Source organism: Arenimonas terrae, assembly GCF_006265115.1.
Lineage (GTDB): Bacteria > Pseudomonadota > Gammaproteobacteria > Xanthomonadales > Xanthomonadaceae > Arenimonas > Arenimonas terrae.
In genome coordinates this window covers 108698-166368 of the sequence record NZ_SMDR01000004.1, presented here as the reverse complement: position 1 = coordinate 166368, position 57671 = coordinate 108698, and the positions used below count along the sequence as shown (strand labels likewise).

General features: G+C 70.2%; 42 protein-coding genes, 1 tRNA gene and 1 pseudogene (1 of these 44 cut by a window edge). 26 read left to right on the top strand and 18 right to left on the bottom strand.

The window, feature by feature from the left end:
• The 3 genes from queD to E1B00_RS14510 all read right to left on the bottom strand — a co-directional run.
• On the bottom strand, positions 1-199 hold the 5' portion of the coding sequence (gene queD, locus E1B00_RS14520; RefSeq protein WP_139450065.1) for a 6-carboxytetrahydropterin synthase QueD. Its footprint begins 158 nt before the window's first position; the window shows 199 of its 357 coding nt (coding positions 1-199); the start codon lies at positions 197-199; its stop codon lies off the left edge, out of view.
• Between the two features lie 104 nt (positions 200-303).
• A complete protein-coding gene (locus tag E1B00_RS14515) occupies positions 304-1005 on the bottom strand; it encodes a hypothetical protein (RefSeq protein WP_139450063.1) in 702 nt (233 codons plus the stop codon).
• On the bottom strand, positions 1002-1202 hold the full coding sequence (locus tag E1B00_RS14510; RefSeq protein ID WP_139450060.1) for an acyl-CoA carboxylase subunit epsilon: 201 nt from the start codon (positions 1200-1202) through the stop codon (positions 1002-1004). Before E1B00_RS14510 ends, E1B00_RS14515 begins: the two co-directional genes overlap by 4 nt.
• Positions 1203-1723: 521 nt before the next feature.
• Between E1B00_RS14510 and E1B00_RS14505 the strand changes: the two genes are divergently transcribed.
• From E1B00_RS14505 to E1B00_RS14460, 10 genes are all read left to right on the top strand, one after another.
• Positions 1724-3823: a type I secretion system permease/ATPase gene (locus E1B00_RS14505; RefSeq protein ID WP_246048746.1), complete on the top strand. Its 2100-nt coding sequence runs from the start codon at positions 1724-1726 to the stop codon at positions 3821-3823.
• Between the two features lies 1 nt (position 3824).
• Positions 3825-5246 carry an HlyD family type I secretion periplasmic adaptor subunit gene (locus E1B00_RS14500; protein ID WP_139450056.1) on the top strand — a complete coding sequence of 474 codons (1422 nt, stop codon included), beginning with the start codon at positions 3825-3827 and terminating at the stop codon, positions 5244-5246.
• A complete protein-coding gene (locus E1B00_RS14495) occupies positions 5243-5776 on the top strand; it encodes a hypothetical protein (protein ID WP_139450054.1) in 534 nt (177 codons plus the stop codon). Before E1B00_RS14500 ends, E1B00_RS14495 begins: the two co-directional genes overlap by 4 nt.
• Positions 5777-6649: 873 nt before the next feature.
• Positions 6650-11335: a calcium-binding protein gene (locus E1B00_RS14490; RefSeq protein WP_220396303.1), complete on the top strand. Its 4686-nt coding sequence runs from the start codon at positions 6650-6652 to the stop codon at positions 11333-11335.
• 162 nt (positions 11336-11497) lie between these two features.
• On the top strand, positions 11498-14869 hold the full coding sequence (gene recC / locus E1B00_RS14485) for an exodeoxyribonuclease V subunit gamma (protein WP_220396302.1): 3372 nt from the start codon (positions 11498-11500) through the stop codon (positions 14867-14869).
• Positions 14866-18372: a UvrD-helicase domain-containing protein gene (locus E1B00_RS14480; RefSeq protein ID WP_139450046.1), complete on the top strand. Its 3507-nt coding sequence runs from the start codon at positions 14866-14868 to the stop codon at positions 18370-18372. The genes recC and E1B00_RS14480 overlap by 4 nt, the downstream gene beginning before the upstream one ends.
• On the top strand, positions 18369-20084 hold the full coding sequence (gene recD, locus E1B00_RS14475; RefSeq protein WP_139450043.1) for an exodeoxyribonuclease V subunit alpha: 1716 nt from the start codon (positions 18369-18371) through the stop codon (positions 20082-20084). The genes E1B00_RS14480 and recD overlap by 4 nt, the downstream gene beginning before the upstream one ends.
• 110 nt (positions 20085-20194) lie before the next feature.
• Positions 20195-23206: a hypothetical protein gene (locus E1B00_RS14470; RefSeq protein ID WP_139450041.1), complete on the top strand. Its 3012-nt coding sequence runs from the start codon at positions 20195-20197 to the stop codon at positions 23204-23206.
• Positions 23207-23243: 37 nt separating this feature from the next.
• Positions 23244-25001, top strand: a complete 1758-nt coding sequence (locus E1B00_RS14465; protein ID WP_139450038.1) for a hypothetical protein — start codon at positions 23244-23246, stop codon at positions 24999-25001.
• A gap of 107 nt (positions 25002-25108) precedes the next feature.
• Positions 25109-26041 carry a hypothetical protein gene (locus E1B00_RS14460; RefSeq protein ID WP_139450036.1) on the top strand — a complete coding sequence of 311 codons (933 nt, stop codon included), beginning with the start codon at positions 25109-25111 and terminating at the stop codon, positions 26039-26041.
• On the opposite strand, the gene E1B00_RS14455 is transcribed toward E1B00_RS14460, so the two are convergent.
• Positions 26038-26412 carry a hypothetical protein gene (locus E1B00_RS14455; protein ID WP_139450034.1) on the bottom strand — a complete coding sequence of 125 codons (375 nt, stop codon included), beginning with the start codon at positions 26410-26412 and terminating at the stop codon, positions 26038-26040. The two genes, E1B00_RS14460 and E1B00_RS14455, sit on opposite strands and share 4 nt — an antisense overlap.
• Positions 26413-26701: 289 nt before the next feature.
• Between E1B00_RS14455 and acnD the strand changes: the two genes are divergently transcribed.
• The 6 genes from acnD (at position 26702) to E1B00_RS14425 (ending at position 33708) form a co-directional block, all read left to right on the top strand.
• Complete coding sequence (gene acnD / locus E1B00_RS14450) at positions 26702-29311, top strand: Fe/S-dependent 2-methylisocitrate dehydratase AcnD (protein WP_139450032.1); 2610 nt, start codon at positions 26702-26704, stop codon at positions 29309-29311.
• A 1-nt stretch (position 29312) separates the two neighbouring features.
• A complete protein-coding gene (gene prpF / locus E1B00_RS14445; RefSeq protein ID WP_139450030.1) occupies positions 29313-30509 on the top strand; it encodes a 2-methylaconitate cis-trans isomerase PrpF in 1197 nt (398 codons plus the stop codon).
• A gap of 53 nt (positions 30510-30562) precedes the next feature.
• A complete protein-coding gene (locus E1B00_RS14440) occupies positions 30563-31252 on the top strand; it encodes an SDR family oxidoreductase (RefSeq protein WP_139450023.1) in 690 nt (229 codons plus the stop codon).
• Between the two features lie 258 nt (positions 31253-31510).
• Positions 31511-31975 carry an SRPBCC family protein gene (locus E1B00_RS14435; protein ID WP_139450021.1) on the top strand — a complete coding sequence of 155 codons (465 nt, stop codon included), beginning with the start codon at positions 31511-31513 and terminating at the stop codon, positions 31973-31975.
• 37 nt (positions 31976-32012) lie between these two features.
• Complete coding sequence (locus tag E1B00_RS14430; protein WP_139450020.1) at positions 32013-32435, top strand: YciI family protein; 423 nt, start codon at positions 32013-32015, stop codon at positions 32433-32435.
• Positions 32436-32445: 10 nt separating this feature from the next.
• On the top strand, positions 32446-33708 hold the full coding sequence (locus E1B00_RS14425; RefSeq protein ID WP_139450018.1) for an RNA polymerase sigma factor: 1263 nt from the start codon (positions 32446-32448) through the stop codon (positions 33706-33708).
• Between the two features lie 27 nt (positions 33709-33735).
• Here E1B00_RS14425 and E1B00_RS14420 read toward each other — a convergent pair whose 3' ends face one another.
• From E1B00_RS14420 to E1B00_RS14410, 3 genes are all read right to left on the bottom strand, one after another.
• On the bottom strand, positions 33736-34668 hold the full coding sequence (locus E1B00_RS14420) for a S41 family peptidase (RefSeq protein ID WP_139450016.1): 933 nt from the start codon (positions 34666-34668) through the stop codon (positions 33736-33738).
• A gap of 61 nt (positions 34669-34729) precedes the next feature.
• Positions 34730-35503 (bottom strand): AAC(3) family N-acetyltransferase, encoded by a 774-nt coding sequence (locus tag E1B00_RS14415; protein WP_139450014.1) that lies wholly within the window; start codon positions 35501-35503, stop codon positions 34730-34732.
• 31 nt (positions 35504-35534) lie between these two features.
• The gene (locus E1B00_RS14410; RefSeq protein ID WP_139450012.1) at positions 35535-36350 is read right to left on the bottom strand and encodes an alpha/beta hydrolase; all 816 of its coding nucleotides are present in this window, start codon (positions 36348-36350) and stop codon (positions 35535-35537) included.
• Positions 36351-36548: 198 nt separating this feature from the next.
• Here E1B00_RS14410 and E1B00_RS14405 point away from each other — a divergent pair, with 198 nt between their 5' ends.
• Positions 36549-36959: a VOC family protein gene (locus E1B00_RS14405; RefSeq protein WP_139450010.1), complete on the top strand. Its 411-nt coding sequence runs from the start codon at positions 36549-36551 to the stop codon at positions 36957-36959.
• A 28-nt stretch (positions 36960-36987) separates the two neighbouring features.
• Here the strand turns inward: E1B00_RS14405 and E1B00_RS14400 are convergent, their stop codons facing one another.
• Both E1B00_RS14400 and E1B00_RS14395 read right to left on the bottom strand, forming a co-directional pair.
• Positions 36988-38187, bottom strand: coding sequence for a COG3904 family protein (locus E1B00_RS14400; protein WP_139450008.1), 1200 nt, complete (start codon positions 38185-38187; stop codon positions 36988-36990).
• 111 nt (positions 38188-38298) lie between these two features.
• Positions 38299-38375 (bottom strand) — tRNA-Met (locus E1B00_RS14395).
• A 144-nt stretch (positions 38376-38519) separates the two neighbouring features.
• Between E1B00_RS14395 and E1B00_RS14390 the strand changes: the two genes are divergently transcribed.
• The 4 genes from E1B00_RS14390 to E1B00_RS14375 all read left to right on the top strand — a co-directional run bounded on the left by E1B00_RS14390 (position 38520) and on the right by E1B00_RS14375 (position 41759).
• Positions 38520-39089, top strand: coding sequence for an RNA pyrophosphohydrolase (locus E1B00_RS14390; protein WP_139450006.1), 570 nt, complete (start codon positions 38520-38522; stop codon positions 39087-39089).
• A 226-nt stretch (positions 39090-39315) separates the two neighbouring features.
• On the top strand, positions 39316-39519 hold the full coding sequence (locus tag E1B00_RS14385) for a bacterioferritin-associated ferredoxin (protein ID WP_139450004.1): 204 nt from the start codon (positions 39316-39318) through the stop codon (positions 39517-39519).
• Between the two features lie 167 nt (positions 39520-39686).
• Positions 39687-40157, top strand: a complete 471-nt coding sequence (bfr, locus tag E1B00_RS14380; protein ID WP_139450002.1) for a bacterioferritin — start codon at positions 39687-39689, stop codon at positions 40155-40157.
• Positions 40158-40367: 210 nt separating this feature from the next.
• Positions 40368-41759, top strand: coding sequence for a S8 family peptidase (locus tag E1B00_RS14375; protein WP_139450000.1), 1392 nt, complete (start codon positions 40368-40370; stop codon positions 41757-41759).
• 180 nt (positions 41760-41939) lie between these two features.
• On the opposite strand, the gene E1B00_RS14370 is transcribed toward E1B00_RS14375, so the two are convergent.
• The 3 genes from E1B00_RS14370 to E1B00_RS14360 form a co-directional block, all read right to left on the bottom strand.
• Positions 41940-44594 (bottom strand): hybrid sensor histidine kinase/response regulator, encoded by a 2655-nt coding sequence (locus E1B00_RS14370; RefSeq protein ID WP_139449998.1) that lies wholly within the window; start codon positions 44592-44594, stop codon positions 41940-41942.
• A gap of 2 nt (positions 44595-44596) precedes the next feature.
• Positions 44597-47326, bottom strand: coding sequence for an EAL domain-containing response regulator (locus E1B00_RS14365; RefSeq protein ID WP_139449996.1), 2730 nt, complete (start codon positions 47324-47326; stop codon positions 44597-44599).
• Positions 47327-47440: 114 nt separating this feature from the next.
• Complete coding sequence (locus tag E1B00_RS14360) at positions 47441-48031, bottom strand: DUF4126 domain-containing protein (RefSeq protein WP_139449993.1); 591 nt, start codon at positions 48029-48031, stop codon at positions 47441-47443.
• Between the two features lie 118 nt (positions 48032-48149).
• On the opposite strand from E1B00_RS14360, the gene E1B00_RS14355 reads away from it, so the two are divergent.
• From E1B00_RS14355 to E1B00_RS14335, 5 genes are read left to right on the top strand one after another with little or no spacing between them, the layout of a single operon-like run.
• Positions 48150-48881, top strand: a complete 732-nt coding sequence (locus E1B00_RS14355) for a DUF6776 family protein (protein ID WP_246048742.1) — start codon at positions 48150-48152, stop codon at positions 48879-48881.
• 2 nt (positions 48882-48883) lie between these two features.
• The gene (locus tag E1B00_RS14350; protein WP_139449991.1) at positions 48884-49336 is read left to right on the top strand and encodes a bactofilin family protein; all 453 of its coding nucleotides are present in this window, start codon (positions 48884-48886) and stop codon (positions 49334-49336) included.
• Positions 49337-49368: 32 nt separating this feature from the next.
• Positions 49369-49728, top strand: a complete 360-nt coding sequence (gene erpA / locus E1B00_RS14345; protein ID WP_139449989.1) for an iron-sulfur cluster insertion protein ErpA — start codon at positions 49369-49371, stop codon at positions 49726-49728.
• Between the two features lie 10 nt (positions 49729-49738).
• Positions 49739-50629, top strand: coding sequence for an NAD(+) diphosphatase (gene nudC / locus E1B00_RS14340; protein WP_139449988.1), 891 nt, complete (start codon positions 49739-49741; stop codon positions 50627-50629).
• A 41-nt stretch (positions 50630-50670) separates the two neighbouring features.
• Entirely contained in the window at positions 50671-51555 is an 885-nt protein-coding gene (locus E1B00_RS14335) for a hypothetical protein (RefSeq protein ID WP_139449986.1), read from the top strand.
• A 1-nt stretch (position 51556) separates the two neighbouring features.
• On the opposite strand, the gene E1B00_RS14330 is transcribed toward E1B00_RS14335, so the two are convergent.
• The 6 genes and pseudogenes from E1B00_RS14330 to E1B00_RS14310 form a co-directional block, all read right to left on the bottom strand.
• A complete protein-coding gene (locus E1B00_RS14330; RefSeq protein WP_425456522.1) occupies positions 51557-51940 on the bottom strand; it encodes a DUF2752 domain-containing protein in 384 nt (127 codons plus the stop codon).
• 46 nt (positions 51941-51986) lie between these two features.
• On the bottom strand, positions 51987-52256 hold the full coding sequence (locus E1B00_RS14325) for a CD225/dispanin family protein (protein ID WP_425456521.1): 270 nt from the start codon (positions 52254-52256) through the stop codon (positions 51987-51989).
• 21 nt (positions 52257-52277) lie between these two features.
• A pseudogene (locus tag E1B00_RS15905) lies at positions 52278-52343 on the bottom strand (zinc-ribbon domain-containing protein); the annotation flags it as partial.
• A 91-nt stretch (positions 52344-52434) separates the two neighbouring features.
• Positions 52435-53124 (bottom strand): hypothetical protein, encoded by a 690-nt coding sequence (locus tag E1B00_RS14320; RefSeq protein ID WP_139449980.1) that lies wholly within the window; start codon positions 53122-53124, stop codon positions 52435-52437.
• A 4-nt stretch (positions 53125-53128) separates the two neighbouring features.
• Positions 53129-55015, bottom strand: a complete 1887-nt coding sequence (locus E1B00_RS14315) for an MFS transporter (RefSeq protein WP_139449978.1) — start codon at positions 55013-55015, stop codon at positions 53129-53131.
• A 139-nt stretch (positions 55016-55154) separates the two neighbouring features.
• On the bottom strand, positions 55155-57671 hold a 2517-nt coding region (locus E1B00_RS14310), incomplete at its 5' end, for an autotransporter domain-containing protein (RefSeq protein ID WP_176693276.1).

The following is a 57671-nucleotide window of genomic DNA, read 5'->3' as shown; positions in this document are numbered from 1 at the left end:
CGAGGCGGTCGTAGATCGGCGCGAACACCTGCTTGATGTCGCCGAAGTCCATGATCCAGCCGGTGTGCGGATCCGGCGTGCCGCCGACATGCAGTTCGACCGCGAACGAGTGCCCGTGCAGGCGCGCGCACTTGTGCCCCGGCGGCACGTTCGGCAGCCGGTGTGCGGCCTCGATGCGGAAGACCTTGAAGATGTCCATGGACGGGCGCCGGTCGAAGGGACGCGGATTCTACACCCGGGCCAGCGGCGACGCCGCCCTCGCTGGCGGCGTCGGCGACTGCGGGGCGTTCCGCCCCTGCCCGCTCAGTCTGCGGGCGCTGCCGCCAAGCGGATGTCCTGCGCGAGCCCGAACTCCTCCGGCCCGAAATCGAAGGCCAGGGACTGGCCCTGTGCCGACAGGTCGAGCGTGAACGCGACGAAGCGGGTCTCGCCGTCCATCACCGCCAGGCCGAAGCCCTCGAAGCGGCGGCCGCCGCGATCGAGCCGCGAAGCCTGGGCAGAGTTCAGCGCGAAGCGGACCTCCGAGTCCGGATGCGCCTGCGCCAGCGACCGCTGCACGGCGTCCTGCAGGCTCCACGCCGGCGCGGCGGACGCGGGTTCCGGCATCGGCCGCGCGACCGGCAGCAGCCGGTAGCTCACGCGCGACAGCCTGCCGTCCGTGGCGTCGTACCGTCCGCTCAGCCGCACCCGCGTCCCGGTGTCCCCGGCGGCCGCAAGCGTGCCGGTGGCTACGATGTGCTGCACGCCGGCGTCGTCGGCATCCGTCACGTCGATGCGGTCGGGCTGCCAGTCGCTGCCGACGGCCCCCGGGATGTGCCGGAAGGCGGCGGAGGCGACCGCATCGCGCAGCCGCTTTTCCGCGGTCACCCCGGGCTCCGCCGGGGTCGCCGGCGCGGCGACGGGCGTCGGGTCGGGCAGGGCTGCGGGTTCCGGCGCGCTCAGCCAGGGCGACGCCAGGCCGATCGACGCCGCCAGCGTGAGGGCACCAAATGCACGCGCGGTCATGGCCGGCCCCAGGCGGCATCGCCGGACGCCGGCCCCTGCGCGGGCGCCTCGCCCGCCGGTGCCGACCAACCGGGCGCCAGCCGCGCAGCGGCGACCCGGGCGCGCAGCGCCTGGCCCTGGGCCCCGGCGACGGCCAGGTCGGCCGCGGCCCAGAGCAGATCGGATTCGTTCAAGTCTTCGCGAACCAGCACGGTCATGTCGGCGATCTCCGGAGGGGCCTGCCCGGGAAAACGCAGCAGGAACCGTGCCAGCGCCGCCGCGTTCGGAAAACCGGTGCGTATGCGGGGTTCGCCCTGCGAAATGCGCCCCTCGGATCCGGCAAATTGCCCGATGCCATGCGCAATCCCGAAAGGAGGGCTCTCTCCGTACCCCGCGCGCCGCCCGCGAAGATAGCAATGCTTCGCACGTCATCCATGATGAACGCCATTTGTAGGCTATCGCTATCTGCAGAGTGTGACGGCCTTCAAAAGCGCGCGTCTCCGCACGGCGTGACAGACCATCTAACGGTCATCGGTCACCGCTCCTGCCTGCACCCGAAAGACCCGCTGCTAGCATCCGCGCGCCCCAGTACATGCGGGTTGAAAAAGTTTCAGGGGGCAGTGTGTCGATCAGCAGTGGAAGCACGGGCAGCGCGCAAGCCGCGCCATCCGTCCAAGACGATGCGGAAGCGCGGACGGCGGAAGCCGCTGGCGCCGCGCCGCCTCGCGGTGCCAAGGACCTGGGCCTGGCGGGCCTGGTCGTGCTGGCCCAGTTCCATGGCGTGGCGGTCCAGCCCGAACAGCTGCGCCACGAGGCGGGCCGCGGCGACGCCCCCTTCGATGAAACCGAGCTGCTGCTCGCGGCCAAGAAGATCGGCCTGAAGGCCCGGGTGGTCGACCAGCCGGCCGGCCGGCTCGACCGGATCGCCCTGCCGGCCCTGGCCCTGCAGCCGGACGGCGGCCACTTCGTCATCGCGAAGTTGAGTGCCGATACCGTGCTGGTGCACGACCTGCAGCAGCGCGGGCCGAAGATCCTGCCCCGCGCCGAGTTCGAACGGACCTATGCCGGCCGGCTCCTGCTCGTCGCCTCGCGCGCGGCGCTGGCGGCCGAGCTGGCCAAGTTCGACTTCAGCTGGTTCGTGCCGGCGGTGGTCAAGTACCGCAAGCTGCTGCTCGAAGTCTTCGTGGTGTCGTTCTTCATCCAGATGTTCGCGCTGGTGACGCCGCTGTTCTACCAGGTGGTGATGGACAAGGTGCTGGTGCACCGCAGCCTGACGACGCTGGACGTGATCGCCGTGGGCCTGCTGTCGATCGCCGTGTTCGACATCGTGCTCAACGGGCTGCGCACCTATGTGTTCGCGCACACCACCAGCCGCATCGACGTCGAGCTGGGGGCAAAGCTTTTCCGCCACATCATGGCCTTGCCCCTGGCCTACTTCGAGTCGCGCCGGGTCGGCGACACCATCGCCCGCGTACGGGAGCTCGAAAACATACGGAACTTCCTCACCGGACAGGCCCTGACCTCGGTGCTGGACCTGTTCTTCACCGTGGTCTTCCTGGCCGTGATGTTCTACTACAGCGGCTGGCTGACCCTCATCGTGGTCATCTCGCTGCCCTGTTACGCGCTGTGGTCGGCCGGCATCACGCCGGCGCTGCGCTCGCGGCTGAACGAGAAGTTCGCGCGCGGCGCCGACAACCAGTCCTTCCTGGTCGAAACCGTCAGCGGTATCGGCACGGTCAAGGCGATGGCCGTTGATCCGCGCATGACCCGCGCCTGGGACAACCAGCTGGCGGGTTACGTGCACGCCGGCTTCCGCGTCGCCAAGCTCGCGAACATCGGCCAGCAGGGCGTGCAGCTGATCCAGAAGGTCGTCGCCGTCGCCATCCTGTGGTGGGGCGCGAAGCTGGTGATCGAAGGCAAGATGACCGTCGGCCAGCTTATCGCCTTCAACATGCTGGCCGGCCAGGTCGCCGCGCCGATCCTGCGCCTGGCGCAGCTGTGGCAGGAGTTCCAGCAGGTCGGCATCTCGGTCGAACGCCTGGGTGACATCCTCAATACCCGCACCGAAGCCAACGGCAGCCGCATGGCGCTGCCGGCGATCAAGGGCCGCGTGACCTTCGAGAACGTCGCCTTCCGGTACCGGCCAGACACGGCCGAAGTGCTGGCCGGCGTCAGCCTCGATATCGCGCCGGGCGAAGTGATCGGCATCGTCGGCCGCTCGGGCTCGGGAAAGAGCACGCTGACCAAGCTGGTGCAGCGCCTGTACGTGCCCGAGCGCGGGCGCGTGCTGATCGACGGCAACGACCTGGCGCTGGCGGATCCGGCCTGGCTGCGTCGCCAGCTGGGCGTGGTGCTGCAGGAAAACTTCCTGTTCAACCGCAGCGTGCGCGAGAACATCGCCGTCTCCGACCCGGGCATGCCGCTGGAGCGGGTGATCGAATCGGCCAGGCTGGCCGGCGCGCACCAGTTCATCCTGGAGCTGCCCCAGGGTTACGACACCGTGGTGGGCGAGCACGGCGCCAGCCTCTCCGGCGGACAGCGCCAGCGCATCGCCATCGCGCGCGCACTGGTGACCGACCCGCGCATCCTGATCTTCGACGAGGCCACCAGCGCCCTCGACTACGAGTCCGAACACGCGGTGATGGCCAACATGCGCTCGATCTGCAAGGGGCGTACGGTGCTGATCATTGCCCACCGCCTGTCGACCGTTCGCATGGCGAACCGGATCGTGGTGGTGGAGAAGGGGCGCCTGGTCGAGAGCGGCAGCCACGCCGAACTGCTGGCCAAGGCCGATGGCCACTACGCACGGCTGCATCGCCTGCAGTCGGGGGAGGCCTGAGATGGCGGGTTCCCTGGCCGCGCTGCGCGAGTTCTTCGGCCGCTACACGCGCGTATTCAAGGCCGCGTGGTCGGTGCGCGACAAGATGGATCCGCCGCCGCGCCAGGGACAGGAGCTGGAGTTCCTGCCCGCGCATCTGGAGCTGACCGACACGCCGGTGTCGCCGGCCTCGCGCTGGATCATGCGGGCGATCATGGCGCTGTTCTGCGTGGCCCTGCTGTGGGCCTGCCTGGGCCAGCTCGACATCGTCGCCGTGGCCACCGGCAAGACGGTGTCCAGCGGCCGGACCAAGGTGGTGCAGCCGCTGGAGCCGGGCGTGGTGCGGCGCATCCTGGTGCGCGACGGCCAGCAGGTGAAACAGGGCGACCTGCTGATCGAGCTGGACTCGACCGCTTCGGGCGCCGATTTCGCGCGTGCGGGCGAAGCACTGCAGGCCGCGAAGCTGGCCGAGTTGCGCTTCCGTGCCCTGCATGCCGCCATCGATTCGGGAACCGACCCGGTATTGCCCGAGCTGACGGGCATCGAGCCCGCGCGCCTGTCGGCCGAGCGCCAGCTGGCCCTCAGCCAGCACGCCTCGTTCCGCGCGCGCCGCCAGACCCTGGACGCGATCGTCGCCCAGCGCGAAGCCGAGCTGGCCACCACCACCGAGCTGGTGACGCGGCTGGAGGAGTCCGCGCAGATCGTTATCGCCCGCGCCGCCGACTTCCGCGACCTGGTCGAGAAGAAGTACGTCGCCCGGCACGAATACCTCGCGCTCGAGCAGGAACGCATCGCCGCCGAACGCGACCTGGCGACGCAGCGCAACCGCTTGGTCGAGATCCGTTCGGCCCTGGCCGGCGCCCGCGAAGAGCGCCGCTCGATGATCGCCGATACGCGCCAGCAGCTGCTCGATGGCCTGCGGCAGGCCGAGGACCAGGTGCGCCAGCTGACGCCGGAGGTCGCCAAGACCGGCCGCCGCGACAATCTGATGCAGCTCACCGCGCCGGTGGACGGCGTGGTGCAGCAGCTCGCCGTGCACACCGTCGGCGGCGTCGTCACCGAGGCGCAGCCGCTGCTGGCCGTGGTGCCGGAAGACGAAACGCTGGAAGTCGAAGCCCTGGTCCTGAACAAGGACATCGGTTTCGTGCGCGCCGGCCAGACCGCGACGGTGAAGGTCGAAAGCTTCCCCTACACCCGCTACGGCTACCTCACCGGCACCGTCGAGAACGTGTCGCTGGATGCCATGCAGCACGAAGAGCTGGGACTGGTGTTCCAGGCGCGCGTGAAGCTGGACCGCGCATGGCTCGACATCGACGGCGCGCGAGTGCGACTCACGCCTGGTATGGGGATCAGCGTCGAAGTCAAAACTGGAGAACGGACTGTAATTGATTACCTGCTCAGTCCTCTGAGGACGTACGTATCCGAATCGGTTCGAGAGCGATGAAGCTGCCATTCGAAAAAGAGCAAACGAAAATCACTGGTCTGGACTCTACTATTCGCTACTTCTTGGTAGCGAGTTTTGCAGCGTCGATTCTGCCGACTTCGTTTCTGAGCACAGTCGGGACTTCATATGCAGGGCGGCATCTGTTGCCGCTGTTCGAAACTATTGCCGCCGCCTCTCACTCACCGGCCCTGTACCGGGGTTTTTTTGGATCGCTGACTGTTCTCGCTCTGTTCGCGTTGCCCGCGAGTTTCTACGCCGTTGGTAGGGAGCAGGCAGAGCGCGCGCAGAGGTCGCCCACGGCGGGCTGGGTTCTAGCTGCGGTTTGCGCCCTTCTTGCGTGGTGGGTGCTAGGGATTGAAGTTCAGTACACCGCCCGCGAAGGCCGAGCCGGAGCATTCCAGTTTCTGCTGGCTAACAGGGTTGGAATGACCCTAATTGGCGCTCCTCTCGCAACTGGCCTGTATGCGCTGGTAGCCGTCGCAACTGCACCCTTCGCATTGATGATGCGCGATTTGATCAGGGCCAAGTAGCCCGCCACAGACAACAATCAAGGAGACTTAAAGATGCCGACGCCAGACAACACCCAGCCGACCCCGCCCACCTACAGCGACTACATCAGATGGGCAACGACAACTGCCAGTCTTTATGCCGCTGCGCTAGGTGGAGCAATCAACTCCTGGCGCCTGCAGGGCGGAATGGCACAAGGCGACTTTGATAGTTTTGCTCGTATCCTTGGCCAGCACCTTCAAGTCCATACAGACGTGGCTCGAGAGGCTGCGGCTCGCGCCGCAGCGGCCGGCGACATCGCCCAGGCAAACTACTGGAACAACGTTGCAAGCACCGCTCAGCAGTTGGCGGACCCGTTGAATAGCCCAAGCTACCAGACAAGAACGGCGGGTCTCCAGAATGTACTGGACAGCGTCAATCGCAACATAGGTTCGCTCGGGCGCGTAGGCGGAGAAGCAGTCGGCCCGATTGCTGACATCGCTTCTCTTATCAACGGAATGGCGAGTGGAGACGCGGCAGTAATTGCCCGGGCGGTTGCCGGCGTGGTTACCGGAATCGTCGCAGGAGCCGTGGCTCTTGGCATTGGTGCGCTCGCTGCCGCTGCGGGCGTCGTACTAGGCCCCATCACACTAGCAGCGATTGCGCTCGCGTTGGCTGCGGGGGCCGAGTTCAGTGGGCTCAACAACGAGTTGGGCGACAATTTCATTACGCCGATGCTGGACTACCTGCGCGATCTGCTTCAAGGAACCGACTGGTGGGATTCGCTGTTCGATGATCCGATGGCAAGCATAAATGAGGAATTCGGTCGAGCGCAGGGTTACCAGCCCCGCCGGGATCCGCTCGCGCTTGATCTCGATGGCGACGGTCTGGAGACCATTGGTGCCAATGGGTCAGTGTTGTTCGACCACGACGGTGATGGCGTCCGCACCGCTTCCGGCTGGACCAGCCCTGACGACGGACTGCTCGTGCTCGATCGCAACGGGAACGGCCAGATCGACGGCGGCCAGGAGCTGTTCGGTGCCGACACCGTCATGTCGGATGGGACGCTGGCGCAGTCCGGCTTCGAGGCGCTCGCCGATCTCGACAGCAATGGCGATGGCGTGTTCGATGCGAGCGACGCCGAGTTTGGCAACGTGCGGGTCTGGCGCGATCTGAACCAGGACGGCGTGTCGCAGGCCAACGAGCTGTTCACGCTCGACCAGGTCGGCATCGCGGCCATCAACCTGACGCCGACCAGCACGGTCGACGTCAACCTGGGCAATGGCAACATCATCGACAACAGCGGTGTGTTCATCCGCAACGACGGCGCCACCGGCCTGGCCGGCGACATGCTGTTCGCGATGAACAACTTCTATCGCGACTTCTCCGGCTCCCTCAACCCGGTCGAGGTCAGCGAAGCGGCCGCTGCGCTGCCGGGCCTGCGCGGTTCCGGCGCCGTGCGCGACCTGGCCGAAGCGGCGACGCTTTCGCCGGCGCTGCTGGCGGCGGTCCAGGCGCTGAACCCGGACATGACGCGCGCGCAGATGCTCGCCCAGGTCCAGCTGCTGATCGGTATGTGGGCCGACACGTCCACGATGGAGACCAGCGAGCAGGAGCTCGAGGGCGCCGGCAACCGCACGGTCTACTTCCACGGGGCGGTGCCCGCCGACGTTCTGGCGCAGGGTGCGGCAGCGGTGCAGGCCTGGCGCGAGCAGCAGCACGCCCAGCTCGCTCCGGTCATCGCCATCCTGGAGCGTTTCAACGGCTCGACCTTGTTCAGCCTGGACGGCGAGTCGGTGTCCACGGGCGGCCGCACCTTCTTCTGGCAGACGCTGCCGGATGGAAGCCAGGTCATGAACATCGAGTTCTCGGCCGAACATCTGGCCCTGATCATGCGGGCTTACGACGCGCTCCAGGAGTCGGTTTACGGCGGCCTGGTCATGCGTACCCGCCTTTCCGACTATCTGGATCTGGTCACGCTTGAAGTCGATGCCGCTGGCGGAATCGTCTGGAACAGCGCGGCGCTGGTGACGGCTCTGGTCGACCTGCGTTCGACCGATCCGGTCAACGCGATGGTTGATCTGCTGGACCTCAGTCGCCATGGCGCAGGTTTCGCGGCCGCGATCGGGTTCGACGTCACCGGCATGGTTTACGAATGGGTCGCCGAGTGGCGCGAGACCGAAGCGGGCAGGGAAATCCTGCAGCAGGCGGGCCTTAATCTGAGCCAGGGGCAAGGCACCGGCGGCGATGACATGATCGAAGGCGGCGCAGGAAACGATACCCTTAGTGCCGGGGCCGGGGATGACCTGGTCTTTGGCGATGCCGGCGACGATTCGCTCTCAGGCGAAGCGGGCAACGACGTGCTGTTCGGCGGCGTCGGCAACGACAGCCTGGATGGCGGCACCGGTAACGACACCTACGTGATCCGCGCCGGTGACGGTGTCGATACGCTCAGCGACTATCAGGGCGCGGACAGGGTCGTGTTCGAGGGCCTGAACGCGGCCGACGTGCTGTCGGTGGAGCGCCACGGCGACATGCTGGTGCTGCGCCTGGCGAACGGCCAGCAGTTGAACCTGCAGTGGTACTTCTACAGTGCGGACTACCAGATCGAGACGCTGCAGTTTGCCGACGGGACGACCTGGGGCGGCGCGGAGCTGCTGGACCGTCTGGTGGTTCCGGGCACGGCCGCCAACGACAGCTACACGGGCACGGGCCTGGTGGACCGGATGTTCGGTTACGAAGGCAACGACCATCTGGACGGCCGGGCCAACGACGACGTCCTGGACGGCGGCGCCGGCGCCGACTCCCTGTTGGGCGACGCGGGCAACGACACCCTCATCGGTGGCACCGACAACGACAGCCTGCAGGGCGGCGTGGGCAATGACACCTACGTGATCCGGGCCGGTGACGGTGTCGATACGCTCAGCGATCACGAGGGCGTGGACAAGGTCGTGTTCGAAGGCCTGAATGCCGCCGACGTGCAGTCGGTGGAACGCCACGGCGACATGCTGGTGCTGCGACTGGCGAACGGCCAGCAGCTGAACCTGCAGTACTACTTCTACAGTGCCGACTACCAGATCGAGAGTTTCGCGTTCGCCGACGGTACCGCCTGGACGAACACCGACATCCTGGATCGCCTGGTGGTGCCGGGCACGGCGGGCAACGACAGCTACACGGGCACGGGCCTGGTGGACCGGATGTTCGGTTACGAAGGCAACGACTACCTGGACGGCCGAGGCAACGACGACATCCTGGACGGCGGCATCGGTGATGACTCGCTGCTGGGCGACGCCGGCAATGACGTGCTGATCGGTGGCGTCGGCGACGACACGATGAGCGGTGGTGTCGGCAACGACACCTACGTGATCCGCGCCGGCGACGGCATCGATTCCGTGTATGACTACCAGGGCACGGACAAGGTGGTGTTCGAAGGCCTGAACGCGGCCGACGTGGTTTCCGTGGAGCGCCACGGCGACGCGCTGGTGCTGCGCCTGGCGAACGGCCAGCAGCTGAACCTGCAGTGGTACTTCTACAGCGCCGACTACCAGATCGAGGCCCTGCAGTTCGCGGATGGCACGACCTGGGACTACCAGAGCATCCTCCAGCGCGTGGCAACTCCTGGAACCGCCAACGGCGACTCCCTGGTCGGCAGCGGAAATGCCGACTGGATCATCGGTTACGCCGGAAACGACAGGCTGGATGGTCGGGGCAATGACGATCTGATCGACGGCGGGGAAGGCGACGACGCGCTGCTGGGTGATGCGGGTAACGACACGCTCATTGGTGGCGTCGGCAACGACAGCCTGGACGGCGGCACCGGCAACGACACCTACGTGATCCGTACCGGGGACGGTATCGACCTGCTGACCGACTACCAGGGCGCCGACCGGATCGTGTTCGAGGATCTGAACGCCGCCGACGTGCTGTCGGTGGAGCGCCACGGCGACATGCTGGTGCTGCGCCTGGCCAACGGCCAGCAGCTGAACCTGCAGTGGTACTTCTACAGCGCCGACTACCAGATCGAGACGCTGCAGTTTGCCGACGGGACGACCTGGGGCAGCGCGGAGCTGCTGGACCGTCTGGTGGTGCCGGGCACGGCGGGCAACGACAGCTACACGGGCACGGGCCTGGTGGACCGGATGTTCGGTTACGAGGGTAACGACTACCTGGACGGCCGCGGCAACGACGACGTCCTGGACGGTGGGGCCGGTGCGGACTCGCTGCTGGGCGACGCCGGCGACGACACCCTCATCGGCGGCATCGGCAACGACAGCCTGGACGGCGGCGTCGGTAACGACACCTATGTGATCCGTGCCGGTGACGGTATCGACCTGCTGACCGACTACCAGGGTGCCGACCGGATCGTGTTCGAAGGCCTGAACGCGGCCGACGTGCAGTCGGTGGAACGCCACGGCGACATGCTGGTGCTGCGCCTGGCGAACGGCCAGCAGCTGAACCTGCAGTGGTACTTCTACAGTGCGGACTACCAGATCGAGACGCTGCAGTTTGCCGACGGGACGACCTGGGGCAGCGCGGAGCTGCTGGACCGTCTGGTGGTTCCGGGTACGGCCGCCAACGACAGCTACACGGGTACGGGCCTGGTGGACCGGATGTTCGGTTACGAAGGCAACGACTACCTGGACGGCCGAGGCAACGACGACGTCCTGGATGGCGGCATCGGTGACGACTCGCTGCTGGGCGATGCCGGCAATGACGTGCTGATCGGTGGCGAGGGCAACGACGCCCTGAATGGCGGCGTCGGCAACGACACCTACGTGATCCGCGCCGGCGACGGCATCGATTCCGTATATGACTACCAGGGCGTGGACAAGGTCGTGTTCGAGGGACTGAACGCTGCGGACGTGCAGTCGGTGGAACGCCACGGCGACATGCTGGTGCTGCGCCTGGCGAACGGCCAGCAGCTGAACCTGCAGTACTACTTCTACAGTGCCGACTACCAGATCGAGAGTTTCGCGTTCGCCGACGGTACCGCCTGGACGAACGCCGACATCCTGGATCGCCTGATCGTGCCGGGCACAGCCGGCAACGACAGCTACACGGGCACGGGCCTGGTGGACCGGATGTTCGGTTACGAAGGCAACGACCATCTGGACGGCCGGGCCAACGACGACGTCCTGGACGGTGGCGCCGGCGCCGACTCCCTGTTGGGCGACGCGGGCAACGACACGCTCATCGGCGGCATCGGCAACGACAGCCTGGACGGCGGCGTCGGTAACGACACCTACGTCATCCGCCTGAGCGATGGCATCGACTCGGTCTACGACTACCAGGGCAACGATCGCCTGGTGTTCGAGGACTTCGATCCCTCGCAGGTCACCAGCGTGGAGCGTCAGGGCAGCCATCTGGTGATGACCATGGTGGACGGGCAGCAGCTGACCGTGAGCTGGTTCTTCTACAGCGCCGACTACCAGGTGGAGAGCTTCGAGTTCGCCGATGGAACCGTCTGGGATGCCGCCGAGGTCACTGCGATCGCGGACGGGCTGATTGATGCGATGGCGGCCTATGGGCCGACCTATGGCTCGAGCGGCGACACGCTGCCGCCGGTGCATCCGCAGCCGGTCGTGCTGGCCCCCGCCGCGTAAGCCTTGCCGGGGAGGGCAACGGGGCCTGGCGGAGCGATCCGCCAGGCCCTTTTTTTGCCATCTCGCGGGCTGAGACTCGCCGTGCTTAGCCTGGCCACCTTCATCGGCTAGGCTGTGCGGATGTCAGCGGACTGGAAACAAAAGGCCAGCGAGGGAATCACGGTGTTCCGGGCCAGCCGCCTGGAGGCGCTGCTGGAGCCGCTGGACCATCTGCTGGCCACCCAGGCCCCGGCCTCGCCGCTGGCGCCGCAGACGGTGGTGGCCGCACACCCGGGCATGCGCCAGTGGCTGGCGGGCGCGCTGGCGCGGCGCCGCGGCGCGGGTGGCATCGTCGCCAACCTCGACATCGTGCTGCCCACCGGCTTCCTCGACGGTCTGGCGCGGCAGGTGCTGGGCGAAAACGCGGTGTCGCCGCGGGGCTGGCGCCGCGAATGGCTGCGCTGGCGCATCCACGAGGTCCTGGCCGCGCCGCCCGACGCCGCCCTGGCCGCCTACCTCGCCGGCCCGGACGCGCCGCTGCGCCGGTTCCAGCTCGCCGACCGGCTGGCGCGCATCTACATCCAGTACATGGCCTACCGGCCGGATTGGCTCGAGGACTGGGCGTATTCACGCAACGCCTTCGAAGGGGCCGGCTTCCATCCGGCGCTGTGGCGGCTGCTGCGCCAGGCGCTGCAGGAGCCGCACCGCGGCGAACGCCTGGCCGAACTCGGCGCGACACTGCGGGCCGGGGGCGTCGACGTGGGCGCCGGCGATCCGCTGCACGTGTTCGGCATCAGCCACATCGCGCCGGCGGAACTGGCCGTGCTGCAGGCGCTGGCCGCGCACCGGCCGGTGGTGTTCTACCTGCCCGATCCCTGCCGCGAATACTGGGCCGGCCTGCGCAGCGAACGCGCGCGCCTGCTCGAGCTGGCGAAAGACCCGCACGGCGAGGACGCCAGCGCCTACTTCCTCGACCAGGGCCATCCGCTGCTGGCGGCCTGGGGGCGGCTGGGCCAGCACTTCATGCTGTCGATGCAGCAGCTTGAGGCCGGGCTCGATATCCGCCACTTCCGCGACGAACGCGAGGCCGACAGTGCGCCGGAGTCGCTGCTCGAGCGCACGCAGGAAAGCCTGCGCCGGCTCGACCCTGCGCTGATGGCGGTGGACCCGCGCAGCCGCGACGTGCGCCTGCGCGACCGCTCGCTGCGCGTGCATGCGGCGCACTCGCGCCTGCGCGAACTCGAAGCGCTGCGCGACGCGCTGCTGCGCGAACGCGCCGAACGCCCGGACCTCGAGCCCTCCGACATCGTCGTCATGGCACCCGACATCGGCGCCTACCTGCCGCTGCTGCCGTCGGTGTTCGGCGAAGCCGGCCGCGCCGAAGGCCCCTTGCCCTACCACCTGGCCGACGTGCCGATGGCGCGCGCGCAGCCGCTGTTCGCCGCGTTCCGGCAGCTGATGTCGCTGCCGAACACGCGGCTGACCGCACCCGAACTGGTCGATTTCCTCGGTCAGCCGGCGGTGAAGCGCCGCCTCGGGCTCGACGACGGCGCGCTCGACAGCCTGACCCAGTGGCTGGCGGACGCGCGCGCGGCCTGGGGTCTGGACCCGGCCTTCCGCGCCGCGATGGGCGTGCCGGCGACCGAAGAACACACGCTGTCCTGGGCGATGGACCGGCTGGTCGCCGGATTCATCCACGGCAGCGAAGGCATCGATACCGTGCTGCACCTGCCTGACGACAGTGCGATGGTGCCCGTGCCCGGCGTCTCCGGCGGCGCGACTCCGGCGCTGGGTGCGCTCGACCACCTGCTGCAGCAGCTCGCGGGCCTGCGCAGCGATGCCGCCGCCGAACGCCCGGCCAGCGAGTGGGCGCGGCGGCTGGAAGAACGCCTCGACGCGCTGTTCCTCGCCGATCCCGCCGATGCCGCCGGCCTCGAGGCCATGGACCAGCTGCGCGGCCTGCTGCGTGCGCTGGCCAGCGAGCCGGGCGAACTGGAGCTGGACCCGTCGCTGGCCTTCCCGGTCGTCAAGCAGTGGCTGGAAGAGCGCCTGTCGGCGGTGCCCGAGCGCCAGCGTTTCCTGGCCGGCGGCATCACCGTCTGCGGCATGGTGCCGCAGCGCGCGATCCCGTTCCGCGTGGTGGCGGTGCTGGGCTTGAACGAAGGCGAATACCCGCGCAACGACATCGACGCCGGCCTCGATCCGATCGGCCGCCCGGGCCTGCGCCGGCTCGGCGACCGCGACGTGCGCAGCGACGACCGTTACCTCTTCCTGGAAACGCTGATGTCGGCGCGCGACGCGCTGCACCTGAGCTATGTGGCCCACGACGCGGTCAGCGGCAGCGCGCGCAATCCCGCCGCGCCGCTGGCCGAGCTGATGGCGGCGCTGCCCCGGGCGGGCGATCGGATCGACGACGAGGCGATGACGCCCGCCTGGCGGGTCGAACATCCGCTGCAGCCATTCGACGCAGGTTATTTCGACGGCGCCGATCCGCGGCTGTTCACCTACCGGAGCGAGTTCGCGGCGATGGTGCGCGGCGCGCCCGAGCCGGCGCAGCTGCTGCCCGCCGGCCCGGCGCCGGAGGACGATGGCGTGCGCGAGCTCTCGCTGGCCGAGCTGCGCCGCTACTTCCGCGATCCCGCGCGTGTGCTGCTGGCCGAACGCCTGCAGGCCCGCCTGGATGCGCTGGACGACAGCGGCCTGGCCGAGGACGAACCGCTGGAGCCGCGCCTGGGCCGGCTCGATTCGCCGGCGCGCGCGCTGTGCCTGCAGGCCCTGCGCGATCCGGCCACGCCGCTGCCGGCGCAGGCCCCGGAGGCCATGCGCCTGGCGGGCTTGCTGCCCGCCGCCGGCCTGGGCGAAGCGGCATGGACGCGCGAAGTCGAGGCGGTGCAGGCGCTGGTCGACGGCGCGCGTGCGCGCGCCGACCTGGCGCCGCTGCTGGCCGCGGGGCTGCCGGAGGCGACACCGCCGCTGCGGCGCGAACTCGGCCGCTTCCGGCTCACCGGCGAACTGAAGAACGCCTTCGAAGCCGGCGGCACGCTCTGGGTGTTCGACGTGTTCCCGAACCGTGACAAGGAAGGCGACCTCGACCTGCGCGAACGCCTGCCGCTGTTCCTGGCCTGGGCGCTGCTGCGGCTGGCGCCGGAAAACGCCGGCCGCGCCGTGCGCCTGGCCGCGCTGGTGAAAAAACCTGGCACGAAATGGCAGGACGGCATCGCGCGCTGGGATCGCGACTTCCTCGCCGCGCCGGCCGCGGGCCAGCGCCACATGCTCGACGATCTCGAGCAGCGGGTGCTCGACCTGGTCGCGCTGTGGGCACGGCCGGCCACGCACCCGGCCTGGTACTTCCCGCGCGCTTCGAGCGTGCTCGCGGCCGGCAAGGACGACGCCGAAGGCGCCTGGCAGGTCGAACGCGGCTATGCGCCCGGTTATGCGCGCCTGCTCGGGCGCGGTCTGGATTTCGAGGAAGGCAGCGCGGACCACGAAGCGCTCAAGGACCAGGCCGGACGCATCGCCGAGATCCTGCGGCTTGGGCCGGAGGAGGCGGAATGAGCGGGCCGCAGCCGGTCGCCCATTGGTCGCAGCTGCCGTTGGCGGCGTCCGGGCGCTCTCTGGTCGAAGCCAGCGCCGGCACCGGCAAGACCTGGACCATTGCCGTGCTGTACCTGCGCCTGCTGCTGGAACAGCCGCTGGCCGTCGAACAGGTCGTCGTCACCACCTTCACCGACGCCGCCGCGCAGGAGCTGCGCGAACGCCTGCGGGCGCGGCTGCGCCATGCGCTGTGGCTGTCGGAGAATCCGCCGGCATCCGATGTGCCGCCGGAAGACGAAGCCTGGCTGCGCGCACGCTGGCGCGACGCGGCGTGCCTGCGTGAGGACCGCCGCCGCCTGCGCCTCGCGCTGGCCGATTTCGACCGCGCGCCGGTGGGCACGCTGCACGGCCTGTGCCAGCGCATCCTGGCCGAACATCCCTTCGAAAGCGGCAGCCGCTTCGAAGTGGGCGACCCGACCTCGGGCCAGGCCCTGGCCGACGAGCTGGCGCGCGACGCCTGGCGCGTGCTGCACCAGGGCGATGGCGCGGCGGCGGCGGGCATCGCCCTCGAGGACCTGAAACTCGCAGGCTTCGGCAGGCAGCTCAAGCAGCTGATGGCGCCGGGCGTGCGCATCGACGCCGAAGGCGAAGACCTGCCGGCCGTGCTCGCCGCCCTGCCGGAGGACCTGGTGTCCGGCCTGCGCGATGTCGTCGGCCGCGTGGCCTGGTTCGCGCGCAGCAACAGCGCGCTGCGCACCGCATTGACGGCCCTGGCCGACTGCTTCGCCGGCGAAGGCGGGTGGCCGAAGGAAGACCACCTCGCGCTGATCCGCGATCAGCTGCTGGACAAGCAGGTCCGCCCCGAACACCAGGCTGCCTTCCTGGCGCACCCGGCCATCGCGGCGCTGTTCGGCGGCTGGCCGCGCATCGAAGCCACGCGCTTCGTGCCGCTGCAGCGCTTCTGGCGCGCCCAGGTCGAGCAGGCGCAGCGCTGGCGCGACGAGCGCCTCGCCGCACGCGGCCAGGTGACCTTCGACGAGATGATCCGCCGCGCGCATGCGGCCATCGCCGCCAATCCGGCGCTGGCCGACGCGCTGTTCCGCGACTGGCCGGTCGCCCTGGTCGACGAATTCCAGGACACCGACGCGCAGCAGTACGGCATCCTCGACCGCCTCTACCGCGACGCCGACGGCGCGCCGCGCGGCCGTCTGGTGATGATCGGCGACCCCAAGCAGGCGATCTACGGATTCCGCGGCGGCGACATCCACGCCTATCGCCGCGCCCGCGGCGACGCCGGCCACGTGCTGGTGCTGGGCACCAACCACCGCAGCTCGCGCGGCTACGTGCAGGCCGTGAACCAGTGGTATGCGGCCGGCGGCGAGACCCTGGGCCGCAGCGGCGCCGACGACGTGAACTATCGCCCCGTCGAAGCCAGCGATCGCCGCGACGGCACGCCGTACACCATCGGCGGCCGCGTGCTCGAACGGCCGCTGCAGGTCCACTTCCACGCCGACGATCCCGGCCGCCAGGGCGAACGCCGGCGCCAGGCGCTGGACGCCTGCGCCAACCAGATCGCGGCGATGCTGGCCTCGGGGCAGCACGCGATCGGCGGCCGGCCGCTGGAGCCCGGCGACCTCGCGGTGCTGCTGCCGACCAACCGCGACATCGCCAGCCTGCGCGCGCGGCTGCAGGCGCGCGGCGTGCCCTGCGTCGGCGGCGCGCGCGACAGCGTGTTCGCCGGCGACTGGGCCTTCGAGCTGCAGCTGGTGCTGAGCGCGGTGCTGGCGGAAGAGGACGAGTCGGCGCTGCGCGCCGCGCTGCTGACGCGGCTCTGGGGCTACGACCTGGCCATGCTGGCGGCGCTCGATGCCGGTTCGCCGCGGTGGGCCGCGGTCTCGGATCGCCTGCAGCGCCTGCGCCATACCTGGCGCGCGAAGGGCGTGCTGGCCCTGGTGCAGCAGCTGGCGGTCGACGCGGCCCCGCGCCTGCTGGCCACGCCCGGTGGCGAACGCGACCTCACCGACCTGCGCCACCTCGGCGAACTGCTGCAGCAGCGCAGCGAACAGGGCGGCGGCGCCCGCGAGCTGCTGGCCTGGCTGGGCGAACAGCGCCGGGGCGACGGCGACGAGGACAGCGGCGACGAGCGCCAGCCGCGCATCGAATCCGACGCGCGCCGCGTGCAGCTGATGAGCCTGCACAAGAGCAAGGGCCTGGAGTTCCCGGTCGTGTTCCTGCCGCTGATGTGGGCGCATGAAGGCCAGTCGCTGCAGGCGCCGTATCTGGTGCCGCTGCGCGAGGGCGGCCGCCGCGCCGCCTTCGACGACGCGGCGAAAGCGATCGCGCGCTGGGAAGGGCAGGACGAGCGCTTCCGCACGCTCTATGTCGCGTTGACCCGCGCCATCCACGCCTGCCACGTGTACGCCCTGCCGCCGGAGCGTGCACAGGCGGCGAACAGCCAGAAACCCAAGGCCGATCCGGAGCGCGCGCCGCTGGACGCGATGCTGGCGCGGGTGATTCAGGCCGGCCTGCAGCACGCGCTGCCGCAGGTCGCCTGGAACGATGCCGGCTGGCCGCTGGTCGAAGCGCAGCTGCCGCGCGTCACGTCGTCTCCGCCTACGCGTGTCGCCCTGAGCGAGCCCGTGGCCACGCCGCTGCGCCAGCGCCTGAGCTTCTCGACCCTGATCAGCGGCCTGCGCCTGGCGGCCACCGAAGAGGCGCCCGCCGACGACGAACCGACGATGCCGGGCGCCGTCATTCCCGAGCCGGCGGACGAGCCGCCGCATCCGGAGCTGTCGACGCTGGCCAACGTGCGCGGCACCGCCTTCGGCAATGCGCTGCACGCCGCCTTCGAGCACCGCCGGCAGGACCGCCCGCTGGCGCGGCAGCACGCACTTCTGATCGAGCAGCTGCGCGGCTTCGGCGTCCGGGCGCAGGACACCAGGCTCGAGTCGGTGGTCGCGCCGCTCGCGCAGCGCATGGACGGCGCGCTCGCCGCCGAGCTGCTGCCCGGCCTGCGCCTGGGCGAGGTGCCGGCGGCGAAGCAGCGCGCCGAGATGGCCTTCCACTTCGCGCTCGACGCCGCGCGGCTGTCGCGTCTGCGCGCCGCCTGCGCCGCGAACGGCGAACCGGACCTCGTTCCGCCGCTCGCGGCCGAGCGGCTGCGTGGCCTGATGACCGGCAAGATCGACCTCGTGTTCGAACACGCCGGCGTCTTCCACGTGCTCGACTACAAGGGCAACTGGCTGGGCGAACGCCTGTCCGACTATCGCGGCCACGGCCTGCGCGCGGCGATGGACCACAGCCACTACCGGATGCAGGCGCTGCTTTACACGGTGGCGCTGCATCGCTTCCTGCGCCAGCGACTGCCGGACTACGTGCCGGCGAAGCAGCTCGGCGCCTATATATATATGTATGTGCGCGCCGCCGGCCTGGCGCCGGGCGCCGGTATTTTCGTGGAACGTTTCAGCGACGGCCTGATCCACGCCGTCGATGCGGTGCTGGCAGAGACGGAGGCTGGAGCATGAGCCACCTGCGCTACGAGCCGCGCCCGCCGCTCGCCGAAACCGAGGGCCCGCTGCGCGAACGCATGCTGGCGCGGGCGCTGGCGCGCTGGGTGCTGAGCCATGGCGGTTCCGCGCGATTGGCGGAGATGGCCGGCCGCGCCGCAGTCGCCGAACTGGCGGGCGACACCGCGCTGGCGCCGCTGGCGGACGACGCGCGCGAGGCCCTGCGGTCCGAGTTCCTGGTCGGCGACGGCAACCAGCCGACCCCTTTCGTGCTCGACGCCCAGGGCCGCTTCTACCTCTGGCGGAATCATCGGGACGAGGGCGACGTGGCGGCGGCGGTCCGCGCGCGCCGCACCGCCGTCGTGCCCTCCGGCCTGGACGAGGCGACGCTGGCGGCACTGTTCCCGGGCGGCGATCCGGCCCGGGACGGCGAGCAGCGCCAGGCGGTGCGCGCGGTCGGCGGGCGGCGGCTGTTCGTGCTCACCGGCGGGCCCGGCACCGGCAAGACCACCACCGTGCTGCGCATGCTGCTGCGCCTCCAGCGCGACGGGCTGGCCGGGCAGGGTGTTGCCGTCGCCGCGCCCACCGGCAAGGCGGCGCAGCGCCTGGTGCAGTCGCTGCGGCAGGAAGCGGAGCGGCTGCGCGCGCACCTGCCGCCGGACTGGCAGCCTGAGCTGGATTCCCTGCCCACCGCGGACGCGCTCACCGTGCACCGCCTGCTCGCTTATTCGCCGACCCGCAATGCCTACACCCGGGGGCCGGACTCGCCGATCGAAGCGGGCGTGGTCGTGGTGGACGAAGCCTCGATGCTCGACCTCGCCCAGCTGCGCGCGCTGCTGCGCGCGCTGCGTCCGGAGGCGGCGCTGGTGCTGGTGGGCGACGCCGACCAGCTCAATCCGGTCGGTGCCGGTTCGGTGCTGATGGACCTGGTCGCGGTGCTGGAGGCGCAGGGCGCGCCGGAGCTGGTTCGCCTGCGCCACAGCTTCCGCGCCGATACCCGGCTGGTGCCGGTGAACGAAGCGGTGCGCGCCGGCGACGGCGCGGCACTGGCGACTGCACTCGCGGCGGCGGGCGAACGCGCCGCGCTGCACGCCGTGGAGGCTCCGGCCGCGCTCGCGCGCGAGGTGCGGCGCTGGACCGACACCCTGGCCGAGGCCGGGCCGCCGGCGCCCCTGGCCGCCAGCGGGTCCGCCACGCCGGCGCTGCGCGCGCTCGCCGCGCGGCAGCTGCTCTGCGCGCTGCGCGACGGCCCCTTCGGTGCCGATGCGATGAATGCCGCGATCGAGCGCCAGCTGCGCCAGCGCTGGAACGTACCCGCCGACCAGACCTGGTTCGCCGGACGCATGGTCATGGTCACCCGCAACGACTACGGCGCGCGCCTGTTCAACGGCGATGTCGGCCTGTGCCTGGCCGGTGACGACGGCACGCTGCAGGTGTGGTTCGAATCCGCGGAGGGCGGTGCCAGGGGGTTCGCGCCGGGCGCGCTGCCGGCGCACGAGCCCGCCTGGGCCATCACCGTCCACAAGAGCCAGGGCAGTGAATACGGCCATGTCGCCGTCCTGCTGCCGCCCGATCCCGAACACCGCATCCTGTCGCGGCAGCTGCTGTACACCGCGCTATCGCGCGCCAAGCATGCCGTCGAGATCTGGGCTCCCCGCGCAAGCCTCGAGGCCGCGCTTTCCCGGCCCCTGCAGCGGGCCGGCGGCCTGGTGGAAAAACTGCGCGCGTGAGTCCTTGCGGCGGCCGGCCCCGGCCCCGGAACGCGTTGAATCGGAGGGCCTGGCCGCTCCGGTATTCGTGATGCATGCCACGGCTCCCCCTTCCCCCCGAGGCTGCTGCCGTGAGCAAAGAAACCGCACTCGAGCCCTCCGACATCCTGGAGTTCATGGCGCTGCGTTCGCCCAAGGACGTCGGGACGACGCAGAAGCAGATCCATTACATCCACGACCGGACCCTGGTGGGCAAGGGCATGGAGGTCGACGTCGTGCCGACCCCGCTGCTGTCCACGCACAGCCCGTCGATGATCGCCCGCACGCTTTACCGGGCCGTGTTCCTGGAGAACCGCGACATCGCCGATCCGGACCTTCTCGGTTTCGTGCCGATGGTGCTGGCCGAGCTGCCCGACGGCGACCCCTGGTCCGCCGGCTACCTGCTGTTCGCCGACGTGGGCGACCGTGCCGTCTTCGATTTCCGCAGCGCCTGGTACCTGGTGCCCGACCGCACGGCCGACATGGGCGGCGGCGTGGAGCTGCTGATGGAGCTGCACGCGACGCTGCGCGCGATGGGCCCCGGCCTGACGCTGGCCCGCGCCAAGGCCGCTGCCCTGGCGGCCCTGCACCAGCCCTCGCTGCGCCAGGGGGTGCTGGCCCCCGCCGGGGACTTCGCGATCAACCTGTGGGACCTGTGGCGGCGCCTGTTCGACCGCCTGTACCTGCTCTACAGCCTGCGCAAGGTGCTCCGGCGGCGCGCCGTCGTGCGGCATGACGAGGTGATCGCGGCGATGCAGGCGCTGCACCTGCTGGAAACCTTCGCCGTGGACGACCTGGTGACGGCCTTCGCGGGCCGGACCGAAGCCAGCCTCAGCGATACCGAGCGCGAGATGCTGGCACTGGCCCGCCGCCTGCGCCCCGCGCTCCGCGACTGGACGCTCAGCCGGCAGGTCCAGCCCTTGCTGGTGGCCCGCGACGCCGCCACCGTGCAGGCCCTGCTGCGCGCCAAGCCGGCGATCCATCCGGTCTTCAGCCGCGGCCTGCGCCACCGCCGTCCGTTCAGCGCAGTCAATCCGATCGGCGTCGGCGACCTGAAGGTGGTGCGCCAGCGCCTGGTCGCCTACAAACCCGGCGAGATCTCCTACATCCACAACGTGATGATGGGCGAGAACCGCGAACGGAAGTTCCGCCGGCTGGAGAAGAGCGAAGACACCTTCAGCAGCAGCACCGAGCGCAGCGAAGAACGCCAGAGCGAGCACCAGGCCACCGACCGCTTCGAGCTCAAGCGCGACGCGGAACAGACCCTCAAGCAGACGATCGGCATCACCGCCAACGGTAGCGTGACCTACGACAGCAAGCCGGTCGTGGCGACGGTGACCGCCGGCTTTTCGTTCCAGAGCGCGGCCGAGGAGTCGGCCAAGACGGCCGAGACCCTGGCGCGCGAGGTGATCGCCAAATCCGTGGACCGGGTGTCGCTGCGCGCCAGCGAGCAGCGCACCTCGGTGCGCCTGCTCGAAACCGAGGAGACCAACACCCAGGGCTTCAACGCCGAGGATGCCACCCAGCACGTCTCGGGCATCTACCGCTGGGTGGACAAGGTCTACGAAGCGCAGCTGTGGAATGTCGGCCGCCGCATGATGTTTGAGTTCATCGTGCCCGAACCGGCGCATTTCCTGGTCGAGTCCCGGCTGCGCGCCTATGCGCAGGACACGCCGCTGCCCGAGCCGCCGGTGCTCGACCTCAAGTCGGTGGTGATGCCGCTTGCCTTGACCGGTCCCGACGACATCACGCTGCCCGACTACGAAAAACTCGCGCTTCTCTACGACCTGTCGGCCCTGCCGCCGCCCGAGCGCCCGCAGACGCGGCGGGGCTTCTTCTCCGATGCCACCACCGGGGAGAAAACCATCACCGGTTCCTTTGCGGTGGGAATCGACGACCCCAACAGCGGCCAGCGCCGCTTCCGCACCCGTGCCTTCACCAGCCGGCTGGGCCTGGAGGGCTACCGGCTGACCGGCCTGCGGGTGGATGCCTTCATCAAGTTCCATGAGGCCAACGAGGCCGACCCGGGCGGGAGCAACAACTTCCAGATCTTCGTGGACGGCATCCAGGTGCTGACCCGGTCGCCAGGCGAACCGATGTGGCAGGTCGTGGGACAGGACGTGGACGTGACGGCGACCAGCGTGCCGCTGCACGAGGAGGTCGAGGTCACGATCGGCCTGACCGACGCCATCCTTTACTCCTTCACCCTGGGCTATACCGCCACGCGGGCCGACGACGGCATGGCCGACTGGCGCCGCCGTGTGTACCAGCACGTGCACGCGATCGAACGCGCCAGGGTCGAGGACGCCAACCGCCGCCTGCAGGCCCAGTACGACGCCGACCTCGCCGCTTACCAGGCCGAGATGGCGGAGTTCCGCGCCCGCACCGCCAACGACATCCTGCAGGGGCGTTCGGGTCTGCTGAACGCACGGGTGATCGTCGAGGAGCTCAAGAAGCACTGCATCACGCTGATGGCCAAGGAGTTCGACTCCTACATCTACGACGACCGGCTGCTGTATCCGGCCGTGGCGACCCGCCCCGGGGAGAACAGCTACTACGTCTTCAAGGAAACGCCCTCGCCGGCCGGAACGCCGCAGCGGCTGAAGGTCGAGATCAATACCGAGACCGGGCTGAACCTGCCGGCGATCGACCTCAACGTCGCCAACAACAAGGCGCCCCTGGTGCAGTTCCTGGAGCAGGCCTTCGAGTGGAACAACCTGGCCTACCTGTTCTATCCCTACTTCTGGGGCGCCGCGCCGCGCTGGATCGAGATGATGAACCGCTTCGACGCCGGCGATCCGTTCTACACGGCCTTCCTGCAGGCTGGCTCGTCGCGCGTGCTGCTCGCGGCCACGCCGGGCTACGAGGATGCGGTGCTGCACTACCTGGCGACGGGCGTGCCCTGGGAAGGCGGCCCGTCGCCGGTGATCGACGACCCGCTGTTCCTGCCGCTGCACGAGGAGATCCGCAAACAGCAGCAGGCCGGTACCGACGGCGAGCCCGAGGGCGATCCCTGGCCCTTCATCCTGCCGACGTCGCTGGTCTACCTGCAGGACAGCAGCTCGCCGCTGCCGGAGTTCGACGAGCCGCCGCCGGTCTCGTGACGACCCGCGCTGACCTGAGCCCCCGACGGAGCCCCCCGTGAGCATGTCCGGCCCGGAGCTGGCCCTGCTGTCGATCTCGATCGAGACCGAACCGACTGTGCCCGGCGATGCTCTGGCGGTCATGGCCGCCGGGCCCGCCGCGACCAGCTCGGTCTGGAACGCGCGCGTGGCGTCGGCGCGGCAGCGTTTTGAGCACGCGCTGGATGTCTACCGCAGCGAGCTGGCCGTCGCGCTGTCGGTGGAGGAAGAGCAGATCAACGAGTCGGCGTATCCGACGATCAAGGTCCCGGTCGGCGGCAAGCCCGAGGCGCTTCCGCTCGGCGACGAGCTCTTTCTCGACCTGTTCACCCTGTATGCCGCCGGCGGCTGGAGCCAGGTCGAAGCGGCGACCAGCGCCGTCGCGGCCTGGAGCGGCGTGCAGCCGGCCGACATGAAGCCGCGCGAGGCCTCGCTGCCCGGCGGTGTCGATCTGGTCGTCACGCTGCCGGGCGCGGCGGCGAAGTTCTACCGCGAGTGCCGGCTGCTGTTGGCCGAGTTCGTGATGCAGGAGATCCGCGACATCGAGGCCCGCGTGCAGGAGACGGTGCGCGCCCGGCTCGATGTCGCGATCGAGTCGGTCGCCGGGGCCGTCAAGACCTTCGGCATCCACTACGTGCCGGTGCTCCGGCCGGTGGGCGGCGGGGTCGAGATGCAACCGGCGCCGCGCATGGCCGATCCGAAACTGGCGAGCGCGATACACCACTACCTGGTGCAGGTGGGCACGGCGCGGCAGCGGATCGAGGCGATCAATTCCCGCCTTTCCGACCTGCGCAATGGCGCGCCGGTCGGCAGCCCGCAGTCGGGCGGCATCGGCAGCGGGGCATCGCACGGCGGCTACGGCGGTTCGGATTCGGCGCAGAGCGAGGCGGAGCTGCTTGCGGAACTGCAGGTCCACACCCGCCTGGCCGTCGACGCCGGCCGCCAGCTGCAGGTCAACGCGCCCTGGGCGATGGCAATCGCGGCGCAGATGAGCGCATCCACCAGCGAGGAGGACATGCTGCAGCGGCTCGACGCCACCCTGGCCGACATCAAGGCGACCGCCGCATCGATGCGGTCCGCGCTGGACCACAACGGCGTGCTGGGGCGCTACCTGGGGACAAGCGCCGAGGTGGTGCTGTCCGCGGCCTACCCGGCCGGGATGGAGGCGGTGATGGTCCGGCGCGCGCTTGCGGACGTGGCGGGTCGCGACTTCGCGGCCGTGCACCTGCTGTGCGAACGCACCCTGGTGGAGCTGTACGAGAACGAGGCGGCCGAAGACGGCATCCGCAACGTGGTCCTGGGCAGGATGATCGGCGAGTTGCTCCAGGTGGCCGCCGAGGAGGAAGTGGCCAGGCGCGAGAAGGACGAGGCCCGGAAGGCCCTGTCCGTGGTCGACGCCGTGCTGGGCCTGATGATGTTCATTCCCGTCGGCGGCCAGATCGGCCTCGCCCTGCGGGTGATCAGCGAACTTTCCGATGTCGCGATGATGTTCAGCGCGGCGTTCGTCTATGCCGAACAGTACGACGACCTCCAGAGGATGACGGCGGTCCGGCTGGCCGAGGCTGGCGACGGCGACATCGCCGCCCTGGGCGAGCTGCTGGCCATGCGCCGGACCTTGCTGGCGGAGGTCGCCATGGAGGTCCTGCTGCGCATGGTGTCGCGTTCCGCGGGGCGCGTGCGCCAGCTCAAGAAGCTGATCTTCGTGCGCGGAGCGCTGCAGGACGCCCAGACGCTGATGGAGGCGATCCACTCCGCCGACGAGGCGGCCGGCACGTGAGCAAGACCGGCGCGAAACGACGGGGCGGGTTCCTCGCCAGCTGCATGGACGCGGCCACACGGTCGATATCCAGGGCCGTCGGGCTGGACAAGAAGACGATGTTCGCGATGAGCGCCAGGAGCCTGGCGATCAACCGGCGCCGGACCGTTCTGGCGGTCTTCATCCTGTTCGGCAACCTGCGGGGCCGGGAGTCGCGGGTGCGCCGGGTGACGGCGGAGGACGTGTCGGCGGTGAACGCCTTCATCGCCAAGGCCCAGCGTGGCCCGGCGTCCTTCGGCTTTGCCTCGAAGAAGGAACTGTACGCCTTCCGCGACGCCCTGCTCGCGGTCCGCCGCGCCGTGAGCGCGGCGCGGTTGAGCGACGCCGAGAATGGCCGGTTGGCCTCTACGCTGGTGGGGCCCGTGGTGGAGAAGTTCGCCTATCTGCACCCCGCGTTCCGCCGCCAGCTGGTCGAGCTGGCGGATCTCTACGTCGACGTCGTCAACAAGCAGCTGGGGAAGGGCGTCAAGTTCTACGACGGGACCGGCACGGAGATATCGAAACCACCTCGGCTGAGCCGCAGCCGCACCTACCTGGCCACCAATGTGCGGCTGGTCCACGAGGGCAAGGTCAAGGAATTCACCGACTTCCTGGTGCTGGCGTTCGCGGGCGAGCCGGCAAACTTCGTCAAGAAGGACGGCCCGCAGATATCGATTGCGGTGTCGAACGAGAACAAGGCGCCGAGCGTGGTGTCCGAATCGAACTACCAGCACGCCAACGCGGCCGCCCGCCTGGGCAAGGCCACGGCGATCCTTTACGTGATCGACGGCAAGGAGTATCGCGCCGAACCCGCCAACTTCTTCACCAGCCAGTCGGCCTTCCATGAGGTCACGCTGAGCCTCAAGGGCCGCTTCGGCGGCACGACGCGCGTTTACGCGAATGACGACCCCGAAGACTGGCTGCACAGCATGCGCACGCACATCCCGAAGGGCGACCGCTCGGCGCAGCTGCGCATGGTGTTGAGCGTCCGCAGGGAGGCCCTGCTCGGCCTGATCCGCTAGCGTGCGGCGCGCGTGCCGGCCAGGTACTGCAGTGGCAGCGACAGCAGCAGGCCGGCGCGGAACCACAGCGGATGGTCGGCGCCGAGTTCCAGAACGGCCCACAGCGCCAGCGCAGCCATCGCCACCAGCAGCACGCGCGCGTGGCCGCGCGGCGCCGTCGGCGCGGCGCGTGTCGCCACCCAGAAGGCGAGCGTTCCGGCCAGGATCACGCCCGACAGGTCCCAGGCGAGGCGGCCATCGCCGCCCGAGGGCAAGCGCAGCAGTGCGGCCAGTTCGCCACTGGCGATCGTGCCGGCGACCAGCACCACGCCGGCACTTGCGAGCGCAAGCAGCGAACGCGTGGCTTTCCACAGGGCTGCCTGCCAGGACATGAGGCGCGGATCCTGAATCACCGGTGCGCCGATGCTAGCCGGTCCACGGGGGCGAGTGCGCAATCGGGGCTGGATCGATGTATCGCGACGGCCGTCCCGCCACGCCCCATGCCCAGGCCGGGGATGCCGCCGCCCGGGCCCGGCTGGCCGCGCTGAGCGCCCGGCTGACGGCCGTTCCGGCGCGCTGACGCCGCCGCCGCGGGGTGACGCTGGACCGGGTGTTTCCGGATAATGGCGGGCCCAGGGCGCCGCGCGGCGCCCCTCGCGCCTTCCGCAGGAATCCCGCCCCATGAATGCCCGCTTCCGCCAGCCGCTGCCCGGCTCGTCCCTCGACTACTTCGACGCCCGCGCCGCCGTGAATGCGCTTGAGCCGGGCGCCTGGGACGGCCTGCCCTACGTCTCGCGTGTGCTGGCCGAAAACCTGGTGCGGCGCTGCGATCCGGCCGCGCTCGACGCCTCGCTGCGCCAGCTGATCGAACGCCGGCGTGATCTCGACTTCCCCTGGTTTCCGGCGCGCGTGGTGTGCCACGACATCCTCGGCCAGACCGCGCTGGTCGACCTGGCCGGCCTGCGCGACGCCATCGCCGACCAGGGCGGCGATCCGGCCCAGGTGAATCCGGTGGTGCCGGTGCAGCTGATCGTCGACCACTCGCTGGCGGTGGAGTGCGGCGGTTTCGATCCGCAGGCTTTCGTGAAGAACCGGGCGATCGAAGACCGTCGCAATGAAGATCGTTTCCACTTCATCGACTGGACCAAGCTCGCGTTCAAGAACGTGGACGTGATCCCGCCGGGCAACGGGATCATGCACCAGATCAATCTCGAAAGAATGTCGCCCGTGATCGGCGTGCTCGATGGCGTCGCCTATCCCGACACCTGCGTCGGCACCGACAGCCACACGCCGCACGTGGACGCGCTGGGCGTGATCGCCATCGGCGTCGGTGGGCTGGAGGCGGAGAACGTCATGCTGGGCCGCGCCTCGTGGATGCGCCTGCCCGACATCATCGGCGTGGAGCTGACCGGAAAGCCGCAGCCGGGCATCACCGCCACCGACGTCGTGCTGGCGCTCACCGAGTTCCTGCGCAAGCAGAAGGTGGTCGGGGCGTGGCTGGAGTTCCGCGGCGAAGGCGCCTCGGCACTGACCCTGGGCGACCGAGCCACAATCTCCAACATGGCGCCGGAGTACGGCGCGACCGCGGCGATGTTCTTCATCGACCAGAACACCATCGACTATCTTCGGCTCACGGGCCGCAGCGATGAGCAGGTTCGGCTGGTGGAGACCTATGCGAAGCACACGGGTCTGTGGGCGGACGAACTGGCGTCGGCGCAGTACGAGCGCAGCCTGAGCTTCGATCTTTCATCCGTTGGCCGCAACATGGCCGGCCCCTCGAACCCGCACGCGCGCGTCGCCACCGCCGACCTCGCCGCCAAGGGCATCGCCGGCAACCTGGCTGCCGCGCGCGAGCAGGAAATGCAGGGCCTGATGCCCGACGGCGCCGTGATCATCGCCGCCATCACCAGCTGCACCAATACGTCGAATCCGCGCAACGTGATCGCCGCCGGCCTGCTGGCGCGCAACGCCAACCGTGCCGGCCTCACGCGCAAGCCCTGGGTGAAGAGCTCGCTCGCGCCGGGCTCCAAGGCCGTGGCGCTGTACCTCGAGGAAGCTGGCCTGAAGTCCGAACTTGAACAGCTGGGCTTCGGCATCGTTGCTTTTGCCTGCACCACCTGCAACGGCATGTCCGGCGCGCTGGACCCGAAGATCCAGCAGGAGATCATCGACCGCGACCTGTACGCGACCGCCGTGCTCAGCGGCAACCGCAACTTCGACGGCCGCATCCATCCCTACGCCAAGCAGGCCTTCCTGGCCTCGCCGCCGCTGGTGGTCGCCTACGCCATCGCCGGAACCATCCGCTTCGACATCGAGAAGGACGTGCTGGGCCATGACGCCGCCGGCAAGCCGGTCACGCTGAAGGACCTGTGGCCCAGCGACGCCGAGATCGACGCGATCGTGAAGGCCGCGGTGAAGCCGGAGCAGTTCCGCGCCGTGTACGAGCCGATGTTCAGGGTCGCGGTCGAAAGCGCCGCCAGGGTCAGCCCGCTGTACGACTGGCGTGCGCAGAGCACCTACATCCGCCGCCCGCCGTATTGGGAAGGCGCGCTGGCCAAGCCGCGCACGCTCACCGGCATGCGGCCGCTGGCCCTGCTGGGCGACAACATCACCACCGACCACCTCTCGCCCTCGAACGCGATCCTGCTCGACAGCGCCGCCGGTGAATACCTGGCAAAGATGGGCCTGCCGGAAGAGGACTTCAATTCCTATGCCACCCATCGCGGCGACCACCTGACCGCACAGCGCGCGACCTTCGCCAACCCGACGCTCAGCAACGAGATGGCGGTGGTGGACGGCAAGGTGAAGAAGGGCTCGCTGGCGCGTGTCGAGCCGGAAGGCAAGGTGATGCGCATGTGGGAGGCGATCGAGACCTACATGGACCGCGGCCAGCCGCTGCTGATCGTCGCCGGCGCCGACTACGGCCAGGGCAGCTCGCGCGACTGGGCGGCCAAGGGCGTGCGCCTGGCGGGCGTGGAGGCGATCGTGGCCGAAGGTTTCGAACGCATCCACCGCACCAACCTGATCGGCATGGGCGTGCTGCCGCTGGAATTCCAGCCCGGCACCACGCGCCTGACCCTGGGCCTCGACGGCACCGAAACCTACGGCGTCACCGGCGATCGCACGCCGCGCGCGACGCTGACCCTGGTGGTGAACCGCCGCAACGGCGAACGCCTCGAGGTGCCGGTGACCTGCCGCCTCGACACCGCCGAGGAAGTTTCCATCTACGAGGCGGGCGGCGTGCTTCAGCGCTTCGCCCAGGATTTCCTGGAATCGACCAAGGCCGCCTGACATGAGCCACGCACCGCAGATCAAGATTCCCGCCACCTTCATGCGCGGCGGCACGTCCAAGGGCGTGTTTTTCCGGCTGCAGGACCTGCCGGAGGCCGCGCGCGTGCCGGGCCCGGCGCGCGACGCGCTGCTGATGCGCGTGATCGGCTCGCCCGATCCCTACGGCAAGCAGATCGACGGCATGGGCGGCGCCTCGTCGAGCACCAGCAAGTGCGTGATCATCTCCAAGTCCTCGCAGCCCGGCCACGACGTCGACTATCTCTACGGCCAGGTGTCGATCGACAGCGCCTTCGTCGACTGGAGCGGCAACTGCGGCAACCTCAGCACGGCGGTCGGTCCGTTCGCCATCGCCAGCGGCTTCATCGACCGGGCGCGGCTGCCGGAGAACGGCAGGTTCGCGGTGCGCGTGTGGCAGGCCAACATCGGCAAGACGATCATCGTGAACGTGCCGATCGCCAACGGCGAAGTGCAGGAGTCCGGCGACTTCGAGCTCGACGGCGTCACCTTCCCGGCGGCCGAGATCGTGCTGGAGTTCATCGACCCGTCCGAGGAAGGCGAAGGCGAGGGCGGCGGCGCGATGTTCCCGACCGGCAACGCCGTCGATACGCTCGAGGTGCCCGGCGTCGGCGCGCTCACCGTGACCATGATCACCGCCGGCGTGCCGACCATCTTCGTGGACGCCGCCGCGATCGGCTACACCGGCACCGAGCTGCAGGACGCCATCAACGGCGATGCGAAGGCGCTGGCGATGTTCGAGACCATCCGCGCCCACGGCGCCGTGCGCATGGGCCTGATCAAGGACATCGCCGACGCCGCCAAGCGCCAGCACACGCCGAAGGTCGCCTTCGTCGCCCCCGCCGCGGCCTACACGACCAGCAGCGGCAAGCGCGTCGAGGCCGGCGAGGTCGACCTGCTGGTGCGCGCGCTGTCGATGGGCAAGCTGCACCACGCGATGATGGCCACCGCCGCGGTCGCCATCGGCACCGCGGCCGCCGTGCCCGGCACGGTGGTGAATCGGGCGGCCGGCGGCGGCGACCGCAGCGCGGTGCGTTTCGGCCATCCCAGCGGCACGCTGCGCGTGGGCATCGAGGCCGCGCAGGTGAACGGGCAATGGGTCGCGCGCAAGGCGACCATGAGCCGCAGCGCGCGCGTGCTGATGGAAGGCTCGGTGCGCGTTCCGGCCGATCACGGCCCGTGAACGGCGACCCGGCGCGATTGGACTAACATCACGGCAGCCCCCAGGAGACCGCCATGCCGCTCACCGGAAAAACCATCGCCGTCACCGGCGCCTTCGGGGCCCTGGGCACCGCCGTCGTGCGCGAACTTCAGGCGCAGGGCGCGCGCGTCGCCGCCATCGACTTCGCGGCCGCGCCGCGCGATCCGGCCTCGCTGCAGGGCGCCAGCCTGCACGGCGGTGTCGATCTCGGCCAGGCCGAGGCGGCGGAAGCGGTGTTCGCGGCGATCGCGAAGCAGCACGGCGGCCTCGACGGCCTGGTCAACATCGCCGGCGGCTTCCGCTGGGAAAAGATCGACGGCGGTTCGCTCGACACCTGGGACACGCTTTACCGCATGAACCTGCGCACCGCGGTATCGGCGTGCCAGGCGGCGCTGCCCCACCTTCCCGACGGCGGCCGCATCGTAAACATCGGCGCCAACGGCGCGGTGAAGGCCGGTGCGGGCATGGGCGCGTACGCGGCGTCCAAGGCCGGCGTCGCGCGCCTGACCGAAGCGTTGGCGGAAGAGCTCAAGGACCGCGGCATCACCGTCAATGCGCTGCTGCCCAGCATCATCGACACGCCGGTGAACCGCACCGACATGCCCGATGCGGACTTCAGCCGCTGGGTGCAGCCGGCGCAGCTGGCCGACGCCATCGCCTTCCTGCTGTCGGCGCGCGCCAGCGCGATCACCGGCGCGCTGATCCCGGTGGTCGGGCGGGTCTGAGCGCGGCCCGCCGTAAACGGATCCGCTACCTGCGCTCCGTGCGCGGCGTCCGAGTCTCCCGCTAAGCTGGCCCGACCGGCGGCCGCCCCGGCCCGCGCGCGTTCCGGAGCTGGGTGAAGGCCTTTTCGATCAATGGCTTGCGGGAACCCGTCGGCGGACGAAAAAAAATCGCCGTCCCGTGTCGAAACCACGCACCCCGGTTCGTCGTCTGGTTACAGGGCCAAGATCGGCCCTGCCCACCCGATCAAGGAGAGCCCCATGAGCGACACCACCCCCACCGGCACCGTGCGTTTCCACCGCGTCCTGAGAGCGCCGCCCGCGCGCGTCTACCGCGCCTTCATCGACCCCGCTGCGATGGTGAAATGGCTGCCTCCCTACGGCTTCACCGCCACGGTGCACGAGATGGACGCCCGCGTCGGCGGCGGCCACCGCCTGTCCTTCACCAACTTCTCCACCGGCGGCAGCCACAGCTTCGGCGGCCGCTATGTCGAGATGGTGGAAGGCAAGCGCCTGCGCTACACCGACCGCTTCGACGACCCCGCGCTGGAAGGCCAGATGGAAGTGGACATCGAGTTCCGCGAGAGCTTCGCCGGCACCGAGCTGAGCATCGTCCAGTCCGGCATTCCCGCCGCCATCCCGGTCGACTTCTGCGTCCTGGGCTGGCAGGAATCACTGGAACAGCTGGCCCGCCTGGTCGAACCCGAAATCCCCGACGGCGCCTGATCCGTCCCGCCATTCCAGACCCACAAGGAGAATTCCAATGCGCGTCATCGTTTTCGTCAAAGCCACCGCCGACAGCGAAGCCGGCCTCATGCCCGCCCCCGAGCTGCTCGAGGCGATGGGCAAGTTCAACGAAGAGCTGGTCAACGCCGGCATCATGCTGGCCGGCGAGGGCCTCAAGCCCAGCGCGCAGGCCAAGCGCGTGCATTTCGACGGCGCCAAGCGCACCGTCATCGACGGCCCCTTCGCCGAAACCCGCGAACTGGTCGCCGGCTACTGGCTGTGGGAGGTCAAGGACATGGCCGAGGCCGTGGAGTGGGTGAAGCGCTGCCCGAACCCGATGATGGGCTCCAGCGACATCGACATCCGCCCGGTGTACGAACTGGCGGACTTCGAGTCGATCATGACGCCGGAAGCCGAAGCCGTGCACGGCCGCGTCGTCGACAAGCTCGCCGGCAAGTGAAGCGCAGCGCGTGAGCGACGCGTCCACCCGCCAGGCCATCGAGGCCGTTTTCCGGATCGAGCGATCGAAGCTGATCGCCGGCCTGGCGCGGATGCTGCGCGACCTGGACGCGGCCGAGGAGCTGGCGCAGGACGCCTTCCTCGCCGCATTCACCGACTGGCCCGTCACGGGCATCCCCGACAACCCCGGCGCCTGGCTGATGACCACGGCCAAGCGCCGGGCGATCGACGCGATCCGGCGCCGGCAGCTGCACGCCGACAAGGAAGCCTTCCTGGTCGACGAGGCGGAGCAGGCCAAACCCTTCGCGAGCATCGAGGACATCGAAGCCGCCATGGACCATGACATCGGCGACCACCGCCTGGGCCTGATCTTTACCGCCTGCCATCCCGTGCTGGGCGCCGACGCCCGCGCGGCGCTGACCCTGCGCCTGCTCGGCGGCCTGGACACCGGCGAAATCGGTCGCGCCTTCCTGACGTCCGAAGCGACGATCGCGCAGCGCATCGTGCGCGCCAAACGCAGCATCGGTGAAGCGGGCGTGGCCTTCGAGGTGCCGCGCGGCCGCGAGCTGGCGCCGCGCCTGGCCTCGGTGCTGGAAGTGATCTACCTGATCTTCAACGAGGGCTATGCCGCCACCGCCGGTGACGACCGGATGCGGCCGGCGCTGTGCCAGGAGGCGCAGCGCCTGGGCCGCGTGCTGGCCGCGCGCCTGCCGGACGAACCGGAAGTCTTCGGCCTGCTGGCATTGATGGAGCTGCAGGCCTCGCGCCTGGTCGCCCGCACGGCGGCCGATGGCAGCCTGCTGACGCTGGCGCAGCAGAACCGCGCGCGCTGGGACCAACTGCTTGTCCATCGCGGTCTGGCCGCTCTGAACCGATCCGAAGCCCTCGGCGGCGAACGCGGGCCCTACGCGCTGCAGGCGCGCATCGCCGCCCACCACGCCCGCGCGAAAATCTACGAGGCCACGGACTGGCCCGGCATCGCGTCCACGTACGACACCCTGGCCGAGGTGATGCCCTCGCCGGTGATCGAACTCAACCGCGCCGTCGCGCACAGCATGGCCTATGGCCCGGAAGCGGGACTGCGCCTGCTCGACGCCATCGCCGAGACGCCCGCGCTGCAGACCTATGCGCCGCTGCCGGCGGCACGCGGCGATTTCCTGTTCCGCGCCGGTCGCGTGCTGGAAGCCAAGCTGCAGTTCGCGCGCGCCGCCGAGCTGGCGCAGAACGCGCGCGAGCGCGAGTTCCTGCGCAAGCGCAGCGAGGCCTGCGGCTGAAGCCGGCAGTGGCGGCCAGGCCGCTGCTCAGTCCTTCGCCGCCGGTGGCGTGGTCACGCGACGCAGGTGTTCGCGCGCCAGGAACACGGGGTCGTCGCCGCCGGGCACATCCGGCACCACGCCCTGCCGCTCCCAGTTGCCGCGGCTGCGGCGATTGACCGGCCGCCCGTCCGGGATGGTGATCTGCATGCCTTGGCCGATCGCCAGCGGTTCGCCCATCAGGTGTGCGGCTCCAGCCGAGCGGGCACCGAAGACCAGCGCGCGTTTTTCCGCCTGCAGGCTGTAGGCGACGAACTCCGCGGCCGACGCGGTGCGGCGGTCGACCAGGATCGCGACGGGCCCGGCATAGGGCGGCAGCGACGCCGCCGGCAGTGCGTCGACGGTGCTGCCCGAACGGCGCTCGATGTCCTGCACCGCCACCACGTCGTCGCCGAGGAAACTGCGGACGATGCGGTTGGGCGTGTCGGCATCGCCGCCGCCGTTCTGCCGCAGGTCCAGGATCAGGCCCTGCGTGTCCTTCAGCAGTCCCCAGGCGTGCGCCAGCTTGGCGCCCGCGAGGTCCCAGGAATGGAACGTGGCCAGCCGCAGGTAGCCGATGTTGCCCTCGAACACGCGCACCTCGCGGACGCCGGCATTGGTGGGCCCCGCGGCCGCGCGCCACTGCATCAGCCAGTCGTCGGCGTTGGCGGCGTCGGCGGTCAATTCGACATGGAAGTGGCCGTCATGCGCGTCCAGGTCCTGGTTCAGGCGCTGCAGGAATCGCGCCGTGTCCTGGCAGGACGCGGCGTAGCGTCCGTCCTGCGCCCACTCGCGCAGGTCGGCGGCGATCAGCGCGGCCTGGGAAGGATCGACATATCGCGCCTGCACCTTCTCCGCGGCGGCGACCAGGACCGCGCTCTGCGTCGGACAGGCGGCGACGGGCGAGGCCAGTTGGGCGGCGAGCAAGAGCGTCGTGATCATGGGTCTCCTGGGTGGCTGGATGTTCGATGAGGCCGGCGTGGCGACTGCGGCGGCGGGTCGCTCAGCCGGAGCGGGCGGATCCGTCGCGCGCGGCGTCGCATTCCCCGCACTCGCCCGCCGGATGCAGGAAGGCTTCGGGGTCGCGCCGCAGCAGGTCCAGCGCCGCATCGACCACGTCGCGCGAACGGACATGCCTGGCGGTGCCGTGGCCGAGCCGTCCGATCGATTGCGCCCGCCGCCGCTGCAGCGCTGCATTGACCTCGACGAAACGCGCACAGCAGCCCTGGGCCTCCAGATAGTGGATGCGCCGGACCGCGTTCCCGTCGCGCACGGTCGAATATTTCGGGATGCCGTAGGCGACCTTCGCCAGGCTCTCGGCCAGGTGCATCGTGGTGTTGGCATCGTGGTCGACGCCCAGCAGCAGCACGTGGCCCGCATGCGCGAACACGCGCCCGACCGGACTGTCCATGCCGTGCGGATCGTCGACCGGATGCGCAGCGGTGATGACCTCCGCCAGCGGCCCGCAGGCCGCGAACGCGTGCGGGCTGTCGCTGCGGCGCACGCCCGGCAGGCGCCAGAAGGTGTCGGCGAGCACGCCCATGCCGCGGCAGTGGCTGCGCGCCGGATCGAAGACCGCGTCGTCGTCCTCGGTCATGCTCGGCATCACCAGCGTGCCTTCCGGACCCAGCCAGGCCCGCAGCGCCTGGATCAGGCCTTCGGGTCCGCCCTGCACCGGACCGGTGCGGGAAAACGCACAGTGCACGACCAGCACCGCGCCGCGCGGCACACCGAGCGCCGCGAGCTGCCGACCGATCTGTTCGGCGGACACCGGCATCACGGCGCCTCCCCGGAAACCAGGTCCGCCATCAGCGGCCGCCGCGTCCGGATGCCGGCAGGTCCGCGACGAGTGCGCGGGCGACGGCCATCGGATCGGCCAGGTGCGGCATGTGGCCGAAGGGAAGGGTGGTCGCTTCGACGCCCAGGAGCGCGGGCGCGGCCCGCTGCATCCATGCCGGTTCGAACACGCGGTCGAAGCCGCAGGCCAGGTAGGCGGTATGCAGGTCGGGATGGCGTTCCGGCACCGTCGGCTGCAGCCACAGGTTGCTGGCCGCGTACTTGATGCGGTGGCGTCGCGCGAGGCCTACATTCGCGGCATCGACGTCGTGGTAGAGGAAGTGGCGGGAGATCGCCTCGTCCTCGTAGGCCAGGTGTCCCTTTTCGATCCAGGGCGGGCAGAACATCGCGCCGTCCTCGCGGGCGTGTTCCCGGAACGTGAGTCCGGGCTTGGCGATGGCGGCGGCGAGGTACACCAGGCTGTCGACCCGCGCGTGGGCGTGCAGCAAGGGCAGCAGCAGGCCGGTGATGGAATGCCCGACGCAGCTGATCGGTCCGTCGCCGGCGATGGCCTGCCACTGCGGCCGCAGCGCTTCGAGAATGGAGGCCTGCGTCGCGTCGGGGTCGGCGTAGGGCAGCTCCGGGCAGGCGGCGGCGTATCCCAGCGCTTCCAGCGCGGAGGCCAACGGGGCCATGCCGCGGGCCCCGTGGGTGGAGCCGTGCAGCAGGACGAAGGTCCGGCGGCCGCCGGGTTCCGCGCCACGCGCCGCGGCGCTGCCCAGCGCGGCCATCGCGGCGGCTCCCATCAGGGCGCCCAGGACACGGCGGCGGGGCATGGGGGTGCGCATTCGGGAAGCTCCTCGGGATCGGGTGGCGACAGCCTAACGATCAGCCGCGCGACCGCATGTGCCTTTCCTGCCAATCGACCGGCCCGGTCCTGCCCCGGGGTCGACAAATTTTCCAGGCCACTGTCGAATGGCCGCCTCTTCGTTCGTCGACAGACTGAGGGGCGGATCACCGCCCCCGTCCACCCTGGAGAAACCCCGATGCAGAAGATGATCTTCGTGAACCTGCCCGTCGCCGACCTGCGCAAGGCCATGGCCTTCTACGCCGCGCTCGGTTTCACCAACAACCCGCACTTCAGCGACGACACCGCCGCCTGCATGGTCTGGAGCGAAACCATCCACGTGATGCTGCTCACCCACGACAAGTGGCGCAGCTTCACCGCCCGGCCGATCCCGCCGACCACGTCGAGCGAAGTGATGCTCGCCATGTCGTTCGAAAGCCGCGACGCGGTGGACGCCATCGCGGCCGCGGCAAAGGCCCACGGCGGCACCGCCGACATCAACCCGGCCCAGGACCACGGCTTCATGTACAGCCGCGCCCTGGCCGATCCCGATGGCCACGTGTGGGAGGCGTTCTGGATGGATCCGGCGGCGGTGCCGGCCTCGGAGTGACGGCGCCTCGCCCGCGGCAGGCGGGAAGCTAACCGGAGGGCGGGGCGGGAGATGCCGCCCCGCCGCTCCCATGTTCACCTTCGGCGTCCGGCTCGACCGGCGTCTCGGCGTTCGCGGGGGCCGGTTCAGGCTCCACCTGCGCCAGGTCGAACTCCGACAGCGGACTTTCAGCCGGGCAGTCGGCGTCCGGGAACCCGAAATTTCGGCGCAGCGAGAGGCCGCAGGCGTTGAGCTCCTCCAGCTCGTCGACCGGTCCACGGCACTTGCGATCGAAGGCGCGGGCGAAGGCATCCCGGCGGGCGACGAAGTCCATGCCGCATTCGCGCTGCAGGCGCAGGCGGTCCAGGTCGTCCTGCGCCGGATTGACGCCGTCGAGTCCGAACCGGAGCAGCTCCTCTTCGGAAAGCATGCGCAGGTTGCGGTTGGGGACCGCCATCATCAGGTCGGCGACGGCGACGCTGGCGCCGTTGCGCTGGAGATAGTCGCGGACGCGGCCGTGCACCACCTGCAGTTCGGCGTTGAGTTCGGCGCGCGTCGTGGCGGTCGAGCTCATGCGGATGATGCGGTGGATGCCGACGTCGCCGGCGATCCGGCGCACGTCGCCGGCGCTGAGCAGGAAAACGCAGGCGCTGTGGCAGATCGAGTCTTCGCGCACCCAGATCGTCCAGCGCGACGCGGCGATGAAGTCGCCCGCCCGGATGGCGTCTTCCACCTGGCCGCCGGCGGAGTCGATGTCGAGCACGCGCTTGCGGATCGCAAGGGTTTCGGCGACGCGCGTCACGCGCTCGACCAGCGCGGCAAACTCGGTGGCGATGCGTCCGCGGTAACGGAGGCGCAGCACGCCGCGGTCCGCGCAAGCGCCGAGTGCCGCTTCCAGCGCCTCCCGGTCCAGGGCCAGCAAGGCCTCGCCGTCGCCCTGACGGGAGTAGTCGAGGTCGCAGCTGAGCCACGCCTGGTCCGGGGCGAGCGTCATGGGCGACCAATCGGCCGGTGCGGTGCGGGAATTCTTCTTCTGGGCGGCCGGGGGCAGCGGCGCAGCGGGCTCCGGCGTCATCGGAGCAACACTGATGGCGCCGTTCTCGTCGGCCGCCGCTTCGGTGCCTTCCGATGTCGGCGCCGGCTCGGCCACCGGCGCGCTCGGCACGATGCGCTCGCATGCCGTGGCGGCGAGCACGACGGCCAAGGCCAGCGACAGCCTGGCGCCAAAGAATGGGATGCGGGGAGGCATGCCCGGAGCCTAGCATCGGCGCCAAAACTCGCGATGAACGCGCCGGCCTGCGAGGTGCCGCGCCGCATGCGCCTCGCAGGCCGGCGGGGGATTCGAGGCGGAAGGCAGAGATGGTGGCTATGGGTGGACTCGAACCACCGACCCCAGCATTATGAGTGCTGTGCTCTAACCGGCTGAGCTACATAGCCATGGGGCAAAAACCGCTGTCCGTTGCAGACAGGGCCGCGAATTCTGGGCCTTCGACCCCCTTGCTGTCAATGCGCGCGGCCCCGGCTTGTGGCCGCTCGCGGCCCTGTGGCAGTCTGGCTCCAGTAGATTTTTGGAGTCCGATCGTGGTCGATCCGGACGGTTACCGCCCCAATGTGGGCATCGTGCTGATGCACGGCGACGGCCGCCTGTTCTGGGCCCGGCGGGTCAACCGTGATGGTTGGCAGTTCCCGCAGGGCGGCATGAACACGGACGAGACGCCGCGCGAAGCCATGTTCCGCGAACTGCGCGAAGAGACCGGCCTGCTGCCTGAGCACGTGGAGGTGCTGGGCAGCACCCCGGGCTGGCTGCGCTACCGCCTGCCGCGCCGCTGCATCCGGCGGGGCAACCGCCCGGTGTGCATCGGCCAGAAGCAGGTCTGGTTCCTGCTGCGCCTGACCGGCGAGGAACACCACGTCCAGCTGGACCTGACCGACAAGCCCGAGTTCGACAGCTGGCGCTGGGTCGACTTCTGGTACCCGGCCGAACACGTGGTCAGCTTCAAGCGCGAGGTCTATGTCCGGGCCCTGCACCACCTGGCCCAGGCGGCCCGGGCCGTGGCCGGCGACACCGCCGTGCCGCCCTGCGGCGAGGCCGTGCAGGCCCTGCTGCAGCAGCCGGCCCAGGCGGTCGCGGGCGGCCGCGGCCGGCGCTGAGGCCCGGGAGCGGTCTGGGCGGCGGGGCGCTGCCTGCTTCGGTGCCCCCTGGCCTGGACGGAATTCCCTGATCCTGGCGGCCGGCTCGCCCGGCAGGGCAGCGTTCTCCCTGGGGCAGGTTGCCTGAATGCCCGGCATCGCCCGCCCCGTCGGCCGGCGGCCCCAGTTGACAATCGTTCGCATTCGCATGGAAAATGCGAACCGTTCTCAGCAAGAGCGGCCCCGCATGTACGTCTGCATCTGCCATGGCGTCACCGACCACGACATCCGCCGCGCCGCGGAAGCCGGCGTGTCGAGCGTGGCCGAGCTGACGATGCGCACGGGCCTGGGCAGCGGCTGCGGCACCTGCGGCGAGATGGCCGGCGAACTGCTCGCCGAAGCCCGCGCCGCCCGCGAGTTCCCGCTGCCGGTGTTCGCCGCCGCGGCCTGATCCGTTCCGGGCGACCTCGCGCGCCTGTCCCTGCTGTCCCGCAGCACGCCGGCGCCGCCGCACAAACGCGAACGCCGTGCAGCCGCAAACGTAAGCAATTCCTGTTTCCGCAGCGCCCGTCGCATCGGCGTAAGGTGCGGGCACGTCCACGGAACAGGAGGCCCGCCATGAAAGGCGATGCCAAGGTCATCGAGCACCTCAACAAGGCGCTCTACAACGAACTGATCGCGATCAACCAGTATTTCCTGCACGCCCGCATGTTCAACAACTGGGGCCTGAAGGAGCTCGGCGAGCACGAGTACAAGGAATCGATCGACGAGATGAAGCACGCCGACAAGCTGATCGAGCGCATCCTCTTCCTCGACGGCCTGCCGAACCTGCAGAACCTGGGAAAGCTCTTCATCGGCCAGTCGCCGAAGGAGTGCCTGCAGTGCGACCTCAAGCTCGAGATGCAGGCGGTGCCCGACCTCAAGGCCGGCATCATCGACTGCGAGAAGGCCAACGACTACGTGTCGCGCAAGCTGCTGGCCGACATCCTGGAGTCCGAGGAAGAGCACATCGACTGGCTCGAGACACAGCTGGCCCTGATCGAGCGCATCGGCGAGCAGAACTACCTCCAGGCCAAGATGGGAAGCTGAACGAAACGGTCCGATTCTTCACCAAGGCCTGCCCGATTTCATGGGCAGGCCTTTGTTTTTCTTGGATTTGACATTCCTGAGTGCCGTTCAGCTTCGAACCTCAAAACTGTGTGCTGCATCGCAAAATGACGCGGCCATGACGGCTCCCGTACGGTCGGCCGGTCCCGCCCTGTCCCGGGCGGGCCAAACCAACTGGGGAGTTGTGTACCAATGAAGTCCGCATTCCGTACCACCCTGCTCGCCGCCGCCACCCTGGCCGCCCTCGGCGCCGCCTCTTCCGCCGTGGCTGGCGGACGTCCCGACCTCGTGGCCAAGGGCCTGGCCGAAGGGCGCGCCCACGTCGCCGACCAGCTGATCGTGCAGTTCCGTGCCGGCGCCACCGAGGCCGACAAGCAGCGCGTGATGCGCCGCGTCAACGGCGACCGCGCCGAAGTCCTGGCGCGCGGCCACCGCCGCATCGACATCGGCGGCGACATCGAGCTGATGAACCTGCGCGGCCGCGCCCTGCGCGACGCCATCGCCGACCTGCAGGCCGACGGCGCGGTCGAGTTCGCCGAGCCGAACTGGATCCTGCAGCACACCGCCGTTTCCAACGACACCTACTACACCAACGGCAGCCTCTGGGGCATGTACGGCGACAACAGCTCGCCGGCCAACCAGTACGGCAGCCGCGCGGCGGAAGTCTGGGCCAAGATCGGCGGCACCGACTGCAGCAACGTCGTCATCGGCGTCATCGACGAAGGCTACATGTACAACCACGCCGATCTGGCCGCGAACGCGTTCAAGAACCCGGGCGACAGCACCTTCGACGGCGTCGACAACGACGGCAACGGCCTGGTGGACGACGTCTACGGCTGGGACTTCGACGGCAACAACAACTCGGTGTTCGACGGCACCGGCGACGACCACGGCACCCACGTGGCCGGCACCATCGGCGGCGTCGGCGGCAATGGCGTCGGCGTGGCCGGCGTGTGCTGGAACGTCAAGCTGATGGGCGCCAAGTTCCTGGGCAACCGCGGCGGCACCACCGCCAACGCGGTCAAGGCGGTCGACTACTTCACCGACCTGAAGGTGGACCAGGGCCTGAACATCGTCGCCACCAACAACTCGTGGGGCGGCGGCGGCTTCTCGCAGGCGCTGCTGGACGCGATCAACCGCGCCAATGCCGCCGGCATCCTGTTCGTCGCGGCCGCCGGCAACAGCGGCGCCAACAACGACACCACGGCTTCGTACCCGAGCAACTACAACGCCCCGAACGTGATCGCGGTCGCCGCGCTCACCTCGACCGGCGCACTGGCCAGCTACTCGCAGTACGGCGCCACCACGGTGGACCTGGGCGCCCCGGGCTCGGGCATCTGGTCGACCGTGCCGGTGGCCAGCGGCAAGGGCAAGAACGCCACGGTCACCTCGGGTTATTCCAGCTACAGCGGCACCTCGATGGCCACGCCGCACGTGACCGGCGCGGTCGCGCTGTACGCGGCCCGCAACCCCGGCGCGTCGGCGGCGCAGATCAAGGCCGCAATCCTGGGCTCGACCACGCCCACGCCCTCGCTGTCGGGCAAGACGGTCACCGGCGGTCGCCTGAACGTCGAAGGCTTCTGATCGGACGCGTCGCCGGCCCGGATCGACCGATCCGGGCCCCTGCGGAAAAACGAAGGGCCCGGCAGCGATGCCGGGCCCTTCTTTTGGGGTCAGAGTGCGTTTATCTCCTGCGACACCCCGGACCCAGGTCGGGACGCGGAGGAGATAAATGCACTCCGACCCAGGATTCCGAGGGCGGCCTCAGCGCAGCAGCCCCTGCAGCGCCTGCGACGCCCGCCGGAACTCCGACTCGAGCACGGCCACGGCCACCGCTGGCCGCGGCAGCACGCCCTGGCGCGCGCCCAGCTCGATGCGCTTGGCGGCGGCCGAAAGCGCCATCGCGCCCAGGTTGGCGCTGGCCGACTTGAGCGTGTGCGCCGGCGCGATCATGCGCGACATGTCGTTGGCGGCGGCGGCGGCTTCCAGGGCCTGCACATGGGTCGGCGCGTCCTCGAGGAACAGGCGCACCAGGCCCAGGTATTCGTTGCCCATGACGGCGCGCAGTTCGTCCACGACGTCGGCGGCCAGCACCGGTGGCGGCACGGCGGGCGTGTCGGGGCGATGTTCGGCCGACAACGGTGCCGGGCGCGCGGCCGGCGGGGTGGCCGGTGCCGTCGGAGCGGCGGGTGCAGCGGGTGCGGGGCGCAGCAGGGGGCTGCCGGCGGAATCAGGCGCCGGTGCCGCGGGCCGCGGCGGGAAGGGCACGCTGGGCCGCGTCGTTTCGGTCGCGCCCGGCTGCACCGGCGGAGCCGGGCGGGCGGCCGCCGGAGCCGGAGCGGGTGCCGGCGCCGCCGCCGGGCGGGGCGCGGCCTGCGCAGCGGCGGCCGGACGCGGCATCGGCGCGCTGGGCGCGGCCGCCAGGCCGGGCAGGGGTGCGGGCTCGTCCGGCAGCAGGGTCGGCGTTTCCGCCGGCGGGTCCGGCATCGGCGCGCCGGCGGCGCGGTGCTGCAGCCAGCGGGCGATGGTGGCCTCGAGCAGGCGGCGGTCCACCGGCTTGCTCAGGTAATCGTCCATGCCGGCGTCCAGGCACTTCTGGCGGTCGCCGGCCATGGCGTTGGCGGTCATGGCGATGATCGGCAGCCGCGCCATGCCATGCGTCACTTCATGCTGGCGCCATTCGCGCGAGGCGGTGTAACCGTCCTTCACCGGCATCTGGCAGTCCATCAGCACCAGGTCCAGGTTGCCCTGCACCATGCGCTCGAGCGCCTTCTCGCCGTTGTCGGCGGTCTCGCAGGTCAGGCCGAGCAGGCCGACCAGGCGCTGGGCGACCATCAGGTTCACCGGGTTGTCCTCGACCAGCAGGATGCGGCCGCGCAGGCGGCCGGTGCGCGGCGCGCCGGCCTCGCCCTCTTCGGGGCCCGAGGCGACCAGGACACGTTCGGGCGACGCCGGTGCGTTCTCCTCCGGCCGGGGCGCAGCCTGGGCCGACAGGAAATTGGTGAGGCTGCTGCGCAGCTCGGCGCCGCCGATGGCGCGCGACAGCATCATCGCGTGCGGCCCCTGCGCCAGTTCGGCGGCCGCAGCTTCATCACCTTGCAGGTACACCACGCGCAGATCCTCCAGTTCGGGCGTGCGGCGCAGGTTGCGATGCAGGGCGATCGCGGTGCTGCGCACGCTGTTCAAGTCCACCAGCAGCAGGTCGAAGCTCCAGGTCGCGCCGCGGCTGAGTGCGGTGCGCAGGCGGGTGAGCGCGTCCTGTGTGGTTTCGGTCTGGGTCAGGGTGACGCCCCATCCCGGGGCGGCCTGGCCGAGGCGCTGGCGCAGGCCGGCGTCGGTGCTCAGCAGCAGGATGCGGGCGCCGTTGAGGTCGCTGCGCGTACCCTGGATGTCGCCCGCGGCCTTGAGCAGCGGCACTTCGAACCAGAAGGTCGAACCGCGGCCGGGCTCCGATTCCACGCCGATGCTGCCGCCCATCAGGTCGACGATGCGCTTGCAGATAACCAGGCCCAGGCCGGTGCCGCCGTACAGGCGCGTGGTGGACGCGTCGGCCTGGCTGAAGGCGCGGAACAGGCGCGCGTCCTTGTCGATGCCGATGCCGGTGTCGGTCACTTCGAAGCGCAGCTCGTGCTGGGTGCGGCTTTCGCCGCGGCGGGTCACCGCCAGCGTCACCGAACCGCGCTCGGTGAACTTCACCGCATTGCTCAGCAGGTTGGTCAGCACCTGGCGCAGCCGCACCGGGTCGCCGCGCACGGCCAGGCGCACGGCCGGGTCCATCTGCAGGTTCAGGCGCAGGCCCTTGCCTTCGGCCGGCTTCTCCATCAGCCGGATCACCGAGTCCAGCAGCTCGCGCAGGTTGAAGCTGGTGGTTTCCAGCGTGACCTTGTTCGCTTCGAGCTTGGAGTAGTCGAGGATGTCGTCGACGATGCGCTGCATCTGCCGGGCCGAAGTGTAGGCCGTGCGCACGATGTCCATCTGGTCGGTCTGCAGGCGCGAGCTCATCAGCAGGTCGAGCATGGGGATGATGCCGTTGAGCGGCGTGCGGATCTCGTGGCTCATGGTCGCCAGGAATTCGCCCTTGGCCATCATCGCGGCCTCGGCGGCCTGCTTGGCCTCGGTCAGCTCGCGTTCGAGCCGGCGGTGCAGGGCCAGCTCTTCCTGCAGCGCGTTGACCTCCCGGGTCTGTTCGCCGGTCTGCTGGGCCGCCTGCACGAGAGCGCGGTTGCGCAGCGAGAACGCGCGCCACAGCCCGGCGATGCCGGCCACCGCAAGCAGGGCGGCGATCAGCGCCAGCGTCTGCCACAGCCAGTTGTTGCTGAAGTGGCCCATGGCCGCGGCGGCGGCCGCGCCGGCCGCGCCGGCGATCGCCAGCCAGCGGACGATCAGGGCGTCGTTGGGTTTCGGGTTGCCCGGGACCATGATCAAAGCACCGCCTGCTGGAAGTCGAAATCCATGTCGCGCTCGGCCTGCTGCACCAGGTTGCCCTGGATGAAGTCGATGCCGCTCATCCACAGCGTGGCCGCGGCCTGCGCGTCCTCGACGCCGTGGCCGATCACCTCGAGGCCGCGCCGGTGGGAGCGGTCGATCAGCACCTTCAGCTCGTCGCGCAGCGTGCCCGACAGCGCGGTGCTGGTGTACTTGCGCGCCAGCTTGACGAAGCCCAGCGGCAGTTCGTCGAGCAGGCGCTCGGCGTCGGCGCCGGACTCGAACTGGCTCAGGCAGAACTGCACGCCATCGTCCACCATCGTGTCGCAGAAGTAGCGCACGGTGGCGGCGTGGATGGCGGCGTCCTCGAGCCGCAGCTCGATCACCACCGACGTGCCCGGCACGTCGTGCGCCACCAGTTCGGACTTGAGCCAGGTCGCCTGGCTCGGGTCGGCCAGGGTCAGCGCCGACTGGGTGACGAACAGGCGCAGCGGCCGGCCTTCGGCGCGGCGGTCGCGGATCAGCTTCATCGAGGCCTGCAGAACCCAGCGGTCGATGTCGAGGATGAAATCGCCGCGCTCGGCCAACGGAATCACCTCGGCGGCGGGCAGCAGCTTGCCGTCCGCACCGCGCAGGCGCAGCAGCACCTGGTACTGGGAATCATCGCTGCCCGCCACCGCCACCACCGGCTGGTAGAGCAGCTCGAGGCTGTTGAGCGCGATCGCTTCGCGGATCTGCTTGACCAGGGCAGCCTCGCGCACCGCTTCGGTCGGTTTCACCGGCTCGAAGCGCTTGAGGCCCTTTTCCTGGGTGCGCGCTTCGCGGGCCATGCGTTCGACCGCGTTGAGCAGCGCCGCCTGGTCCGGGAAACGGTGCCTGAGCGCGCAGATGCCCACCGACACCCGCAGCCGCAGTGGGTGGCCCTGCACGCTGAAGGGGTGCTGGACCAGGGCGTTGCGCAGCTGCGTCGCCAGTGCTTCCAGGCCGGCTTCGTCGCGCGAAGGATCGAGGATCAGGTAGCTGCCATCGCCGAAACGCGCGACCGGGGTGGGGTCGGCACGTTCGCCGAGCAGCTTGCCGACATGGATGAGCAGCTGCTCCAGCGCGGTCAGGCCGAGGCGGTCGCGCAGCAGGTTGACGCTCTCGATCTCCAGGAACAGCGCACCGCCCGGGCTGTTCTCGCCGGCGCCGTCGAGCAGGGCGTCCAGGCTTTCGAGCAGCTGCTCGCGGTCGTGCAGACCGGTGTCGGGGTGGCGGCCGGTATGGCGCGTGCGGCGGTTCTCGAGCGCACGGTGGCGGCTGACGCGGTTCTGCACGGCCGCGATCAGGTGCTTGGGCCGCACCGGCTTGGAGATGAAGTCGTCGCCGCCGGCCTCGAGCACGTCGAATTGCGCATCCGGGTCCGACTCGCCCGACAGGAAGACGATGGGCGTGTGCAGGAAAGGTTCCTGGTCGCGGATCAGCACCGTCAGTTCCATGCCGTTGGCATGCGGCATGTGCAGGTCCATCAGGATCAGGTCGGGGTTGAACTGGTGCAGGGCCTGCAGCACGTCCAGCGGCTCGAGCACCACCATGGTGTCCATGCCGGCGTTGCGCAGGATGCCTTCGGCGAACAGGGCCTGGCTGCGGTCGTCTTCGACGATCAGCACGCGATAGGGTGCGTCGCTGCCCGGATTGAGCAGCTGGTGCAGGCGCTTGAGCACGTCGTTGGCGCCGTTGGGCTCGACCACCAGCGCGTCGACGCCGGCGCGGCGGGCGCTCAGGCGCAGGGCGATGTCGTCGGCCTCGGCCAGCGCGACCAGCTTCACCTTCTGCGGGCCGCGTTCGCTGGCGGCGCGAACCGTCTGGCCGATCGCTTCGAGCTGGTCGCTGAAGGCGGCGTCCACCACGGCCAGGTGCGCGGGCAGGGCGCCCAGCAGCTCCTGCAGCTCCTCGGCGTCGGCGAGCAGCTCCACTTCGTAGCCCAGGGCCTCCATGCGCTGGTCGAGCTCCAGCGACAGCGGGCCGTGGTCCGTGAGGTGGTAGACGCGGATGCCGGCGGCGACGGGGCTGGGGCTGGACTCGTTCATGACGGGCGCCTGGCGGGGAGGCGGCGCCGGCGCGGACGCCGGTGCCGGCCTGGGCGGAGCAGCGGTCGGAGCGGTCGGAGTGGCGGCAGTCGGGGAGCGGGGGGGCGGCGCCGGAGCCGCGCTGCGGGCCGGAGTCTCGGCCGCGACGGGAGCGGCCGCCGGCGGCGGTGCGGCGGTGGCCGGCATGGCGACCGGTTCGGGCGCCGCGGGCGGGGCCAGCGCGGTCGGTGCGTCGTCGCCCCAGCGGCGCCAGTAGTTTGGCGGCGGCGTTTCGGCGCGGCCGGCGTGTTCGATGCGGCGGGCGGCGGTGGATTCGATCGCCGGTTCGCTCGACACCGGCACCGCTTCGCCGATGTCCTCGACCAGGTGCCAGAGCCGTTCGCCCAGCGCCGGATCCGGCAGCGCCTGTTGCTGCAGGGTCTCGCCCAGCAGCTCCTGCATCTGGCGAAAGTGGCCACTGGCGCCGTCCAGGCCGTGGCGGCCGCAGGCCTCGCCGAGGAAGCGGGCATCGTCGTGCATCAGCGCCAGCCCGTTGATGTCCCAGCCTTCCTGGAGGAAGCGGTGCAGGCGGCGGCCGATGGTCTCCACGCGCCGGGGCAGCAGGCGCAGGAATGCGTGGCGGTGTTCGGCGAGTCTGGACTCGTCGTGCGGATTCATCGCGTGGCCCCCGGTTGGCCTTGGATTATGCCCCCGGGGCTGGCGGCTGTCAGGGTCCGGGTGGTCATGCGCAGGGCAACGCCGTGGACGCGGTCTACCGGACAGTGCGCGGCATCATGTCGCCGGCAGGCCGGCGGGCGCCCTGCGCCGTCGCCAGAGCCAGCGCAGGATCAGCAGCGCCGGCAGCGCGATCAGCGCCATCACGCAGAACAGCAGGCCCAGGGCCAGCCACGGGTGCGAGAACACCAGGGCCAGGGAGCCGACGGCGGCCGCGTCCTCGCCGACCGATGCGGTCCAGTTCGACAGCGGCTCGGGCGATGCGTTGATCAGCGCGCGGGTGCCGGCTTTGATGGCGTGGGTGGTCAGCGCCGCGCCCGCGCCCAGCGCCAGCGCGCCGGTGCCCAGCTGGCCATCGTCGGAAAGCGTGGCGGCGGCCAGGAACGCGCCGGCGGGGACGCGGGCGAGGGTCTGCAGCAGGTCCCAGCCCGAGTCCACGCCCGGGATCTTGTCGGTCGCGAACTCGACCGCAGCCAAGGCGCCGGCCGTGCCCAGCACCCAGGGCGAGGTGGTGGCCTGCAGCGCCGCGGGCAGTTCGATCCAGCCCATCAGCCCGGCCAGGCCGACGCCGAATACGGTGAGATAGGCGCGGACGCCGGCCAGACAGGCCAGGGCCAGGCCCAGGGCGAAAATATGCGCTTCGGTCATGGCCAGGCTCCGGGAAGGTGACGGCGATCACAGTATAGTGGCCCTCCGCCTTGACGCTGGCTGAGCCGCGGGGCTTAGTTCGACATCCCCCGTCCGGCTCCCCCACCGACGACCGCCCATGGCTTCCACCGGTCCCGACAAACCGCGCTTTGTGATCGTGCCGCACCGGCCGTATGCCCGGCTGCTGCTCGGCATGGCCCTGCTGCTGTGGGTGGCGAGCGTGGCCGGCGCCTGGATGCTGGCGAGCCGGCTGGCGGCGCCCGGCCTGGCCAAGGCCAGGCAGGAGCTGCAGGTCACCGGCCGTCGTGCCAGCGAGGCCGAGGCGCTGGTGAAGCAGCTGCGCCAGAACGTCTCGACCCTGCGCCGCAGCGACCAGATCAGCCGCAGCGCCAACACCGAACTGCAGGCCAGCCTCGCCGAGCGCGAGGAGGAAGTGTCGGGTCTGCGCGCCGACGTCGCCTTCTACGAGCGCCTGGTCGGCGCGACCGGCCAGCGCCGCGGCCTGACCGTGCACGAGGCGGTGTTCGCGCCAGAAGAAGGCGGCACCTGGCGCTACACCGTCACCCTGACCCAGAACCTCAACCGCGGCGCGATCAGCAAGGGCGAGGCGCGCGTCTCGGTGGAGGGCGTGAGCAACGGGCGGCTGCGCAGCCTGCCCTGGGAAACACTGGTACAGAAGCCGGGCGCACCCGGACAGCCGTTTTCGTTCCGCTATTTCCAGCAGCTCGAAGGCAGCATCATGCTGCCCGAGGGCTTCACCCCCCAACGCGTCCGCGTGCAGCTTCGCGCGGACGGCAGCACCGTGGACCAGGCCTTCCCCTGGCAGGCCGAGACGCCACGAGGAGATTGACGATGTTCGGCAGCGACAAAAAATCCCCCCGCAACGGCAACCACGCCGTCGAAACCCTGGTCGGCCCGCGCGCCGTGATCCGCGGCGACGTCACCTTCACCGGCGGCCTCTACGTCGAAGGCAGCATCCACGGCAAAGTGCTGGCCGAAGAGGGCTCGGCCGCGGTGATCACCATCGCCGACACCGGCCACGTCGAGGGCGAGGTGCATGCGCCGGTGGTGGTCATCAACGGCCGCATGACCGGCGACGTGCACGCCAGCGAGCGCATCGAACTCGCGGCGAACGCCCGCGTGAACGGCAACATCCACTACAAGGTGGTCGAGATGGCCGCCGGCGCGATGATCACCGGCCGCCTGATCCACGCCGACGCGCCCCTGGCCCAGCTGACCGGCCCGGAAGCCCCGGCCGCGGCCGCCGCCCGCGCCAAGGCCAAGGCCGAGGTCCAGGAAGCTTGAATCCGGCCGCGCCAGCGCCCATCTTGGCGGGCATGGAACCCACGCCCAGCTACCAGAACCTCGAGGCCCCGCTCGAGTTCACCGCCGCCGCGGCCGCCAAGGTCGCCCGCCTGATCGCCGAAGAGGGCAATCCGGGCCTGAAGCTGCGTGTGTACATCACCGGCGGCGGCTGTTCGGGCTTCCAGTACGGCTTCGAATTCGACGAGCAGCAGGGCGAGGACGACCTGGCCCTGCAGCGCGACGGCGTCACCCTGCTGGTCGATCCGCTCAGCCTGCAGTACCTGATGGGCGCCGAGGTCGATTACCGCGAGAGCCTGCAGGGCGCGCAGTTCGTCATCCGCAACCCGAACGCCAAGACCACCTGCGGCTGCGGCAGCAGCTTCTCCGCCTGAGCCCTCCGGCATGAGCCCCGCCCCCGGTTACGCCTTCCGCGGCCCGGGCCTGGACCGTGCCGAAACGCTGCGCGAAAACCCCGAAACCCTGGCCGCCCGCTGGCCGGCCGCCCGCGTGGTGGTGGTGGACGCCGAAGGCCATGCGCGTTTCCCCGGCAGCGCCGAGGCCCCTGAGTTCCTGTCCGGCCAGCATCTGTTCGCGGACCTGCCCGAAGCCGCGAGCTTCCTCGGCCTCGACGGCGACACCGCCTGGTTCGCGCTACCGCACGAAGCGCTGGCCGAGCCGCTGCCCGGGCGCCTCGACCTGCGCCAGGCCGCCCTGCAGTGGCCGATGCTCGAAGCCGCTGCCCTGGCCCAGGCCCGCGCCCTGCTGCACTGGCAGCAGCGCAGCCGCCATTGCGGCGCCTGCGGCCACGCGCTGGCCATGGTGCGCGCCGGCTGGTGCGCACGCTGCGCCCAGTGCGGTCTCGAACACTACCCGCGCACCGACGCCGCGGTGATCGTCGCGGTCAGCGACGGCCCGCGCCTGCTGCTGGGGCGCCAGGCCGGCTGGCCGGAAAAACGCTGGTCGGTGCTGGCCGGTTTTGTCGAGCCCGGTGAATCGCTGGAACAGGCGGTCGCGCGCGAAGTGATGGAAGAAGCCGGTGTGCCGGTGCTCGAGAGCCGCTACGCCGCCTCCCAGCCCTGGCCCTTCCCGGCGGCGCTGATGATCGGCTTCCACGCCAGCGCCCTGCCGGTCGAGCCGGTGGTCGGCGACGAACTGGAGCAGGCGCGCTGGTTCAGCCTGGCTGACATCGATGCGCAGGTCGCCAGCGGCGAGCTGCTGCTGTCGCCGCGGCTGTCGATCGCACGCTGGCTGATCGACGCCTGGATCGAGCGCGCACGCGCCGCCGCCGTTTGAGCCCACGTTCCGGCGCGCGCTTTCAAGGCTAGAATCCCGCCATGTCCGCCGCGCTCATCGCCGTCGTCGTTTCCCTGTTCCTGGGCCATCTGTTCCCGGCGGCACTGCCGTCGCTGCGGCGCTACGACTGGTTCATCGGCTGGCTGCACTGGCTGGGCCGGCATACGGGCAGGGAAGACTGGCCGAACAAGGTCGGCCTGCTGATCGCGGTCGGGCTGCCGCTGCTGCTGGTCGGCGCACTGCAGTTCGTCATCGACGATCTGGCGTACGGCCTGCCGGCCTTCTTCTTCGCGCTGCTGGCCCTGCTCTACACCTGGGGCCCGCGCGACCTCAACCTCGACGTCGAGGCGGTGATCGAGGCGCGCGAGCCGGAGGCGCGCCGTGCCGCGGCGGCCTCGCTGTTCCCCGAGGGCGGCGAACCGGTCGTCGAGGGCCCGACCCTGGTCGAGGCGGTGTTCCGCTGCGCGCTGTGGCGCTGGTTCGGCGTGCTGTTCTGGTTCCTGGTGGCGGGCGCGGTCGGCGCGATCGGCTACCGGCTGATCTCGCTGTGCGCGCAGGGCGAGGCCCGGCGCAGCCTGCCGGCCGGCCAGCGCGGCGCGGCGCGCATCACGCTGGCGGTGCTGAACTGGCCGGTGGCCCAGCTGATGACCTTCGCCCTGGCCCTCGCGGCCGACTTCGACCGCGTGCTCGCCGCCTGGCGCGACTGGCATGCGCAGGGCGTGCGCCTGGACGCCGGTTTCCTCGGGGCCGCCGCGCGCGCTTCGGTCGCCAGCGAGCTGGCCGAAGAAGATGCGTACGCCGTCGATGGCCCCGCGCAGGCGCCCGACCTGCTGGAACTGCGCGACGCGATGAGCCTGGTCTGGCGCGTGCTGCTGCTGTGGCTGGGCCTGCTGGCGCTGTTCGTGCTGGCCGGCTGGGCGACCTGATTCAGGCGCCGAATCCGCCGGGGGCCAGCCAGCTAAAGGGTGGCCAGGGCAGGTTGCGCAGCACGCCGTAGGCGATCAGCACCACGGCCCAGGCGCGCGCATTGCCGAGGCGGGTGGCGAGGGATGCGAAGTTCGTCGGCAGCATGCGCAGCCATTCGAGCGCCAGCACCGCGACCGCGGGCAGCGACAGCACCAGCAGCGGATTCATCGCCAGCGCCCCCGACAGGTCGCCGTGCAGCAGCGCGTGCAGCGCGCGCGTGCTGCCGCAGCCGGGGCAGAGCAGGCTGGTGAGCCAGCGCGAGGGACAGGGCGGCAGCGGGTTGCCGGCCTGGTGTGGATCGACGACCCACAGCAGCGCCGCCGCGGCCGCCGCCGCGGACAACAGGGCGACAGCAGGCCAGATCCGCGGGCTCACGGCGGGCGCCGCAGGCTCAGGCGTGTTCGGCCATCGCGGCAAGGATGGACAGGCCGACCCAGCCGACGATCACCAGCAGGCCGACGCCGAACGAGATCCAGCTCCACTGTTTGGCGTTGTCCGACGCCGCCTGCGCACCCGCGAGGTCGCCGGCGTTGAACTTGGTGTCCACCTGCGCGGCGTAGACGATGGCGACGATGCCGCCCGGCAGGCAGCAGAACAGCGTGGCCAGGATCGCCCACACCAGGTGGTTGGGCGGCGAGACGCCGCGCGGCGGGGGCGGCACCGCCACGCCGGGCGCCAGGCTGGTGCCGCAGGCCGAGCAGCGCGAGGCGGTGTCGGGATTGAGCTGGCCGCAGTTGTTGCAGTACACGGAATTCCCCTGGACAGATCGAAAGCCGCGGACCTGCGGCGATTCCCCGCGGGCACCCTAGCGGGCGCGCACGCACCGGGTCAACCGCGGCTCAGCGGCCCGGGCGTCGCGGCGCGCCCACCGCCTGCAGGTGGCGAACGACCTCGGCCTCCGGGGCGTGATCGAGGAGCGCATCGACGACGGCTTCCAGCCGGTGGTTGCGGCTGCCCGGCGCAGGCGACCACATCTGCGCGCAGCGGCCGTCGAAGTAGAAACCGTAGCTGACGCCATCCAGTCCCCCGGCGTCGGCGGCGTGCGTGGTTTCGACCGAGCGGCGCCACTCGAGCACCATGCGGGCGGCGGTGTCCTCGGCGACTTCCCGTTCGTGGAACTCGACCCTCGGCGTCGGGGGGTCCTCGACCGCAGGCGGCGGTGCGCCTGCCTTGCGGTGGTGCAGATGCAGGCGAGGGGTGTCCACGACGCTGACGCCCACGTGCCACCGTCCGTCCCGAGGGTAGAGCTGAAGGACCCGCGTCGCGTGGAAGCTGGGGCGCACGATCACTTCCAGCACCGGCGGAACCGGCTGCGCCGCCTCGACCAGCCGGTGCAGTTCGACACGACGGGGCAGGAACTGGCCGGGGTCTCCGCAGGGTTGCAGCAGGCTGTCCGCGGTCGCCGTTGTGGCCGCCGCGGGAGCGGATGCGGGCGCGTCGCGGCCGGGCAGGCTCAGTACCAGCAATGCGCCGGCGGCGCCGGCGAGCCCGGCGGACAACAGCGTGATCCGGCGGGGGTCCAGGCGCACGGGCTCAGGGCCGGTTGCCGCGCAGTCGGCGCACGATGGCTTCGAGCGAGGCGGCGGTGGCGCTGGCGCCGGGCACCGGCGGCGCGGCGATCACGCCGACCGCAGCGCGCAGCCGGCGCGGCACGCGCAGGCGGCCCAGGCGCGAGTCGCGCTTGCTCCACATGCTGTCCCACAGGCCGGTCAGCGCCATCGGCACCACCGGCACCGGGTCGCGCGCCAGGATCTGTTCCACGCCAGCGCGGAAAGCGGCGATCTCGCCGTCCTTGGTCAGGCCGCCCTCGGGAAAGATGCAGACCAGCTCGCCGGCGGCCAGCGCCTCGTGGATCTCGGCGAAGGCGGCGTCCTTCACCGCCTGGTCTTCCTTGCTGCCGGCGATCGGGATGGCGCGGTAGGCGCGGAACACCCAGTTCATGCCCGGCACGTTGAAGATCTTGTAGTACATGACGAAGCGGATCGGCCGCGGCACCGCCGCGCTGATCGCCAGCGGGTCCATGTAGCTGACGTGGTTGCAGACCAGCAGGGCGGCGCCTTCGTCGGGTACGTTCTCTTCCACGCCCTCGATGGTCACGCGGTAGAACAGCGTCACGTACATCCAGGCGACGAAGCGCAGGAAGAATTCCGGCACCAGCGAGAAGATGAAGACCGCGACCACGGCGTTGGCAATGCCCAGCGCCAGGAACACTTCCGGGATCGACCAGCCGAGGTAACGCTGCACGGCGATGCCGGCCACGGCCGCCATCACGATGAAGAACGAGTTCTGGATGTTCAGGCCGGCGATGACGCGCGACAGTTCGCCCTTGGGTGTGCGGCTCTGCACCAGCGCGAACAGCGGCACGATGTAGAGGCCCGCGAACAGGCCGATCAGGGTCAGGTCGGCCATGATGCGCCAGCTGCCCGCCGTCGCGATGAAGCCCTGCACGTCCAGGCCGGACACCGCGGACAGGCCGGTGCGCGCGAAGTACAGGTCCACGCAGAACGCGGTCATGCCGAAGGCGCCCAGCGGTACCAGGCCGATCTCCACCGTACGCCGCGACAGCTTCTCGCAGAGCAGCGAACCCAGGCCGGTGCCGACCGAGAACAGCACGAAGCAGAACAGGTACAGGGTGCTGCCGCCGCCCAGGTGGAGCTCGGCGTAGGTCGGCAGCTGCGCGGTCAGTACGGTGCCGACGAACCAGAACCAGGACACGCCCAGCACGGCGTTGCGCACCGCCGGCTGCTTGCGCGCCAGGCGCAGCGCCTTGAGCGATTCCGGGAATGGGTTCCAGTTTATCTTCAGGTCCGGCGCCGAGGCCTCGACCCGCGGGATGGCGCGGCTGACCAGGTTGCCCGTGATCGCCAGCGCGACGATCGCGAAGGCCGCGGCTTCGGGGCCCTGCTCGCCGGCGATCACGAAGATCAGGCCGCCGAAGATCATGCCGAGCAGGATCGACATCGACGTGCCCATCTCGACCAGGCCATTGCCGCCGGTGAGCTCTTCGGGCTTGAGCACGCTGGGCAGGATCGAATATTTCACCGGGCCGAACAGCGTCGACTGCAGTCCGGTCAGGAACAGCGCCACCAGCAGCACCGGCAGGCTTTCGAGCACGAAACCCACGGCGGCGATCGACATGATGCCGATCTCCATCATCGTGGTGATGCGCACAAGCAGCGACTTCTCCAGCTTCTCGGCGATCTGTCCGGCCAGGCCGGAGAACAGGAAGTAGGGAAGGATGAACAGCGCCGGCGCCAGGTTCGTGTAGAGCGTGCGCTCCTCGAGGTTCACGCCCAGGTAGAACAGCAGCCCGATGATCGCCTGCCGGTAGACGTTGTCGTTGAACGCGCCCAGCGACTGGGTGGCGAAGTAGGGCAGGAAGCGGCGCTGCTTGAGCAGCTCGAACTGGTTGTGGGCCATGGATCCCCCGGGATGACGGCGGCAGCCTAGCAGAGAAGAATCGCGGCCGGTCATCCGGTGGCGCGCGGCACCCGGGTTTCGTTCGCGCAAAAAAGAAGGGGCCGGTTTCCCGGCCCCTTCGGTGTCGCGTGGTGCTGGCTTAGAACTGCTTCTGCACGTTGACCGTCATGCCGTGGTCGACGCCGTCGCCGTGGCCGATCTGGCTCTGGTACTCGACGCGCCAGCTCCAGCCGCTGTCGAGGTCGATCAGCGCGCCCAGGCCCAGCGAGAAGCGGTTGTGGTCGAAGTCCGTCGCGACCAGGCCGTAACGCGGGCCACCCGGCAGGTCGGCATAACGCACCGTGGCGTCGGAACGACCGCCCAGGTCGCGCTGGTACTCCAGGCGCAGCTGCGGGGTCAGGCGGCCCCAGCTCATCTGGGTCGGATGATCCAGGCGCAGGCCCAGGGTGCCGGTGCTCGTGTCCACATCCATGTCGTCGTAGCGCAGGGCGTAGATCGGGTCGCCGGTTTCCGTGTAGCTGTCGAGCTGGGCCTGGGCGATATCGACGCGGGCGTACGGGGTGACCAGCAGGTCGCCACGTTCGATGTCCGCACCGACCGACACCGACGCGAACCACTGGTCACCGTCGCGCTGGCCGCTGACCAGGCCACCGGTGGCGGTCACGTAGCGGCGCAGGTCGAAGTCCAGCTGCTGGTAACCCAGCACCGTGTCGAGGAAGAACATCTCGCCCGGATGCCAGCTGGCATACAGGGCCAGGGTGCGGGCGCTGCCGTCGACGCGGCTGCCGTTCTCGCCCACTTCGTTCTCGTCGCGGCCGTAGCCGAAGCCGCCGCCGACCACCAGCGCGTCGTTCACGCGGTAGTCCACGCCGGTGCTCAGGCCGTCGGTCTCGAACGAGATGTCGGCATTGCCGTCGCGGCCGTCCTGGCTGCCGGAGCGGATCATGCCTCCGGTCCAGATGCCGAGCGGACCGTTGCCATCGCCGGACTGGCGGCGGCCCTGGTCTTCGGTGGCCGACAGGCCGTTGGCGCCGGCGCCCGGCATCGGGTTGTCGCCGCAGGGGTCGATGCTGCGGCCGACCAGCGGCTCGATGCACGGGCGGTCGATCGAGAAGCCGACGCCATTCTCGAAGCCGCCCTCACCACCGCGGTGCAGGCGCTCCAGGCGACGCTGGAAGTTGCCGATCTGGCCCGTGGCGAAACGGCGGGTCGACTCGGCCTGCGCGTCCACCAGCCCCTGGACCTCCGGGTCCTGCGACGGATCCGGGCGGTCTTCGACCTGGATGTTCACCAGGCCCTCGGCCGACGTGGCGAAGGCGTTGTCGAGCGTGTAGCGCACCACCACGCTGCCGGAGAAGCCCGCCGCCGGCGTGAACGTGAGCACGAAGTTCGCACCCGAGGCCGCGATGCTGGTGGTGCCGGCGGTGGCCGGCGTGACCGCGACGACATCGGCGCCGGTGAACGGGCCACCGGTAGCGCCCGCCGTCAGCGTGACCTGCACCGGCGTGGCCGGCAGGGTGCTGACGTTGAAGGTCGGCGCCACCGGGATCGGGTTCACTGTCACCGTGACCAGGGCCGGAACGGAGGTGCCGCCCGGGCCGGTCGCGGTGTAGGTGAAGGTGTCGGTGCCCGAGATGCCGGCATTCGGCGTGTAGGTGACATCCAGGCCGGTGACCACCGCCGTGCCGTTCGCCGGCGCGGAGGCGACGGCGATGGAGGCGAAGTCGCCGGTGTCGTTGGCGGTCACCGCGATCACCACCGCCGTTTCCTGCAGCGTGCTGGCGGCGTCCGCCACGGCGACCGGCGCGTTGGCGTCGACCGTGAGGGTGTAGGCCAGGCTGGCGGTGAAGCCGAGCGCGTCCGTCGAGGTCACGGTGAAGCTGCTGGCGCCCGGCGCGGTCGGCGTGCCCGAGAGCGTGCCGTCCGCGGCCAGGTTCAGGCCCGCCGGCAGAGTGCCCGCGGTCACGGCATAGCCGTAAGGCGCGGTGCCGCCGGTGGTGCTGAAGCTCGCCGTATAGGCGGTGCCCACGGTGCCGTTGGCCAGGGTCGCCGGCGCCAGGGTCAGCGTCGGGGCCGCCACCACGAGGGTGTAGGCCTGGTCGCCGGTCTGGCCGTTGGCATCGGTGGCTTCGACGGTGAAGTTGAAGCTGCCGTCGACCGTCGGGGTGCCGGACAGCGAGCCGTCGGTCGCCAGGCTCACGCCAGCCGGCAATGCGCCCGCGGTGACCGCGAACGTGTAGGGGCCGACGCCGCCGCTGGCGGTGATCGTCGCGGCATAGGCCGTGCCCGCGGTGCCGTCGGCCAGGGTGGCCGGCGACAGCGTGACCGTCGGAGCGGCGACGACCAGGGTGTAGTTCTGCGTCACCCAGACCGCCGGACCCGCGGTGATGCCGCTGTCGGCCGCCGTCACCGAGAACGTGTAGCTGCCCGGCGTGGTCGGCGTACCCGACAGCGTATCGCCGCTGAAGCTCAGGCCCGGGATGGCGCCACCGGTGAAGGTGTAGTCATAGGGGCCGATGCCACCGCTGGCGCTGAAGACCTGCGAGTAGGCGGCACCGTAAGGCGCGGTCAGCGTGCCCGCCGCCGGCGTCATCGTCAGCGTCGGCGCAGCGACGGTCAGGGTGTAGGCCTGGCTGCCGGTCTGGCCGTTGGCGTC

Excerpts from the sequence above, each read along its gene's own strand:
- E1B00_RS14515 (WP_139450063.1), bottom strand. The coding sequence starts at position 1,005 with ATGACCGCGCGTGCATTTGGTGCCCTCACGCTGGCGGCGTCGATCGGC.
- E1B00_RS14510 (WP_139450060.1), bottom strand. The coding sequence starts at position 1,202 with ATGACCGTGCTGGTTCGCGAAGACTTGAACGAATCCGATCTGCTCTGG.
- E1B00_RS14500 (WP_139450056.1), top strand. The coding sequence starts at position 3,825 with ATGGCGGGTTCCCTGGCCGCGCTGCGCGAGTTCTTCGGCCGCTACACG.
- E1B00_RS14495 (WP_139450054.1), top strand. The coding sequence starts at position 5,243 with ATGAAGCTGCCATTCGAAAAAGAGCAAACGAAAATCACTGGTCTGGAC.
- E1B00_RS14480 (WP_139450046.1), top strand. The coding sequence starts at position 14,866 with ATGAGCGGGCCGCAGCCGGTCGCCCATTGGTCGCAGCTGCCGTTGGCG.
- recD (WP_139450043.1), top strand. The coding sequence starts at position 18,369 with ATGAGCCACCTGCGCTACGAGCCGCGCCCGCCGCTCGCCGAAACCGAG.
- E1B00_RS14460 (WP_139450036.1), top strand. The coding sequence starts at position 25,109 with ATGAGCGCCAGGAGCCTGGCGATCAACCGGCGCCGGACCGTTCTGGCG.
- E1B00_RS14455 (WP_139450034.1), bottom strand. The coding sequence starts at position 26,412 with ATGTCCTGGCAGGCAGCCCTGTGGAAAGCCACGCGTTCGCTGCTTGCG.
- acnD (WP_139450032.1), top strand. The coding sequence starts at position 26,702 with ATGAATGCCCGCTTCCGCCAGCCGCTGCCCGGCTCGTCCCTCGACTAC.
- prpF (WP_139450030.1), top strand. The coding sequence starts at position 29,313 with ATGAGCCACGCACCGCAGATCAAGATTCCCGCCACCTTCATGCGCGGC.
- E1B00_RS14440 (WP_139450023.1), top strand. The coding sequence starts at position 30,563 with ATGCCGCTCACCGGAAAAACCATCGCCGTCACCGGCGCCTTCGGGGCC.
- E1B00_RS14435 (WP_139450021.1), top strand. The coding sequence starts at position 31,511 with ATGAGCGACACCACCCCCACCGGCACCGTGCGTTTCCACCGCGTCCTG.
- E1B00_RS14430 (WP_139450020.1), top strand. The coding sequence starts at position 32,013 with ATGCGCGTCATCGTTTTCGTCAAAGCCACCGCCGACAGCGAAGCCGGC.
- E1B00_RS14420 (WP_139450016.1), bottom strand. The coding sequence starts at position 34,668 with ATGATCACGACGCTCTTGCTCGCCGCCCAACTGGCCTCGCCCGTCGCC.
- E1B00_RS14415 (WP_139450014.1), bottom strand. The coding sequence starts at position 35,503 with ATGCCGGTGTCCGCCGAACAGATCGGTCGGCAGCTCGCGGCGCTCGGT.
- E1B00_RS14410 (WP_139450012.1), bottom strand. The coding sequence starts at position 36,350 with ATGCGCACCCCCATGCCCCGCCGCCGTGTCCTGGGCGCCCTGATGGGA.
- E1B00_RS14405 (WP_139450010.1), top strand. The coding sequence starts at position 36,549 with ATGCAGAAGATGATCTTCGTGAACCTGCCCGTCGCCGACCTGCGCAAG.
- E1B00_RS14400 (WP_139450008.1), bottom strand. The coding sequence starts at position 38,187 with ATGCCTCCCCGCATCCCATTCTTTGGCGCCAGGCTGTCGCTGGCCTTG.
- E1B00_RS14385 (WP_139450004.1), top strand. The coding sequence starts at position 39,316 with ATGTACGTCTGCATCTGCCATGGCGTCACCGACCACGACATCCGCCGC.
- bfr (WP_139450002.1), top strand. The coding sequence starts at position 39,687 with ATGAAAGGCGATGCCAAGGTCATCGAGCACCTCAACAAGGCGCTCTAC.
- E1B00_RS14375 (WP_139450000.1), top strand. The coding sequence starts at position 40,368 with ATGAAGTCCGCATTCCGTACCACCCTGCTCGCCGCCGCCACCCTGGCC.
- E1B00_RS14370 (WP_139449998.1), bottom strand. The coding sequence starts at position 44,594 with ATGGTCCCGGGCAACCCGAAACCCAACGACGCCCTGATCGTCCGCTGG.
- E1B00_RS14365 (WP_139449996.1), bottom strand. The coding sequence starts at position 47,326 with ATGAATCCGCACGACGAGTCCAGACTCGCCGAACACCGCCACGCATTC.
- E1B00_RS14360 (WP_139449993.1), bottom strand. The coding sequence starts at position 48,031 with ATGACCGAAGCGCATATTTTCGCCCTGGGCCTGGCCCTGGCCTGTCTG.
- E1B00_RS14355 (WP_246048742.1), top strand. The coding sequence starts at position 48,150 with ATGGCTTCCACCGGTCCCGACAAACCGCGCTTTGTGATCGTGCCGCAC.
- E1B00_RS14350 (WP_139449991.1), top strand. The coding sequence starts at position 48,884 with ATGTTCGGCAGCGACAAAAAATCCCCCCGCAACGGCAACCACGCCGTC.
- erpA (WP_139449989.1), top strand. The coding sequence starts at position 49,369 with ATGGAACCCACGCCCAGCTACCAGAACCTCGAGGCCCCGCTCGAGTTC.
- nudC (WP_139449988.1), top strand. The coding sequence starts at position 49,739 with ATGAGCCCCGCCCCCGGTTACGCCTTCCGCGGCCCGGGCCTGGACCGT.
- E1B00_RS14335 (WP_139449986.1), top strand. The coding sequence starts at position 50,671 with ATGTCCGCCGCGCTCATCGCCGTCGTCGTTTCCCTGTTCCTGGGCCAT.
- E1B00_RS14315 (WP_139449978.1), bottom strand. The coding sequence starts at position 55,015 with ATGGCCCACAACCAGTTCGAGCTGCTCAAGCAGCGCCGCTTCCTGCCC.